We start from the raw sequence: 55,585 nt of genomic DNA on the forward strand, positions 1-55,585 counted from the left end.
GTTCGCCTTGATCCGCTCGACGCCGTTCTCGATCTTGAACGGGTTGGTCCGGGACGAGCCCAGGATGGTGCCACCGCGCGGCAGGATGCCGCGGACCTCCGCGATACCCAGCGGCTTCGTCAGACCCTCCAGCGGGCCCTTCCAGCCGTCCCGGAAGCCGACGAACTCGTGACCATAAGCGGTGACGCCCTTGCGCACCACGGCACGGATTACCGCGTTGAGACCGGGGCAGTCGCCGCCACCGGTGAGCACGCCGATACGCATGTTTCTCCTCGTCCTTCCCCTTGCGGGTAGCGAGATGCAGATAGCTCGTGAGAATCCCCGGGAGCGTCTTCGTCGGCAGCGCTGCCGGCCCGGGGCGAGCCGCAACCGAACTCTAGTCTCCGCCCGCGGGGCTGCTAAATCCGCCCCTTCCCACTTGAGAGCAACGATTCGACCGCGCCCGGCGCCTCGGCCCGCGCGGAATCCGGCACGGACCGCGGCTGCGCTGGGTACGAGAAAGCCCCCAGCGGCCCTGGCGGGTGCCAGGAGAACCGCTGGGGGCGGAGGGGCTCGTCAGTGGGCGATGACGGGTGCGGCGTCCGGGTCGACGTCCAGCGGGCCGGTGCGGAACACCACCGCCGCGACCACCGCGGCCAGCACGAAGAAGCCGGTCGACCACCAGAACACGGTGTGGTAGCTCTCCAGCGCGGCCTGCGCCTGCGTCAGCGGGGAGAGCTCCTTGCCAACCAGGTAGTCCTCGGCCGCGCCGGCGGCGAACGAGCTGAGCAGCGCGGTGCCGATCGAGCCGCCGATCTGCTGCACCGTGTTGATCATCGCGGAGGCGACACCCGCGTCCCGGTGCTCGACGCCCGAGGTGGCGGCGTTCTGCGTGGGCGCGAAGACCAGGCCGAGCCCCAGACCGATGATGATCAGGCCGGGCAGCACCCCGCCGGCGTACGTCGAGTCCAGGTCGAGCCGGGTCAGGAAGACCATGCCGCCGGCCGCGACCAGCGCGCCGACCGGGACCAGCGGGCGCGGCCCGATCCGCGGGGCCAGGATCGACCCGGCCGTGGTCGCGGTGAGCATGACCGCACCGAGCATCGGCAGGAACGCCAGGCCCGTCTTGACCGGCGTGAAGTGCAGCACCAGCGCCAGGTAGTAGGTGAGGAAGAGGAAGATGCCGAACATGCCCGCGCCGGCGATCGCGATCGAGGCGTACGAACCACCGCGGTTGCGGTCCAGGACGACGCGCAGTGGCAACAGCGGGTGCTCCACCCGGCGTTCGATCAGCACGAACGCGATAAGCGCCAGCACCCCGACGATGATCGGGCCGAGGGTCCACGCGTCGGTCCAGCCGTCGGTCTCCGCCTTGCCGAGGCCGTAGACCAGACCGACCAGGCCGACGACCGCCGTGATGGTGCCGGGGATGTCGATCCGGCCGTGCGCCGCGACCGGCTCGTCCTTGAGCTTCAGCATGGCGCCGGCCACCGCGAGGGCGGCGATCACCAGGTTGACGTAGAGGCACCAGCGCCACGACACGTACTCGGTCAGCACGCCGCCGAGCAGCAGGCCGATGCCGCCACCGGCGCCGGAGATGGCGCCGAAGATGCCGAACGCCTTGCCGCGCTCGATCGGCTCGGTGAACGTCGTGGAGAGCAGCGACAGCGCGGCCGGGGCCAGCGCCGCGCCGAACGCGCCCTGCAGCGCGCGGGCGATGATCAGCATCTCGAGGCCGTTGGCCGCGCCGCCGAGCGCCGAGGCCAGGGCGAAGCCGATCAGACCGATCAGGAACATCCGCTTGCGCCCGAAGAAGTCCGAGAGCCGGCCGCCGAGCAGCAGCAGGCTGCCGAAGGCGAGCGCGTAGCCGGTGACCACCCACTGGCGGGAGGCGTCCGAGAAGCCGAGGTCGGCCTGCGCGGTGGGCAGCGCGATGTTCACGATCGTGGCGTCCAGCACGACCATCAGCTGCGCGAGGGCGAGCACGACCAGCGCCCACCAGCGCCCGTCGGAAGGCGTCGTAGCAGCGGACGCCTCACGCACGGCTCCGCGGGGTCGATCAGTAAGGGTGCTCATCCACGGCCCTTCCAGAAGTAGAGGTACGTCCTCCACTTCGGCAGGCTAGCAGGATAAGTTGAGGGATAACCTCCATTTAGTTGTAGGCTTGGCCACATGACCGAGACCGCCCGCCCGCTCCGGCGGGACGCGCAGCGCAACCGCGAGCGGATCCTGCTCGCCGCGCACGATGTCTTCGCGACCCGGGGGTTCGCCGCCACGCTCGACGACGTGGCACATCAGGCGGGCGTCGGCGTCGGCACGGTCTACCGGCGCTTCCCCACCAAGGAGTCGCTGATCGAGGCGGTCTTCGCGGACCGGCTGGAGGATCTGGTCTCCCTCGCCGAGCAGGCGATGGCCCTGCCGTCGGCGTGGGACGGGCTCACGATGATGCTGCGCCGCTCCATCGAGCTGCACGCGACCGACCGGGGGCTACGCGACGCCGCGCTCTGTGTCGGCATCGACAAGCAGCACTTCGCCGAGGTCGGGGCACAGCTGGTGCCGCTGGTGCAGGAGCTGGTCGACCGCGCCCACGCGGAGGGGACGCTCCGGGCCGACGTCGGGATGCACGACCTGCCGATCATCACGGCGATGGTCACCGAGCTGGCCCGGTGCACCGGCGACGCCCGGCCGGAGATCTACCGGCGATTCCTGACGATGATCATCGACGGGCTCCGGGCCGGGCCGGACAAGGGCGACCTCGGCCCGGCGGTCACCCTGGACGACGTCGAGGCGATCATGCACGAGTGCGTGCCACCGATGGAGGCACGCCGGCGCGGTTAACCCGCGCTCATCGCCTCCCAGCGGGCCAGGTTGTGCCGGGCGTCGACCAGCGCGTCGTGCCGGCCGGCCATCTCCGGCAGGGCGGGACGGCCCAGGTCGTCCCAGCGCTGGCGCAGATCCTTGGTGAACCGGGGGATCTCCCGGGGCAGGGCCGGCATCGCGCCCCAGAGCTGGGCGAGCGCCACGTGGTCGTAGGCGGCGTACCAGGCCCAGAGCTCCATCTGCTCGTTGCGCCCGCGCAGCGGCTCGGTCAGGAACTCGTAGAGGTCTTCGCGGATCCGCTCCCGGCTGCGCCAGGCCTTGTCGGCCGGGGACGGGAGCTTGTCCAGCACGTTGCGACGCACCCAGGGCACGGCGCGGCTGTCGTCGAACTGCGTGCTGACCGCATAGAACTCGCGGCCGAACTCGTCGACGACACCGATCGAGACCAGGTCGACGATCCGGCCGTCCTCGATGAATTCACAGTCGTAGAAATAGCGATACACCATCGCGGTACATCCTCGCCCATCGTCATCCGGGCATGGATTCCAGGGCCGCCCGCGCCGCCGTCAGGCCCGCGGCGCAGTCCCGGCGCGCCGACCGCTCGGCCAGCACCGCCCAGCGCAGCCGCAGCAGGACCGGCAGCGCGACCTCCAGTTCGTCGGCCGCGACCGGGCCGGCCGCGCGGTAACCGTCGAGCAGTTCGGCCGCCCGTTCCGGGCCGCCGGCGTAGAGCACCGCGGCGGCCACGTCGTACACCAGCGGCCCGGTCCCGCACGCGCCGCAGTGCAGCAGGCCGGCGCGCCCGGTCGCGGTGTCCAGCACGAACGTCTCCGGCGCCGGGTCGCCGTGCAGGACGCCGTAGGTCAGCCGATCGGTGACGGTGAGCCGGGTCGCCGCGGTGACCGCCGCGGTGACCGCCGCGCGCAGCCAGGGCTCGGCGTCGAGATGCGCGGCCTCCGGGTCGATCGGCTGCCAGGGCCGCAGGCCGGGATGCCGGAAACCGTCGAGCGCCCGGTGCACGGCGCCCAGCCGCTCCCCCCACCACTGCTGGTCGACCGGGTCCGCGCCGTCCAGGTGACGGCCGGGCGGCCGGCGCAACACCGCGAGGACGCCGTGCGGGGTCTCCACGGTGAGCGCGCCGGCCAGGGTGCGGACCGGCTCACCGGCTTCGATCCGCACGCCGCGCAGGTGTTCCGCCGCGGCCAGACCGGCCTCGGCCGGCAGGCGCGCGGTGCTCTCCACCAGCCGGGCCACATAACGCTCACTTCCGGCGGTGACCTCCCAGCCGCGGGACAGACGAGCCGTCGGCAGCTCGACGATCTCGCTCGGCGAGAGGTGCCACTGGTCGCGCAACACGGTTCGCACAATCTCGTCTTCCGGCACGGCGGGATTATCTCGGCACACCGCTCAAATGCGACGGACAGCGAGGGTGGCAATCACAGAAGGCGATGAGGTGTTTACAGAAAGCAACCGAAGGGACATGATCGTACGAGGCGAGTTTCTGTGTCCGTTGTAGAAATGGCAATCGGAGCGAGCTGTGTGCTAAGAGTGATCGTTCGCGTCGTGGGGCCGGCGCAGGCCGAGTCGACGCGGTTTCCATCGGGGGGAGGAATACGCCGTGGACCATCGACTGCCGGATTCCGGCGACGCGCTAACCGGCGTGGACATGTTCGCCGGGCTCGAGCCGGATGTACGACAGCGGGTCATCGCCGCGGCGGTTCCGCGCCACTACCGCAAGGGGCAGATCCTCTTCGTCGAGCACGACCCGGGTGATTCCCTGATCATCATGAAGCGGGGCGCGGTCGCCGTCTTCCGCACCGCTCCGACCGGCGAGCGCGCCGTGCTCACCGTGGTCCGGCCGCCGGACGTACTGGGCGAGGTGTCGCTTCTGGACGCGTCCACGCGCAGCGCCTCGGCCGAGGCCATCGAGGACTCCCAGGCGCTGTCGCTGTCCCGGGCGGCCTTCATGGACCTGGTGCACTCGAACCCGCGCATTCTGGACGCGGTGATGCGCTCGGTGGGTGGCCTGATCCGCCGCCTCACCGAGCAGAACGCCGATCACGTCTTCCTCGACCTGCCCGGCCGGGTGGCCAAGACCCTCGTCCGGCTCTCCGGGGAAAGCCAGGCGCCGATGATCACCATCGAGCTGAACCAGAGCCAGCTCGCCGAGATGGCCGGCGGTTCCCGGCAGAGCGTCAACCAGGCCATCGGCTCGTTCGCCAACCGCGGCTGGCTGCGCACCGAGGGCCGGCGCATCGTGGTGACGGACGTGCAGGCGCTCCGGCGCAGGGCGGGCATGAACTGACGGATCCGGCGCGGCAGCCGGGTCCGCTTCACCCGCGGTTCGATCATCCGGCGGTACGACCGGTGGAGTCCCGTGGTCCAGGCCTCGCGGCCCAAGCACCGTGATGCTCTCGCGCCATGTCCAGCCCACTCACGGGGCCGGCCGCGCCCCCGGCCCGGGTTGGTTCTCTCGGTGGTGTCGGCGGTGTCGATACGACCGCGAGGACCAGCCGCTATCCGGCCGGCGCGATGCGACCGTGAGCGGGCCGGACATCGCGCGAGAAGCACCACGGGGCTTGGGCCGCGAGGCCTGGCGACGGGACTCCGTCGGTCGTACCGGCAAATGGGTTGAGAGGGGGCGAAGCGGACCTGACGCATGCCGAAGGGCCGACGCGGAGCCGGAGGCGACGCGATCGGCGAGGTCGGGCGAACAGTGGGTCAGACCAACTGGGCGTCCTTGAGCTTCGAGGCGTAGACGTCCACGTACTCGCGGCCGGAGAGCGCCATCAGCTCGAACATGATCTCGTCGGTGATGGCCCGCTCGACGAACCGGTCGCCGCGCGACTCGGCGTACCGGGAGAAGTCGAGCGGCTTGCCGACCCGCATCCGGACCCGCTTGATCGCCGGGATCAGCGTGCCGGTCGGCTGGATCTCGTCGGTGTTGAGCAGCGCCACCGGCACCACCTTCGCGCCGCTCTCCAGCGCCAGCCGGGCCACCCCGGTCTTACCGCGATAGAGCCGCCCGTCCGGCGAGCGGGTGCCCTCGGGGTAGATCCCCGCGACGTTCCCCTCGCGCAGCACCCTCAGGAGGGTGTCCAGCGCCGCCTGGGCGGCCTCGCCACCCGAACGGTCCACCGGGATCGTCCCCGCGCCGACGAAGAACATCCGCGAGAGCCAGCCCTTGATCCCCTTCCCGGTGAAGTATTCAGCTTTGGCGACGAAGGTCACTTTCCGCTTCATCACCAATGGGGTGAAGATCGAGTCAGAGAACGAGAGATGGTTACAAGCGAGGATCACCGGCCCGGAACGTGGCACGTTCCCCAGACCCTCGACCTTCGGGCGGAAGAGGAGCCTCAGCACGGGTCCGAGGATCACCAACTTGAGCAGCCAGTAGAACACTGCGGTCCTTTCAGCGGATGCCACCGGCGTCCCGGGGCGAGGAGAAGCGTACGAAGCGGGAGCGGCGCGCCACAACGCACTCCCGCAACAGACGCTTGCCGTGTCACCATTCAAGGCACGATCGGCGAGGGGGGTGTAGATCGGTGACAGCGGGCGGTGCCCGTCGCGGGCGACGGGACAACGGACTCGACGCGACTGACTACGCGGTCGCGGGCGACGTGGACCCGCGGGTCGGGGAGCACCTGCTCGACGTGCTGGCCGGTGACGGCATCGCGGCCTACCTGCAGCCCACCGCGGATCTGAACCCGGTGCTGCGGGCGACGACCCTGCCGGCCCGCCCGATCGACCGGCTCTACGTGGACCGCGCCCACCTGGAGGCCGCCCAGGCGCACCTGCAGCAGGTGACCGACGGTCTGCCACCCACCCCGCCGGCCGAGCCCGCTCCGGCGCCCCGGCCGCAGGCCGAGGTGGACGCCGAGTGGGACAAGATCATCGCCGGCTTCCACACCACCGTCGATCCCGAGGTCACCCCCTGGCCGGAGGCCGAGGGCACCACCTCGGACGCCGAGCGCAGGGAGAAGGGCCGCCCGGTCGACGAGAACGGCCGCCCGCTGAACCGGCGGCGCACCGACCCTCCACCGGAGCCGGTCGTCTACCCGGTGCTGGACCCGTTCGGCTTCCCCGAGGTCGCGGAGGAGGACGAGCGGTACGTTCCGCCGCCACCCCCGCCCCTGCCGCACATCTCGAAGTACGCGGTCGTCGGCGTGCTCGGCGTCATCCTCGGCTTCGTGCTCTTCCTCTTCCCGACGCTGATCCCGATCGACAGCTTCTTCGTGATGCTCTTCGGCTTCGCGGCGATCGTCGGCGGCGCGGCCACCCTGGTCTGGCGATTGCGGTCGGGTGACGACGACGATGAGTTCGACGACGGCGCAGTGGTCTAAAGCGGTCACATCGACAAACTTGGGTGCCCTGACGGTAACCTACCGTAATGCGTCAGAGTTCACTCGTCGTCGTCTCCAACCGCCTGCCCCTGGATGACAGCGCCGCCCGGGACGGCGCCTGCGAGTGGCGCCGCAGCCCAGGCGGGTTGAGCGGGGCCCTGCACTCGATCCTGCAACAGACCCCGGCCACCTGGATCGGCTGGGCCGGCGAGATGGACCTGGCGCCGCGGCTGCCCGACCTCGGCAGCGTGCGATTGCGGTCCGTAGCGCTCTCCGCCGAGGAACAGCACGGTTACTACGAAGGGTTCGCCAACTCCACGCTCTGGCCGCTCTACCACGACGCGGTGCAGCAGCCGGTCTTCCAGCGGGAGTGGTGGGACACCTACCGGTCGGTCAACCAGCGGTTCGCCGAGGCCGCCGCCGAGGTGGCCGGCAGGCACGCCGCGGTCTGGGTGCAGGACTACCACCTGCAGCTGGTCCCGACGATGCTCCGGGAGCTGCGACCGGACCTGCTGATCGGCTTCTTCATGCACGTGCCGTTCCCGCCGCCGGAGCTGTTCATGCAACTCCCCCGCCGGGTCGAGCTGGTGCACGGGATGCTCGGCGCGGACCTGATCGGCTTCCAGCGCGAGCAGGCCGGGCACAACCTGGCCCAGCTGGCGCGCAAGCTGCTGGGCGCCACCGCCACCAGCGACACGATCGAGGTGGACGGGCGGACCGTGCGGACCGGGGCGTTCCCGGTCTCCATCGACGTCGACGAGATGCGTGCCCTGGCCACCCGGCCGGATGTGGTCCGCCAGGTCAAACAGCTGCGGCACGACCTGGGCGAGTCGAAGCGGGTGCTGCTCAGCGTGGACCGGCTGGACTACACCAAGGGGATCGAGCACCGCCTGACGGCGTACCGGGAGTTGCTGCGTGACGGGCACGTGAAGGTCGGCGACACCGTGCTGGTGCAGGTGGCGGTGCCCAGCCGGGAACGGGTGGAGAGCTACCAGGACCTGCGGGACCGGATCGAGGGCGAGGTCGGCCGGATCAACGGCGAGTACGGGCGGGTCGGCGAGCCGGCCATCCACTACCTGAACCAGCCGTTCGACCGCTCCCAGCTGGCCGCCCTCTACCGGACCGCGGACGTGATGGTGGTGACCCCGCTGCGGGACGGGATGAACCTGGTCGCCAAGGAGTTCGTGGCGGCCCGGGAGGACGGCTCGGGGGCGCTGGTGCTCAGCGAGTTCGCCGGGGCGGCCGCCGAGCTGTCGCAGGCCTTCCTGGTGAATCCGCACGACCTGGACGGGCTGAAGCAGACCCTGCTGCGGGCCCTGGAGGCCGAACCCGCCGATCTCGCGGCCCGGATGAGCGCGATGCGGCGGCACATCGCCGAGCACGACATCCTGGCCTGGGCCCGCGCCTACCTGACCGCGCTCGACCACACCGGGCGGCTGGCCCGGCAGCTGGGCTAGAGCGGCTCGGCTTTCGCTGGAACGGCTCGGCTTTCGCTGGAGCCGCTCGACGCTAGAGCTGTTTGGTCAGCCAGTCGACAATGGCGTCGATCGGCTCGGCCCAGCTCTCCTCCAGCATCAGGTCGTGACCCATTCCGGGGAAGAGCAGCGGGGCACCGCCGTAGGCCGCCGCGGCCCGGTCCAGGGCCTTGCGGGCCACCACCCGGTCGTCCGGGCTGCCCACCACCAGGACCGGCGGCGCGCCGACCGGCCGCGGCCGGGCGAACCGGCGGATCAGCTCGGCGCGCGGCTCCGGCGCGATCCGGCTCAGGTATTCGGACGCCCGCTCGGCCGGGAGGGCGGAGCCGAACAGCTGCCGGGCGGAGAGCCGCAGCCGGCCGCCGAAGAGGGCGGGCAGCGCACCGGCCGGATTGGCCCGCAGCGCCGACCCGAGCGCGGCCCAGCCGTCCAGCACCGGCGCCACCAGCACCGCCGCGCGGGCCGGATAGCGGCTCAGGGCGTGAGCCACCACGAGGGCGCCCACCCCGTGCCCGATCAGCACCGCCTGGCGCGGCAGCGCGGCGGCGGTCTGCACCACGTCGTGCACCTGGGCACGCAGGTCACCGCCGGGGCGCGGGCTGAGCGTGTGCGCCGGGTAGCCGCGACCGGCCGCGTGCGGCAGCCAGTGCTCGGCGAACGCCCAGGCACCATGGCCCAGGCCGGGCACGAACAGTACGGGCGGCCGGTTCTCGTCGTCCTCCGGCAGCAGCGCGGCCACCTCACGCTCGGCCGCCGGCACCGGATCGGTCCAGTCCTCGAAGCGCAGCAGATCAAAAGCGGTCATGAGGAGGGCTCCATCTGGTTAAGCAGGCTCTCCAGCGAGCGGAGGTAGTCGATGTGGTCGACCTCGAACCAGTGCCGTTCGGTCTTCACCACCCGCCGCCGCGACCAGGTCGCGAGCGGGCGGGCCGACTCCTTCTGCTGCACCGCGGCGGCCCGGGCCGGGTCGGACTGGCGCAGTCGCAGCCATCGAGCCGCCGCCACGCTCTGCCAGTGCGCCAGCGGGAAGACCCCGGAGTCCGGCTGCAGCAGGCCGATCACGACGAGCGTCGGGTTCCGCCGGGCGAAGGCGTGCAGGTGCAGGTCGGGACGGCCGTGCTCGTCGAGGTCCAGCAGCTCGGGGGCGAGGAACTCGAAGCGCGGCCGGTAACCGGTCGCGGTGATCACCAGGTCCGGCTCGATCCGGCGGCCGTCGGCCAGCTCGACCGCGGGACCGTCGAAGGCCGTCACGTCCGGCACCGGGGTGATCCTGCCGTGGCCCAGGTAGTAGGACAGCTGGCTGTTGACGATCGGGTGGCTCTCGTACGGCTGGTGGTCCGGCGCCGGCATCCCGAACCGGGTCAGGTCACCGGTGGTCATCCGGACCGTGCGGCGGTAGAGCCACTGCCGCAGGCGCAGCGGCAGCCGCCACTTGAGCAGGCGGTCGTTGACCTGGTCGGCGGGGCGGCCGAGGACGTACTTCGGCGCGTACCAGTAACCGCGCCGGGTCGAATGCCACACCTGGGTCGCCTGCTGGGCGGCCTCCACCGCGAGGTCACAGCCGGTGTTGCCGCCGCCGACCACGAGCACCTTGCGGCCGCGCAGCACCGCCGGGTCCTTGTAGGCCGCGGCGTGCATCACCCGGCCCCGGAACTCGCCGGGCAGCTCCGGTTTCCGCGGATCCCAGTTGTGCCCGTTCGCCACGATCACCGCGGCGTACCGCGACGTGCGGGACGAGCCGCCACCGGTCGACTGCGTGGTCACCTCCCAGCCGCCGTCACCGGTCGGCACCGCCGAGACCACCTCGGTGCCGAACCAGATGTGCTCGCCCAGCCCGAAGTGCGCGGCGTACCGCTCCAGGTAGGACAGCACCTGGCTGTGGTGCGGATAGTCCGGCCAGGTGTCCGGCATCGGGAAGTCGGGGAACTCGGTGAGTGGCCGCGACGAGATCAGGTGGGCGCCCGCATAGACCGGGCTGCGGTCGTGCCGCCAGTTCCAGGCGCCGCCCACAGCGGTCTCCCGCTCGTAGCAGTCGACCTTGAAGCCCAGCTCACGCAGGTTCTTTACGGCGGTCAGGCCGCTGGCGCCGGCGCCCACGACGCAGACGGCGTCGCGGCGGTCGCCGAGGTCCGGGGAGTCGTGCACCCGGCGATCCTGCCAGACGTGAGCCTCAGTCGGAAGGGAGTGCCAGATCCACGAGAACCGGTAGATGATCACTCGCGGCGCGGGCCCGGTCGGACGAGATGATCTCGTACCGCTCGATCTCGATGCCGGGACTGACGAAGAGCCCGTCGATGCGTCGGCTGGGTGCCGCCGCCGGGTACGTCGGGTCGTCGTCGCGCGTGGTCAGCAGCCCGTCCTCGACGGTCCGCCAGGCGCCGCCGCCCGGGCCCTCGTTCAGATCGGCGGCCACGATCAGCGGGCCGTCCAGCTTGTTCAGCTCGGTCTTCCAGTGCATCGCCTGAGCCGGCCGCTCGGCCGGGTCGGTGGCCAGATGCGAGCCGGAGACGGTGAACGACGCCCCGCGCACCCGCCCACGGGCGAAGACCGCGCCGCGCATGTGCCGCCCCGGGGTCAGCGGGTAGCGCAGGCACCGGGTCTCGCTGACCGCCACCCGCAGGCCGACCAGCAGCAGGTTGCCCAGCGCGGGCAGGCCACCGGCGGCCACCACCAGGCCGCACTCGCCGGCCAGGGTCGCGCACTTGCGCCGCCAGCCGAACCGGCGTGGTGCCTCCTGCACGACGAGGACGTCCGGGGCCAGTTCACGGACCAGGCCGACGAGCGCTGCCCGGTCGTCCTTCAACCCGTGAACGTTCCAGCTGAGCACCCGCAGCGGCACCCCGGACATCCCCGCCCCCATGTTTACGCGCGCCGGGCCAGGTCGGCGGCGCCGACCACACCGGCCGTGTTGCCCATCTGGGCCGCGTGCACCTCCGCGACCGGGAAGCGGTTGCGCTGGGCGAGCTGATCCCGGTACGTCCGCTCGGCCGGCCCCATCAGCAGCGGGCCGGCGTCGACCACGCCGCCGCCGATCACCAGGATCTGCGGGTCGATGCTCTGCGCGAGATCCGCCAGCGCCACCCCGAGCCAGTAGCCGATCTGCGCGAACGCGTCCATCGCGACGCCGTCCCCGGCGCGGGCCGCCTCGGTGATCTGCTGTCCGCTGATCGCCAGCGGGTCGCCACCGGCGAGCGCCAGGAGTTTGGCGGCGCGCTCCGGCTCCTGCCGCGCGCCCGCTCGGGCGAACCGGACCAGGGCGTTGCCGCTCGCGTACTGCTCGATGCAGCCGAGCCGGCCGCAGCCGCAGGGGTGCCCGTCCGGCACCGACTGGATGTGGCCCAGCTCGGAGGCGACGCCGTTGGCGCCGCGCCAGAGCTTGCCGTTCAGCACGATGCCGCCGCCGATGCCGGTCCCTACGGTGATCATCACCATCGAGTCGTCGGCGTGCTTGGCCACCCCGAAGCGGAACTCCGCCCAGGCGGCCACGTTCGCGTCGTTCTCCAGCACGGTCGGCAGGCCGACCGCCTTCGAGACGTAGTCACGCAGCGGCTCGTCGCGCCAGGCCAGGTTCGGCGCGAACAGCACGGTCGAACCGGCGGCGTCGATCCACGCCGCGGCACCGATCCCGATCGCGGTCGCCTCCGGGTACTGCGCCGCCAGTTCGGCGGCCACCTCGACGATCGTGTCCCGGGTGCCGGCCGGGTCCTCCGCCGGCGTCGGCCTGCGGTTCGACGCGAGCACGTTGCCGTGCTCGTCGACCACGCCACCGGCCACCTTGGTACCGCCGACGTCGATTCCGATGGTCAGCGTCACGCTGCCCGTCCCCTCTTCACATCGCGTCGCCGTCGTGGGCGCCGTCGCCCGTCGCGGCGTCGCGATCCTCGGGCGCCGAGGCGCCCCGCACATGATCCACGCTACGGGTCCCGGCCGGGTCGCTCGCGGCCGCCTCCGCGGTGGCCACGGACCAGACGTCGGCACCCGGCCACACACGCCCACCTGGGACGTTTCCGGACACCCCGGCGTGCTCCACGCCCGCCGCCTCCGCCTCGGGCCGCCCACCCTGCTCGGGCACGGCGCGTTTCCGGGCCGAGGTGCGACGGGCGTCGGCGACCGCCTTGGCCACGGCCTGCTCGGCGGCGCGGGCCCGGGCCCGGGCCGCGTCGGCCTCGCGGGCGCTCTCCGCCGTCGCCGCCGCCCACGGGTCCGCCTCCGGGTCGGGCGCGCCGGCACCGGGCTCGGCGGGAGCCGGGGGCGGATCCGCCGCCCGGGTCGCCGCCGACCAGGCCTGATCGGGGCTCGGCGCGTGGCGGGCCGCTCCCCCGCCGGCCGGTTTCGCGGACTGGCGGGGGCGGTCGCCCAGCACCGAGCCGGCGAGCGAGGAGAAGCCGCGCAGCACGCTCGCCGCGCCGGTGGCGATGTCCCCGGCCCCGGTGGCGACCTTGAAGACGGTCTCCGGGCTGGGATCGCGGACCGCGGCGATGGCCCGGCACACCGGGCAGACACAGCACTCGGCGCTGCCGGTCGCCCAGCCGGGCGGTGCGCTCTGCTGGGCGGTGCCGTCGCCGTGGCCCCGGGCCACGTCGTTGAGCATGCCGAAGAAGCCGTCGACCGCGTTACCGACGAACGCCGCCGCCTCCGCGGCGGGGGCCTGCGTCGTACCGGAGGAATCGCCGGAATCGCGGCGACCCCGAGCAGCGGCGCCGGCGCCGGCCGACGCCGCCCTGGCGAGGATGGCGGCCACCAGCCGCTCCGCCTCCTCGCGTGCCGACCCGGCCATCCGTTCCCCCTCAACGCCCCCGCGGTCAGGCCGCGGGCAGGCTCTCCACACGGCGCTTGAGCTCTTTCAGCGCCGTATCCATGATCATTTTTTCCGCCTTGCGGCGGAACATCCCGAGCATCCCGATGGTGAGTTCCACCGCCAGGGTGTACGTCACGGTAGTGCCGCCGTCCGCGGTCTCCACCAGGTCGTAGGAGCCCTCCTGGGACTTCTGCGCCTTGGAGGGGGCGACCAGGTGCCACTCGATCCGGGAGAGGTCGTCGGCGTACGCGTACTCCAACGTGTACTCGTCGGCCATCACGCCGGCGTCGATCCGGAAGGCGACCTGTGCGGCGTAGCCGTCCTCATACTCCTCGACGATCGTGACCTGCTTGATCGCCTCGGCCCACTCCGGATAGCTCGGGAAGTCGCAGATGACCGCGGCCACCCGAGCCAGGGGGGCAGCGACCTGAATCGACTGGGTCGAGGTGTCCGCCATGCACGGCAGGCTACCCGCTGCGTACGACAAAGCGTGCCACCGCCCCGGCTTCGACGGGCCGATTCCCGCCACTGCCGCTACCATCCGTGACGTGCCAGCCCTCGTCAGCGGATCCACGCGCATCCGTCCGCTCGAAGCCGCCGCACGCGTGATCATGCTCGTCCTGGTCGCCGTGCTCACCGTGATCGCCACCGGCGACCCCCGGCAGCTCGGCTGGATCGCCCTGCTCGCGGTCGCCGCGCTGCCCGCCTTCGTGGCCCGCCAGCACCCGATCCTCGCCCCGGCCGGCCGGTTCGCCGAGGTGATCGTGACCGGTTTCGCCGCCGGCTCGATCGCCGCCGCGTCCGAGGGTGCCGCCGCCGGCTTCCGCGCCGAGGCGATCCTGCCCTACCTGGCCGTCCCGCTGCTCACCGCGGCGCTGCGGCGCAAGGCGACCGAGGGCACGGCGCTGCTCGGGGTGGCCGCGGTCGCGCTGGTGGCCGGTGGCGCGGTGGCCGACCCGCGGACCGTCCTGGCCGATCCGGGCTATCTGGCCGCCGGCGGGCAGTGGCTGGTGCTCGGCGCGATCGTGACGTTCGCGGCCGAGGCGATGCGCCAGTTCCTGCAGCCGGCCGAGGCCACCCCGCAGCCGTACGCGGAAGCCACCCGCCTGCTCACCCAGCTGCGCAGCGTGGCCCGCTCGCTGCCCGGGGCGACCCTGGACCCGGGCGGCATCTCCGAGCACCTGCTCGAGGAGCTGCGCCTGGCCGCGCCGGGGCATCGCGCCGCGGTGCTGTCGGCGAGCGGCGGCGGCCGCCTCGTCGTGCTCGCGCAGACCGGCGCCGAGCGGGTCGACTGGGAGACCACCCTCGACGCGGACTCGGCGATCGCCGATGCCTGGGCCACCCAGCAGCCACACGCGGCGAACCGCTCGCAGGCCCGCACGCACCGCGGCGGTGAGGTCTCCTCGCTGGTGATCCCGCTGGTCGCCGGGGTGCGCACGATCGGTCTGGTGATCCTGGAGACGGATGCGGCGGGGGCGTACCCGCCCGCCGTCGTACAGAGCGTGACCGAGGTGACCGATCCGGCCGCGCTGCGGCTGGAGGCGGCCCTGCTCTTCGACGACGTCCGCTCGCTGGCCACCAACGAGGAGCGCCAGCGGCTGGCCCGGGAGATCCACGACGGCGTCGCCCAGGAACTGGTGATGGTCGGCTACGGCATCGACAACGCCCAGGCCACCCTCCCGGAGGGCGCCGACGAGACGGCCGAGGAGCTGCGCACGCTGCGCGGTGAGGTGACCCGGGTGATCACCGAGCTGCGGCTGAGCCTCTTCGAGCTGCGTTCGGAGGTGGACCGCAACGGGGGCCTGGCCGCCGCGATCGCCGAGTACGCCCGCACCCTCGGCACCAGCGCCGGCCTGCGGGTGCACTTCACCTTCGACGAGTCGACGGCGCGCCTGCCCGCCGCGACCGAGGCCGAGCTGCTGCGCATCGCACAGGAGGCGATCACCAACGCGCGCAAGCACGCCGGGGCGTCCAACCTCTGGGTCACCTGCACCGTCGACCCGCCGTACGTGGAGATCGAGGTCTCCGACGACGGCAAGGGTTTCGCCGACAACCGGCCCGATGGCCGGTACGGTCTCACCATCATGGCCGAGCGGGCCGAGCGCATCCGGGGACGACTCAAGATCACCCCGAGACACCCGAGCGGGACAACCGTCGCCGTAGTGCTCGGAACCCCGCCCCGGCGCGATAGCGTGCGGGATAGCGTTTCCGCTCCAGAAGGGGAGTAACCCGAGCATGTCGACCAGTCCTGCGCCGACGACGCGCACCAAGGTCCTCCTTGTCGACGATCACGACTTGATCCGTAAGGGGCTGCGACACGCATTCGAGCGCGACCGGCAGTTCGAGGTCGTCGGCGAGGCGGCGACGGCCGCGGAGGCGGTGCGCCAGGCCGGCGCGCTGCAGCCGGATGTCGTGATCATGGATCTGCGGCTGCCCGACGGCAGTGGCCTGGAGGCCACCCGCGCCCTGCGCAAGAACAACGCGAACATGGGCATCGTGGTCCTGACCATGTATGCCGGCGACGACCAGCTGTTCGGCGCTCTCGAGGCCGGGGCCAGCGCGTTCGTGCCGAAGACCGCCCCGGCGGACGAGGTCGTGGCGGCCGCCCGGCACGCCGCGTCGGCGCCGAGCGCGTTCACCGCCGCCGACCTGGCCGAGGCGATGAAGCGCCGGCTCGCCCCGTCCGGACCGCAGCTGTCCCCGCGTGAGGGTCAGGTGCTGCGGCTGCTCGCCGACGGCATGAGCGTCGCCGGGATCGCCAAGCAGCTGTTCGTCTCCGAATCGACGGCGAAGACGCACATCTCGAAGCTCTACGAGAAGCTGGGGGCGGCGAACCGGGCCCAGGCGCTCATGACGGCGCTGCGGCTGGGGCTCCTGGAAGCTCCCGACGCCCCGAAGTTCTAGACATTCTCGACGCTTTCGGCGTTTCTGCCTGTCAGCCTACGAATCCCCAGATAGGCCTCGCAGCCCAGGCACAACCCGAAGGCAGCGTTGAGGAACGCCGCGAGCAGGCCGAAGGCCGCGGCGATCAGCCCGAGGGTCTCCGCGCCGGCCAGATATCCCCCCGCGGAGACGCTCAGGAACGCGAAGCCGACAAGCTGCGCGAAACGTACCGGCGCGGCGGGTTCGAGCTCCGCCGGACCCCCCAGCCTCGGCCGGATCAGCTTTTTGAAGATCAACGCGTACGGACCCCGCTGCGGGCGGTACGCGGTGATCGCGAAGACCACCGCTTGTGCGAGCGCCAGCCAGCCGGAGCCGGTGATCAGCACGAGCGCGATGACGATGCTGGTCAGGGTCGCGGCGAAACGCTGGCCGCGCGGATCGAGTTCCATGCCCCTATTATTCCCCCAGGGAAAGTAGGACTTTCCGCAGGAGCCCGTTGAGCTGCCCCAACTCCTCCACCGACAGCGCCTTGAGCGCCGCCTGATCGCGCGCGATGCCGGCGAAGATGTACTTGTTCCACATCTGCCTGCCCTCCGGCGTCGGCCGGATCAGCACCCGCCGCCGGTCCGCCGCGTCGATCGTCCGGGTCACCAGCCCCGCCGACTCCAGACGGTCCAGCCGGCTGGTCATCGCCGCCCGGGTCACATTCGCCGCCTCGGCGAGCTGCGCCGGGGTCGCCTCGGTCGGCCACGGCTGAATCATCAACACGTGCAGGGTCTTGAAGTCCTGCAGCGTGAAGTCCTCGTCGTTGCGGGCGAACGCCAGCGCGTCGGAGCGCTCGATCCAGCGCAGGATGTGCTTCATCCGCACCAGCGCGCCCTCGACCTCGGGCGCGAACGCCGGCTCGTCCTTCCAGAACGCCGACCACCGCGACACGTGCTGATCCACACCGTCTTCCATGCCCCATTCTGGCACGCATCTGATTATTAGTTGCCTGATAGTTAGACGCTGAATTACTTTCGGGGCATGACACGCGACTTCCGACTCCTCGCCACCGGACAGACCCTGTCCTGGCTCGGCAACGGTTTCCAGACCGTGGCACTCGCCGTCGCGGTGGTCACGCACGGTGGCGGCGCGGGCGACCTCGGCCTGGTGATGGCCTCCTCGGTGGTCACCATGCTGGCCGGCACGCTCTTCGGCGGCGTCTGGGCCGACCGCCTCCAGCCGAGACACGTCATGGTCGTCTCCGACCTGATCCGCCTGGTCGCCACCGCCGGCATCGCGGTGATGTTCGTCGGCGGCGGCTACCACCTGCCCGTGCTCTGCGCGCTCACGGTGGTGTCGGCCGGCGCCGGCGCGTTCTTCACCCCGGCGATGTCCGCGCTCAAGCCGCTGCTCGTCCCCGCCTCGCGGCTCCAGCCGGCGAACGCCACACTGAGCATGCTGCAGACGGCGTGCGGGATCGCCGGCCCGGCGCTCGGCGGCCTGACCGTCGCCGCCTTCGGCGCCCCGGCCGGCTTCGCCGTCAACGCCGCGAGCTTCCTGTTCTCCGGGGTCGCCGCCGGCCTCCTCCGGGTACAGGCCGAGCGCGGCCCCCGCGAGCCGATGCTCAGCGAACTGGCCGCCGGCTGGCAGGAGATCCGCAGCCGGGACTGGCTGCTCGGCGGTCTGTTCGGCGCCACCGTCTACCACATCGCCAACGGGATGATCCTGGTGCTGGTCCAGGTGACCGCGGTGCAGCGGCTCGGCGGGGCGCCCGCGATCGGCTGGGTCTCGGCGGCCGAGGGCCTGGGCGGGTTGCTCGGCTCGGCGCTCGCGCTGCGCTTCCAGCCCCGCCGGCTGCTCCGGGCCGGATGGCTCACGCTGCTGCTGATGCCGTTCTGGGCCCTCGCCTACGTCTGGCCCGGCATGCTGACCGCCGTCCTAGCCGGCGCGATCATCGGGTACGGCGGCCTGATGTTCTTCGGGGTGGCCTGGGAGACCGCGATCCAGGAGCGGGTGCCGCAGGCCATGCTGGGGCGGGTCGCTTCCTGGGACTACCTGACGTCGTTCCTGGCGATGCCGGTGGGCAACATCCTGGCCGGTCCGCTGGTCGCCCGGTTCGGGGTGGACGAGGTCCTGGTGGTGTGCGCGTTCGTCCTGTTCGCGGCGAGCGCCTCGCAACTGCTGATTCCGGGCTCGCGCAACCTGACCCGCGTCACCGCCGAACCCGCCCCGATCCCCGTCCCAGCCTGACCCATCGGAGCCGACCAAGCCGCCCGGTCTGGGCCTCGCAGTCGTGTCCCGGCCCGAAAAGCAGCCACCGGACCCAGCTGAGCTGCCTGTGCTGGGCCTCGCGGACGTGTCCCGCCCGGAAGGACCCAGCCGAGCTGCCTGGGCTGGGTCTGGTGTCCCGGCGCGGGCGGGGCAGGTCTAGCGGGGCGAGCCGGTCACGCCCGACGCGGCGAGGGCGGCGATCAGGTGCGGCTTGGCGGGGATCCCGGTGGCGCGCCGGGTCACCCGCCCGTCCGCGTCGAGGATCAGCAGCGTCGGGGTGCGCCAGATGTTCAGCACGCGCACCTCGTCGAGGTGACTCTCGGCGTCGACCTCGACGTGCCGGACCTCCGGCAGCAGGGCGGCGACCTCGGCGCTGACCCGGCGCACGGCCCGGCAGGGCGCGCAGAACGCGGTGGAGAACTGCAGCATCGTGACCCGGCCGGGCTCCACCCCGAGGCGTTCCAGCAGCGCCGGGTCGAGCCGCTCGATCTCCACGTCCTCGCTCACGCGGCCAGTCTGCTCCAGCGCCGCGTCATCGACCATGCCGGCCGGGACCACCGGACCGGCTGGACGCAGGCGACCGTCGGTGCGGCGGCGCCACAGGCCCACGGCCACCCCTGCCACCAGCACCGAAGCAACCGCCGCTATCCCCACCGGATCCATGGGATAACTGTGGCACGTGGTCAGGCCGATTGATAGGCGCTGGCCTGCAGTGTGAACAACTGCGCGTACAGCCCGTCCGCGGCCATCAGCTCCTCGTGGCCACCCTGCTCCACGACCGCCCCGTGATCCAGCACGTAGATCCGATCCGCCTCACGCACGCTCGCCATCCGGTGCGTGATCAGCACCACCGTGCGCCCGGCCGCCAGGTCCCGCAGCCGCCGATAGACCTCGTGCTCGGCCCGCGCGTCCAGGTTCGCGGTCGGCTCGTCACAGATCAGCAGCGGCGCGTCCCGGTGGAAGGCACGACTCACCGCGAGTCGCTGCCACTGCCCACCGGAGAGGTCCGCGCCATCGGTGAAGTGCCGGGACAACAGCGTCTCGTACGCCCGCGGCAGCTCCATCACGAAATCGTGCGCGTCCCCGGCCCGTGCCGACGTCTGCACCTGGGACAGCGACGCCGGACGGTCGTGCCGTCCGATCGCGATGTTGGCCCGGGCCGAGAGCGGCCACCGGGTCGGCTCCTGCATCACCACCGCGACCTGCTCGCGCACCGACTCCGGCCGGAACCGCGACGCGTCGACCCCATCCCAGGTGATCGTGCCCTGCTGCGGGCGGTACAGCCCGGCCAGGATCGCGGCGAGCGTCGACTTGCCGGAGCCGTTCTCCCCGACCAGCGCGACGATCTCGCCGCGACGCAGGGTCAGGCTCACCCCGTTCACCGCGGGCCGTTCCGCGTCCGGATAGCGGAACGTCACCCCGTCCAGCGTGATCTCCTCGAAACCGGCCGGGGCCGACCGCTCCGGCGACGGCTCGGCGTGCTTCAGCGACATCTCGCAGAAGCCCTGGAAGTCCGCGAAGTAGAGGCCCTGCTCGTAGACCCGGTTCACGGAGAACGCCAGCTCGCGGAGCCGGCCGATGCCGATGTTGATCGCATAGGCGGCCGCACCGCCGACGGCCAGCTCCATCCGCCCGGTCCAGAGCAGCCACAGCAGCGTGAGGTAGGCCAGGCCGGTGACCAGTGCACTGAGCGCCTGGCCGTACAGATTGGTGCGGACCGCCCGGGTAGCCACGTCGATCTCCGCGACGGTGGCGATCCGCAGCAGCCGGGCCGCCTCGGCGAGCAGGAACCGCCGTACCGTGAAAGCTCGCACCTCGCCGGCCGGCTCGCGGGCCTCGAGCAGGTCCGCCAGCATCCGCTGCCGCCGCCAGACCGCGATGTACCGCAGCTGGTTGCGGTACCCGGCACGGGCCGCGCGCACCGCCGCCCAGCCGGTCGGCACCACCGCGCAGACCAGCAACGGCAGCAGCAGCGGGTGCAGCACCGCCAGCACCCCGGCCGCGGCGACCAGCCCGACCAGGTTGGTGAGCAGCTCGATGCCGAAGTCGACGACCTGCTGGGCGGCGTGGATCCCACGGTCGCGGGCCCGCTGCATGGCGTCCCGCCACTCCGGATCGTCGAAGGTGACCAGGTCCACCCGGGTCGTCAGGTCGAGCAGGCGGTTCTCCGCCGCCTCGTAGACGACCGGCGACAGGCGGCCATGGGCCGCCGTCGCCGCCCCCTGGAGCAGGCCCCGCGCGGCCAGCGCCAAAATCAGCAGAACCAGCGACGGTACGGCGGCGCGCACCCGCTCCGGGGTCGGTCCGGCCTGGAGCAGCCCGTCGAACACGCCGACCACGCTGATCAGCCCGAGCGCGGCGGCGACACCCGCGCTCACCTGAAACACCAACACCGCGACGGCGGTACGGGGATCGGCCCGCCAGGCCAGCAGCCAGGCCTGCCCGAGCAGACGCGGCAGCCGTCTGGACATCTGCAGGAAGGAGCTGTTCGCCGCCTCCTGGGTGCTGGTCAGCCAGTAGGGCAGCGTCAGCTCACCGTCGTCCCCGCCCAGCGCCGGCGCCTCGGCACGATCAGTTTCCCCGCCCCCGCCGATCCGCGCCCCGGCGTCCCGTGCCCCGGCCTTCACGGCTTCGGCCCTCACGGCTTCGGCCCTCACGGCTTCGGCTTTCTCGGCCTTGGCCTTCACAGCCCCGGCCTTCACAGCTTCGGCTTTCTCGGCCCTGGCCTTCAATGCTTCGGCCTTCACGGGGCCGGCCGGTGAGGGCGGTCCCGGGGCGGGCGCCGAGGGCGGCGGCTCGGTGGGGCCGGTGTCGTCGGTTGTGGAATGGTCGGGGGTGACGTCCGGCATCGGCAGCCTCCGCTCGGGGGGTCCCTCCGTTCCACTCCTATCCCGCCCGCGCGCCCGGTGTCACGCGATTTTCCGCTCATTCATGTCAGACCCCGTTGTTAGCGTGCCGGCCATGACCACGATCCTTCCGACCGCAGCCGACGAGGCCCATTTCTGGGCCCTCATCGAGTCGGCCTGGGCCACCCTCGGCGACGAGCCGGCCCGGCTTCGCGCGGAGCTGCTCGCCCCGCCGCCCGGTGCCGACCTCTGTGCGATTGACGCCTGGCTCGACCGGTTCCTGGAGCAACTCACCGCCGACTGCGCCGATTTGTCCGCTCAGGAGCTGACCGCCCTCGACCGGGTCCTCGAGCGCAAGCTCTACGACATCGATCGGGAGGACATCCACGAGGCGACCGACGGCTCCGACGACGGCTTCCTCTACGCCCGCGGCCACATCGTGGCCCTGGGCCGGGCGTACTACGAGGCGGTCAGCGCCGATCCCCGGCTCGCCGTCATGGACGCCTACTGCGAGGTCATGTGCTACTTCTTCACCCACCTGCACGAGAAACGCTTCGGCGACTGGCCACGGACTGGATCCGGCATCAGCCGCGAGAGTGGCAGAAACCGAGCCGGCTGGAACCACTGACCAGCTTGTTCCCCGCCGTGGGTCACGGATCGCGGCAGTCACGGGCGAGATCTCGCCCGCGTGATTCAGCCGCCGGCAAGATTTGGCCGCCTCACCCGGCCGCCGCGGGCAAGATTCGGCCGCCTCACCCGGCCGGGGTGGCTCAGGCGGGTGGGGTCAGCAGTTCGGTGAGGCGGGCGGCCTGGGTCTCCCAGCGCCACTCCCGCTCGACCCACGCCCGGCCCGCCTTGCCCATCGCACGGGCCTGATCAGGATCGGACAGCAGCTCCGCGACCCGGGCGGCGATGGCAGCCACGTCCGTGCCGCCGACGACGTAGCCGGTCTCGCCCTCGCGGACCGCGTCGGGCGCGCCGCCGGAGTCGCCGCCGACCACCGGCAGGCCGGTGGCCGAGGCCTCCAGGTAGACGATGCCGAGGCCCTCGACGTCCAGGCCGGCGGCCCGGGTGCGGCAGGGCATCGCGTACACGTCGCCGGCCGCGTAGTGCTCGGGGAGCTCGGCCCAGGGCACCGAACCAGTGAACACCACGTCGGACTCGACGTCGTGCTCGCGGGCCAGGCGAGCCAGGGTCTTGCGGTACGGCCCACCACTGACCAGCAGCAGCGCGGCGCCGGGCACCCGCCGGCGGATCTCCGGCAGGGCGCGGATCAGCATGTCCTGACCCTTGCGCGGAACGAGCCGGGACACACAGACCACCACCGGCCGGTTGGTCAGCCCGTGTCGCGCCCGGACCGCGGAACCGTCCACGCCGGGGTGGAACGCGTCCACGTCGACGCCGGGGGCGAGCCGCTTCAGCGAGGTCAGGCCGTGCAGGGCGCGGTCCAGCCGGGTGCGCTGGTACTCCCCCAGGTAGGTGATCACGTCGTTGCCGCGGGCGATCCGGCGCAGCAGGCCGCGGGCGCCGGGCAGCGCCGCCCAGCCGATCTCGTGCCCGTGGGTGATCCCGACCGCGCGGGTGATCCCGGCGTTGCGGCGCAGGCCGTGGGCGAGCAGCCCGAGCGGCGCCGCCGCGCCGAACAGGACGCTGTCGCAGCCGTGTGACCTGGCGAGCTCCGCGGCCCGGCGGGCGACCGCCGGGGTGGGCAGCAGCATCCCGGTGTCCTCCCGCACCACCTCGAACGGCTGCTCGGCGTCGAAGGCCGCCGCGCCCTTCCAGGTCGACGAGTAGACCACCACCGAGCCGGCCGGCTGGCGTACCGCCAGGTTGTGCACGAACTGCTGGATGCCGCCGGGCCGGGGCGGGAAGTCGTTGGTGACCAGCAGGGTGCGGGCCATCAGCGCTCGCCTCGGGCGTACGCGCGGGCGGCGGCCATCCGCTGCACGGTGGACGGGTGCGAGGCGAACATCAGGAACTCCCAGGCCGGCGGATCAGGATCGGACAGGTTGACGGTACCGAGGCGGCGCTGCATGGCCTCGAAGGTCTGCGGGTCGCCGGTCAGCCGCAGGGCGTGCTGGTCAGCGCGGGCCTCGATGCGCCGGGAGACGAACGCCTGTCCGGGCCCGGCGACCAGGCCGGCGACCGCGGCCAGGGCGAGCAGCAGCCCGATCGCCCGGGGCTCGCCGATCGAGTCCACCCCGGCCAGTCGGAGCAGCCCGGCCCAGGAGCCCAGCAGGTAGACCGCGACGACCGCGAGCGCGGCGCCCAGCGCGCCCAGGATCGTCCCGGTCAGCACGTCGCCGTCCTTGGCGTGACCCAGCTCGTGCGCGGCCACCGAGACCACCTCGTCCGGGGTGGCCTCGGTGAGCATGGTGTCGTAGACGACGATCCGCCGGGTCGGGCCCAGACCGGAGACGTAGGCGTTGACCGCGCGGGTACGCCGGGACGCGTCGGCGACCAGCACGTCCTTCACCGGCACGCCGTCCCGGTCGGCCAGCGCGATCAGCTCGGTCCGCAGCGGGCTGTCCGGCATCGGGGTGAACCTGTTGAAGATCGGCTCGACCACCACCGGGAGCACGAAGGAGAGCAGCACCACCAGCCCGGCCGCGCCGGCCGCCCCGAACGCCCACCACCAGCGGGGCGCGAAGTGCGTGACGGCGAAGAAGCCGGCCAGCGCCAGCCCGCCCAGCACCACCGAGACCCCGAGGGATTTCAGCAGGTCGACTCCCCACCCGCCCCAGGACTGGGTGGAGATGCCGTAGCGCGCCACGATGGAGTGCCGCCAGGCCGCGAGCGGCAGCGTGAGCAGCTCACCCACCAGGACCACGAGCAGGCCGCCGAGCACCGCGCGGGCCAGCCAGTGGCCGCCGAACGGCCGGCCGGCCAGCTCGACCAGCCGCGCGCCGATCGGGGTGAGCCCGAGGACCAGGGCCGCCAACAGGCCCAGCAGCATGCCGGCGTAGTTACCGGGGCGCAGCTCGGAGCGGAACTGCCGGGCCCGAGCCACCTGGTCGTGCGGGAACTGGTCGAGCACGGCCACCTGATCGGCGCGCGGTGCCGGGGCACGGTGCCAGGGCACGGTGAGCGCCGCGAAGGTGACCAGAGCCACCAACAGCACCCCGAACGAGACGAGGGCCCACCACCGGGGAGTCATGAACGCTCATCCTAGAGAACGCCCATGATCACGCCACGTGGCGGCGGAGTGGGACCACGACCGGTGGCTCCGGCGTCTCCAGCAGCTCCACCTCGAAACCGGCAAGCTCGAACGTCTCGATCGCCCGCAGCTCGCCGGGAGTCAGGTCGGCGATCCCGTCAGGTGTCCGCGCGAGCAGGCTGACCAGGCACCCGGTGCACTCGTCGGTCCGCTCGGCGCAACGACCACAATCGATGATCATTACCCCTCCCTCGCCCAGGAGGGCCGACCGTGCGACGGGCCGGTCACCTCAGGTGACCGTCACGCTATGCGAGGGGTACGACAGAAAACTCAGGAGCGCGCGAGCCTGCGCAGCAACGAGTCCGCGCCCATCGGGTACGCCCCGTGCCGGCGCACCCCGTCGGCGACCTCCCGATCGGAGGAGACCACGACCACCGGACGGCCCGGCGGCTCGGCCCGGACCAGCTGCCGGATCAGCTCGTCGGCGGTGGTCCCCTTGCGGGAGAAGAGCACCCGCACGCCGCGGGGCGCGGGCGGCAGGCCGTGCACCCGCTCGGCCCCGTCGAAGACCACGGTGACCTCGTCCCCGGTCTGCGCGGCGATCCCGCCCAGCCCGGTGATCAGGCGTTTGCGCTGCTGCTCCAGGGACATGTCGGCGAAGCCGCGCTTGGTCACGTTGTACCCGTCCACGACCAGGTGGGCGCGGGGCAGGGCGAGCAGCTGATCCAGGCGGCCCGGGTCGTCGGTGTCCTGGGCCCGGGCCCGGGAGCGCTCGGGCACCCCGGGACGGTCGGCCGCGGCGTCCGCCACGAAGTCGGCCGGCAGCCGGTCGGTCGGGTCCAGGGCCAGCTCGCGGCGCAGGCCGGTGGCGGCCTGGCCGATCGTCTCGAGCAGCAGCCAGAGGCGGGCGTCGTCGACCGCCCGGGAGTCCTTGGCGGCCTGCTTGCCGGTGGCCGCGGCGGCCTCGGCGTCGGCGAGACGGGACCGCATCCGGCGTACCTCCGCCTCGTGATCCAGGGCGAGGCGCGTCGCGCGGCCCTTCTCCGTGGCCAGCAGGTCCGCGGACCGCTTCTGCGCGGCCTGCGCCTCGCGCAGCGCCTTCGCCGTGTTCCGCGCCTCCTCGCGCAGCTGGCCGAGCTCCTCGCGGACCCGGGCCAGCTCGTCGCGGAGCTTGTCGGCCTCCACCCGGGCCACCGCCCGGTCGTGCTCGGCCCGGGTGGCGCGCTGCTCGGCGACCCGGATCCGGTCGGCCAGCGCGGCACTGTCCGCGTCGGCCCGGACCACGTCGCCGGCCAGCTCGATCAGGTCACGCCAGCCGGACGGGCGGGCCAGGTAGGCCAGCGCGGCGACCTCCACCGGGTCGGCCGCGGCCGGCGCGACCCCGTTGGTCACCGCGGAGCCCAGGTCACCGGCCTCGGTCACGATCCGGGCACCGAGCCGCTGCCGGAACAGCGGATCCGCGGTGAGCTGGGCGGCGATCTCGCGGCCGCCGAGCCGGGCCCGCCGGTTCGGCGCGAAGCGGGCCACCTTGCGCAGCACGATCGGAATCTCGTCGGCGGGCAGACCGGGCAGGGCCGCGGCGGCCAGCGTCATGATGCGTTGACGGACGATCTCCGGGAGGATCGGCTCCGGAAGGCCGATCTCGGGCAGAACGGCCTCCGGGGTGAGATCCGCAACCGTCGGCACCGCCTCCTCTACGGGGCGGTCGTCGGGGTTCAGCGGCGCGGACATCCCCCCATTCTCACACCGTGGCCCGCGAAAACGCTTGTCGAGGCAAGTGATCTTTTCCGGGCGGGCTCGGATTCTGTCGTACCCCCGCTCTAGTGTTGCCCGGCGTGGCACAACCGGCTTATGTGCAGGGCACTCTGGACACGCTGCTGTCCGCCGACGGCTCGGTCGACCCGGCCGCGGTCTCCCTGGCGGACACCACGTTCGTCGTGCTCGATCTGGAGACCACCGGCGGTGCACCGGACGGCGGCGGGATCACCGAGATCGGCGCGGTCAAGGTGCGCGCCGGCGAGCAGCTCGCCGAGTTCGGCACCCTGGTCAACCCGGGTGAGCCGCTGCCGCCGTTCATCACCGTCCTGACCGGCATCACCGAGGCGATGCTGCGCCCCGCGCCGCCGATCGAGACCGTGCTGCCGGCGCTGCTGGAGTTCCTCCGCGGCGCCGTGCTGGTCGCCCACAACGCGCCCTACGACGTGGGGTTCCTCAAGGCCGCCTGCGCCAAGCACGGCTACCCGTGGCCGGCGCCCCGGGTGCTGGACACCGCGGCGCTGGCCCGTCGCGCGCTCACCCGTGACGAGGTGCCCAACCGCAAGCTGGGCACGCTGGCGCACTTCTTCCGCTCCGTCGTCCAGCCCAACCACCGCGCGCTGGACGACGCCAAGGCCACCGTCGACGTGCTGCACGGCCTGATCGAGCGGCTGGGCAGCTTCCGGGTGCACACCCTGGGCGACGCGATCGAGTTCGCCAAGGCGATCACCCCGGCTCAGCGCAACCGGCGGCATCTGGCCGACGGTCTGCCGCACGTGCCCGGCATCTACGTCTTCCGGGCCGCCGACGATCGCCCGCTCTACGTGGGCAAGTCCAACGACATCGGCAAGCGGGTGCGCAGCTACTTCACCGCCTCGGAGAAGCGTCCGCGGATGTCCGAGATGCTCACCGCCGCGGTCCGGGTCGAGGCGGTCGAGTGCGCCCACGAGCTGGAAGCCGAGGTACGGGAGTTGCGGTTGATCGCGGCACACTCCCCGCCGTACAACCGCCGTTCGAAGTACCCCGAGCGGGTGGTCTGGCTGAAGCTGACCGACGAGGTGTTCCCCCGGCTGTCGGTGGTCCGGCGGTTCGGCACGGACGGCGCGACCCACCTGGGTCCGTTCTCCTCCCGGCGCACGGCCGAGCTGGCCGCCGCCGCGGTCTACGACGCCGTGCCGTTGCGACAGTGCAACCACAAGCTCTCGCTGCGCACCCGCACGCCGGCCTGCGCCCTGGCCGAGCTGGGCCGCTGCCCGGCCCCGTGCGAGCACGAGATCTCCCCGCAGGAGTACGACCTGCGCGCCGCGGCGCCGTTCCGCACGGCCACCTCCGGCGACCCGGGCCCGGTGATCGAGGCGATCCTGGCCCGGATCGACACGCTCAGCGACAAGCAGCGGTATGAGGAGGCGGCGACCGTCCGCTCCCGCCTGATCGCCCTGCTGCGGGCCCTGATCCGGATGCAGCGACTGGACGCGCTGACCCGCCTGCCGGAGATCGTCGCGGCCCGCCGGGACGACAAGGGCGGCTGGGAGATCGTGGTGATCCGGCACGGCCGGCTGGCGGCCGCGGCCACCTCTCCGCCCCGGGAGCATCCCCGCCCCACCCTGGACGCGGTGCGGCTGACCGCGGAGACGGTCCTTCCCGGACCGGGCCCGGTGCCGGCCGCGTCGGCCGAGGAGACCGAACGGATCCTGGCGTGGCTGGACCGGGTGGACACCCGCTTGGTGGAAACCTCCGGCGACTGGGTGTCACCGGCTCGTGGCGCCGCGCGTTTCACCGCACTGCTCACCAGGGCTGAATCGGCTGCTTCAACCCAAGACTCGACCGTTCGCCTATCCGTAACTGACCGTTCGTATGACGCTCGCTCGCTTAGGCTGTAGGGCACGCGCGGCTTCTTGTGGTTGATTCGGGTTCTTGTGGTGATTCGGGTCGCCGCCACTTCAGCCGTCGCGGGATTCCGTGCCATGCTTCGTTGAGGAGCATGGACGATCGGTGAGGGGGTGTCCGGGTGGACGTCGACGCCGGCCACGGCGCCGCTCTCGGTCGTGCCCTGCCGGCCGCCACGTCCTCGGCCGGCTCCCCGAGCCCGCTCAGTTTCACCAGACGGCTGCGCTCGCTGCTGAGCTTTCAGGGCAACGACGACGACCCGGTCTCGACCCTGGCCCGGACCCATCGCAGCATCCATCCGTCGGCCGATGTGGCCGTGCTCCGCCGCAGCTACGCGATCGCCGAGAGCATGCACCGCGGCCAGTTCCGCAAGTCCGGTGATCCGTACATCACGCATCCACTCGCCGTCGCGCAGATCTGCGCCGAGCTCGGCATGGACACCACCACCCTGGTCGCCTCGCTGCTGCACGACACCGTCGAGGACACCAGCTACACGCTGGAGGCGCTGCACGGCGACTTCGGCCCCGAGGTGACCCACCTGGTCGACGGCGTGACCAAGTTCGACAAGGCGTTCTACGGCAAGGCCGCCGAGGGCGAGACCATCCGCAAGATGATCGTCGCGGCCGGCAAGGACGTCCGGGTGCTGGTGATCAAGCTGGCGGACCGGCTGCACAACATGCGCACACTGGACGCCCGCTCCCCCGCCTCCCGCGCCCGGATCGCCAACGCCACGCTGGACGTGCTGGTCCCGCTCTGCGACCGGCTCGGCATCCAGGCGCTCAAGCGTGACCTCGACGACGTGGTGCTCTTCCACCTGGAGCCGGACTCGTTCGCCCGGATCGACGAGCACGTGAAGAACCGTCCCGGTTGGCACGAATACCTCGCCGACGTCTCCGCCAAGGCGCGCGCCGCGCTGCGCCGCTCCCGGGTCGACGCCGACGTGACCGCGCGCCCCCGGCACTACTACTCGATCTGGAAGGACACCGTCGCCGGCGGCCACACCGTGCCGCTCGACCTGCCCCGGATCGCGGTGGTGGTGGACGGCCCGGACACCGACTGCTACGCGGCGCTCGGTGCGATCCACGGCCGCTGGCGCCCGGTGGCCGGCCGCTTCAAGGACTTCATCGCCTCGCCGAAGAACAATCTGTACCGGTCCCTGCACACCACCGTGCTCGGCCCGGAGGGTCGCCTGGTCGAGGTGCTGATCCGCACCGAGACCATGCACCGCTACTCGGAGTACGGCGTCGCCACCAGCTACCGATATCCCAAGGTGTCCGACGAGCCGCCCGGCGCCGACCAGCTGACCTGGCTGAAACGGGTGCTCGACTGGCAACAGGACACCACCGACGCGGCGCAGTTCCTCGACTCGCTCCGATGTGACCTGGCCGAGGGACAGATCACGGTCTTCGCCCACGGCAACGCGTACGAACTTCCCAACGGCTCCACCCCGGTCGACCTGGCGTACGAGTTGGGCCCGCAGAAGGGCGACCAGTGTCTCGCCTCGACCATCAACGGACGTCTCGCCCCCCTCTCCTCCCCCCTGCGTGACGGTGACGTCGTCGAGATCTTCTCGGAGAACGAGGGACACATCGAGGTCGAGCCGAACTCGCCACGCGGCCCCCGCAAGGAGTGGCTCGGGTTCGTCAAATCGAGCCAGGCGCAGATGCAGATCAACCGCTACTTCGACGAGCGGAACGAGCCCGGCATCAGCATCGCCGACAAGGTGCGCCTGGGCCGCGCGACCATCGGCCTCACCCTCCGCAAGCACGACCGGGGCCTGGCCAGCGAGGTGCCGCTGCGCCGGCTCGCCGAGGACATGGGCTACCCCGACCTGGAAACCCTGCTGGTGGCGGTCTGCGAGCGCACGGTCGAGCCCGACGCGGTGGTCGAGCAGCTCATCGCGATGGTCGACCACCCGGACTGAAGCGCACAGCGAGCCGGGCTAGCCTTACGCGCGTGAACATCTCTCGGCAGGTGCGTGGCCTGGCATACCAACTGTTCTACGGCCTCCCCCTGCCGGTGCGCCGCCACCTGGCCCGGGCGATCTCTCCGAAGTACCTGGTCGGTGCGGTCACGGTGATCCGCGACTCGGAGGCCCCCGAGCCGGGCCGGCTCCTGCTGCTGCGCCAGCCACCGGGTCGCGGCTGGGGCCTGCCGGCCGGCCTGCTCAAGCGCGGCGAACTGCCCGCCGTCGGTGCCGCCCGGGAGTTGCACGAGGAGGCCGGCGTCCGGATCGAGCCGGGTGACCTGCACCCCGGCAATCCGAACGCGATCGTCCACCCGAATGGCGGCGTCGTCGACACCGTCTGGTTCGGCTGGGTGCCGGCGTCCAGCACCCCGCTGGTCGTGGATGGCGGCGAGGTCCTGGAGGCCCGCTGGTTCCCCCTGGACGATCTGCCCAAGCTCACCTGGCCGACGGAGCGCCTGCTCGGCATCTACGGCATCGGCCCGCGGGCCGGCCAGCTGCCCCCGTCGGTCCCGTCCGCCGGCGCCGCCCCGACCCGCACCGAGTTCCCGAAGTGACCGAGGTCTGCGGTGTCGTCCTGGCCGCCGGCGAGGGCCGGCGGCTGCGCCCGCTCACCGAGGCCGTGCCCAAGGCGCTCTGCCCGGTCGGCAACCTGCCGCTGCTCGACCACGCCCTGCGCCGCCTGACCGGCCTGGGCCTGATCGGTCCGGAGCAGGTGGCCGTGAACGCCGCTTACCTCGCCGACCAGGTGGTCCGGCACGCGACCGGCCGCACCCACCTCTCGGTCGAGCCGGACGGCCCGCTGGGCACCTCCGGCGGTGTGGCCCGGCTCCGGAAGTGGATCGACGGGCGCGGCGTGCTGGTCGGCAACGCCGACGCCTACCTGGCCGATCCGCTCCGGGAGCCGGGTAAGGACATCGCGGCGCTGCTGGCCGGCTGGTCGGGCGACACGGTGCGGCTGCTGACCAAGCCCTGCCGGCCCGGCGAGACCGGCGGCTTCAGCGGAAACCGCTTCGCGGGTTTCTCGCTGATCCCCTGGCGGTACGTCGCGGTGCTGAAGGACCAGCAGGCCGATCTGGTCGGTACGGTGTGGCGCCCCGCGGAAGCCGAGGGCGCCCTGGAACTGATCGGCTACGAGGGCCACTATCTCGACACCGGCACGCCCGCCCTCTACCTGGAGGCCAACCTGCACGCCGCCGGCACCGGCCTGGCCGACCCGTCCGCCGAGGTCACCGGGGTCGCCGTGGAATCGGTGATCGGGGCGGGCGCCCGGGTGGCCGGCAGCGTCACCCGTTGCGTGGTCTGGCCCGGGGCCACGGTGGCGGCCGGCGAGACCCTCACCGACGTCATCCGGGCCCCCGGCGGCCTCACCGTGCCGGTCGGCTGAGCGGCTCAGTCCGCGTCGGGCAGCCCGATCGCGAACGCGTCCTCGAGGTCGTGCTTCGAGTAGGCCCGGAAGGCGATGTGCGACTCGGTGTTGACCACGCCGGGGGTCTTCGAGATCCGCCCGGCGATGACCTCGGCGATGTCGTCGAACCTCGGCACCCGCACGATCGCGATGAGGTCGACGTTTCCGGCCACCGAGTACACCTCGCTGACCCCGTCCAGCGCCGCCAGGGCCTCCGCGACCTCCGGAATCGAATCGGTGGCGCAGTCGATATGGACGATCGCGGTATTCACCCGAGGTCTCCTCACCCATGAGGTCAACATTCCGCGCCCATGCTATCCACAAGCCCGGGAAAGCAGATCGGCCCGCCGGAAAGTACCGGCGGGCCGATCTGGGTGAAGCACTCAGCTCTTCGACGAGATCTCTTCGCGTTCGCCGCTGGAGATCGGGGCCGGCGAGACCGGAATGTCCGCCGGCTTCTCCACCGGGTAGAAGAAGCCCTTGACCGCCGGGGCCAGCGCCCCGAGCTTGTTCATCTTCTTCGGCACGACCCAGCCCGCGTACTCCAGCGGGATCGGGTGCCCGTGGTCGTCCACCGGCCCGAGCGGCTGGTGGACCTCGACGAACTGCCCGTTCGGGAGGCGCTTGATGATGCCCGTCTCCACGCCGTGGGCGAGGACCTCGCGGTCGTGCTGCTGCAGGCCGAGACAGATCCGGACCGACATGTAGTACGCGATCGGCGGCAGGATCAGCAGGCCGATACGACCAGCCCAGGTCATCGCGTTCAGGCTGATGTGGAACTTGTCCGCGATCACGTCGTTACCACCGGAGATGGTGGCGATGATGAAGAACGTCAGCGCCATCATGCCGATACCGACGCGCTCCGGGTTGTCCCGGGGGCGCTGCAGCAGGTGGTGCGTACGGGTGTCCTTCAGCTTCCGCGCTTCCAGCCACGGGTAGAGCATCGGCAGCGTGAAGAGCGCGCCGAGGCCGACCACGGCGGGCCAGAACAGCGGGGGCAGGCTGTAGTCCCCGAAGTAGATCTGCCAGTTCGGCATGAGCCGGACCAGGCCGTCCATGAACATGACGTACCAGTCGGGCTGGCTCGCGGAGGAGACCTCGGCAGCCCGATACGGACCGAACAGCCAGATCGGGTTGATCTGGAACAGGCCGGCCATCAGCGCGATGACGCCGGCGACGGCCATGAAGAAGCCGCCCTGCTTCATCGCGTACCGCGGGAACATCCGCTCGCCGACCACGTTCTCGTTGGTCCGCAGCGGGCCCGGCCACTGGGTGTGCTTCTGCTTGAACACGATGCCCAGGTGGACGCTGATCAGCGCGAGCAGGATGCCCGGGATGAGCAGCACGTGCGCGATGTAGAACCGGCCGATGATCAGCTCGCCGGGGTACTCCCCGCCGAAGATCGCGGCGGAGAGCCAGGTGCCGATGACCGGGAGGGACAGCATGATCGCGGAGGCGATGCGGAGACCGGTGCCGGAGAGGCCGTCGTCCGGCAGCGAGTAACCGGTGAAGCCGGCGAAGAACCCGAGCAGGAACAGCACGACGCCGATCACCCAGTTGACCTCACGCGGCTTACGGAACGCGCCGGTGAAGAAGACGCGCGCCATGTGCACCACGATCGACGCCATGAACAGCAGCGCCGCCCAGTGGTGCATCTGCCGCATGAACAGACCACCGCGCACCTCGAACGACAGGTTCAGCGCGGACTCGTAGGCGCCCGACATCTCGGTGCCACGCAGGCCCAGGTACGAACCGTGGTACGCGACCTCCTTCATCGTGGGATCGAAGAAGAGGGTCAGGAACACCCCGCTGAGCAGCAGCACGATGAACGAGAAGAGGGCGATCTCACCGAGCAGGAAAGACCAGTGGTCGGGGAAGACCTTGTTCAGGAGCCCGCGGAGCGGGGTGGCCGCTTGGAAGCGGTCATCGACGCCCTTGGCGAAATTGGCGGTTGCCGCGGCTGGATCGAGCTTTCGGCGCTTCACGGCCGCTCCCAGAAGTCGGGTCCGACAGTGTCCTTGAAGTCAGACGTTGCCACAAAGAAACCTTCGTCGTCCACCGACAGCGGCAACATCGGCAGACGCCGGGTGGCCGGGCCGAAGACCGGCTGTGCGTTGTCGGTGATCAGGAACTGCGACTGGTGGCACGGGCAGAGCAGACGGTTGGTCTGCTGCTCGTACAGGCTGGCCGGGCAACCGGCGTGGGTGCAGATCTTCGAGTAGGCGACGTAGTTGCCCCACATCGAACCCTTGTTGCGCCCGTTCTTGTCGCTGTCGGCCGCGGCCCGTGCCGTGGCGGCGTCGTCGGACCGCAGGTGGATCAGCAGGGTCGGCGAGTCGGCGTACTTGTTGGTCGCGCCGCCGGGGATGCCCGGGTAGACGGTCAGCTGACCGCCCGTGCTGACATCCTCGGGGCGGATCGGCGATCCGTCCTCGCGGGTCAGCCGCACCGGCTTACCACCGTTGGCCTCCTTGTCGAAGCCGGTGTGGTACATGATCGGCCGCTTGTCCTTGTGCGGGTTCTGGATCAGGCCGCCGACCAGCGGGGCCCCCACAGCCAGGCCGAGCGGCGCCACGCCGATGGCGATCGCGCCCTTGAGCAGCGGGCGACGCTGCACCCCGAGCTCGTCCGCCACGTACATCATGGTCTGGCCGGTGATCAGCCGCTCTTCGTCGCTGGACGGGTCGCCGTGCCGCTGCTGGATCGACAGCTCGTGCGGGAGCAGCTTCTTGGCCCAGGCCAGGATGCCGATGCCGAGCGCGAAGAGCGAGACGCCCAGGGTGCCACCGAGGATCGGCGTGAAGTAGTCGCTCCGGTTGTTGCCGAGCTCGTACCGCCAGGGCCAGATGATGTAGAAGACCACGAAGGCGAGCGCCCCGAGGCCGGAGATGATGAACAGCAGGCTGATGTTGCGCACGACGCGCTTCTCGGCCTTCGAGTTCGCTCCCTGGAACTGCGACTCGTACGTGACGATCTCGATGTCGTCGCGCCGCAGGCCTTCCTTCACGATGTCGAAGCGGGTCAGCTTCGGATCGTTCACGTCGACCGGAGTGCCGGTCCCGCCGTGGTGCGCCGTGCTCATGACTTCCCCGCAATCCAGAGCGACGTGAAGACCAGGATCGTGATGCCGATCAGGAAGATCGCCATGCCCTCGGTCGCCGGACCGTACCCACCCAGGTTGAAGATGCCGCCCGAGTCCTGGTTCTCCTGCAGCTGCTTCGTGACGTAGGTGATGATCTCGCGCTTCTCGTCCGGCGTGATCTGGTTGTCACCGAAGACAGGCATGTTCTGCGGACCGGTCAGCATCGCGGCGTAGATCTGCTCGGCCGTGGCGTCGTGCAGGCTCGGCGCGAACTTGCCGGAGGAGAGCGCACCACCGGCGCCGGTGAAGCTGTGGCACGAGGTGCAGTTGACCCGGAAGAGCTCGCCACCGCGGGCCAGCGACTCGGGGTTCTCCTTCAGGTCATCCACGAGGGAGCCCGCCGGAATCTGCGGACCGCCGCCGATCTCCTGGACGTACTGCGCGATCTGCTTGGTCTCGTCCGTGTTGAACTGCGGCTTCTTCTGCTCGGCCTGGCCCTCCTGGCGGGTCATCGGCATGCGGCCGGTGCCGACCTGGAACTCGACCGAGGCGGAGCCGACACCGATCAGGCTGGGGCCGCGGTCCTGGACACCCTGCCCGTCCCGCCCATGGCAGGAGATGCAGCTGTTGTCGAAGAGCTCCTTGCCCTGCTGCGCGGCGGTGGAGAGCTGGGTGTTGTCCTCGGCGAACGCGCCGGGGGTGAAAGCGGTGTAGACGCCGCCGGCGAGCGCGAGCGCCGCGAGCATGCGCACCGCCGCGCCGACCCGCCGGCGCGCCCGGCTGGGCGCACCCGGGCGCCGGGAGAACACCCGGAAGCGCCTGCGGGCGGGGGTGTCAGAAGTCATGGGCTTATGTCCCTCTGGTTTGAACCTGAAGCTCAGCGGATTACGACGCTCACTGAAGCCAATAGATCATGGCGTACAGCGCGATCCAGACCACGTCCACGAAGTGCCAGTAGTAGGACACCACGATCGCGGAGGTCGCTTGCGCCGGAGTGAAGCGCCCCATGGTCGTTCGGATCATGTAGACGATGAAGGCGACGAGGCCGCCGGTCACGTGCAGACCGTGGAACCCGGTGGTCAGGTAGAACATCGAGCCGTAACCGTCACCGTTGAGCTTGACGCCCTCGTGGACCAGGTTGCGGTACTCGTTCGCCTGGCCGAGCACGAAGATCAGGCCCATCACGAAGGTGATCGTGAACCAACGCCGCAGCGCGAACACGTCACCCTTCTCCGCCGCGAAGACGCCCAGCTGACAGGTCACCGACGACAGGACCAGGATCGTCGTGAACGTTGTTGCGTACGGGATGTCGAGCTCTTTGGTGTGCTCCGCCCACATGCCGGGCGCCGCCGCCCGAATGGAGAAGTACATGGCGAACAACGCCGCGAAGAACATGAGCTCGCTGGAGAGCCAAACGATGGTCCCGACGCTGACCATGTTGGGTCGGGTCAGCGAGTGGATCCGGCTCTTGTCGATGGCTGCCGCTGTCACGGGCTCATTATTCCCCCGCGGTAGGTCCAAGGTCAGGCGGGGTCCCTAATCCGGCACTGTGGGCAGCCCGGAAGTTTCCGTGACCAGCGTAGGACTAGCTTCGAGGGGTGCAGTCAGTCGAATTTGCCTCGCTCGCGGGTGGTGGCGGGGATACTGGACTTCCGCCGTTCACCGCGGCGGCCATCTTCACCCGGTTCCATCTGTTCAGCCTGGTCGCGGTGGGCCTGCTCGTCGCCGCCGCGCTTTATCTGTACGGCGTGCAGCGCCTGCGGCAACGCGGCGACCACTGGCCGGCCGGGCGTACCGCCGCTTTCCTCGGGGGTGGACTCGGCTCGATCGCGGCGGTCTCGGTGACCGGCATCGAGGCGTACGACACCACGCTGATCTCGGTGCACATGGTCCAGCACATGGTGCTCTCCATGGTCGGCCCGATCTTCCTGGCCCTGGGCGCCCCGACGACGCTGGCCCTGCGGGTGCTGCACGGGCAGCCACGCAAGGTGCTGCTCAAGTTCGTCCACAGCCGTTTTGTCCGGGTCGTGACGTTTCCCCTGGTCGCCTTCGGACTGTTCATCGCGAACCCGTTCGTCCTCTACTTCAGCGGGCTCTACCGGCAGACGCTGGAGCACGCCTGGCTGCACGAGTTCATCCACATCCATTTCATGGTCACCGGCTGCCTCTTCTTCTGGCCGCTGCTGGGGCTGGATCCGCTGCCGAACCGCTGGCCGTACCCGGGCCGGGCGCTGCTGATGGTGCTGTCGGTGCCGTTCCACACGGTGCTCGGGCTGACGATCATGCAGGCCACCGACCTGCTCGGCGGGGACTGGTACCCGAACCTGCACCTGACCTGGATGGATCCGCACAGCGACCAGGTCACCGCGGGCGGCATCCTGTGGGCCGGCGGGGAGATCGTCAGCGTCACGATGCTCGGCGTCCTGGTGATGCAGTGGGTGCGCCAGTCGGAGCGGGAGGCGCGCCGGATCGACCGCGCGCTGGACCGGGTCGAGATGGAGGACGCGGCCGCGGCTTCAGCCGCCGCGGCGGCCTCAGCGGCCAAGATCACAAATTCGGAGAACGTCGTACGCCCGGGCCCCGACGCCGGATAACAGATTCGGTACGATCGGCCGGACCTCCGAGGTGAAGTGGGGCACAAAGATGAGCGACACTCCCGCAACCCAGTACACGGTTCTGCTATACAGCGACGACGCCACGGTGCGCGACCGGATCCGGCTCGCCATCGGGCCGCGTCCGGCGGCCGATCTCTCCGTCGAGTTCACCGACGCCTCCTCCTGGGAGGAGTGCCGTCGACTGCTCGACGACTACCAGATCGACCTGATGGTGCTCGACGGTGAGGCGACCCCCGCCGGCGGGCTCGGTATCGCCCGTCAGACCAAGGACGAGTACCAGGACCCCCCGCCCACCTGTGTCGTGATCGCCCGCGCCGCGGACCGCTGGCTGGCGGCCTACTCGCAGGTCGACGCCACCCTGCTGGCCCCGCTCGACCCGGTCGTCGCCGGGCAGACGGTGGCGGGGCTGCTCCGGGCCCGCCGGGCCGGCGCGATCCCGCTGGGCGCCCTCCCCCGCACGTGACCAACTGAAGACACCCCCGACGGAGGCCCCGCCATGGGCGCACGTACCTGGCCGAATCTGACGATGTCCCTGCTGCGCGGCGAGGAACTCGCCACCGCGGACACGGCCTGGGCGATGGGCGAGATCATGGCGGGCAACGCCACGCCGGCCCAGATCGCCGGTTTCGCCGTGGCGCTGCGCGCCAAGGGCGAGACGCCGGCCGAGCTGGCCGGCCTGGTGGAGGCGATGCTCACCAACGCCACCCCGGTGGACCTGCCCACGGAGATCCGCACCCGAGCGGTCGATGTGGTCGGCACCGGCGGCGACCGGGCCAACACCGTGAACATCTCCACCATGGCGGCGATCGTGACCGCCTCCGCCGGGGTGACCGTCGTCAAGCACGGCAACCGGTCGGCGTCGTCCACCACCGGCACCGCCGACCTGCTGGAACACTTCGGCATCCCGCTCGACCTGGGCCCCGGTGGGGTGCGCCGGACGGTCGTGGAGGCCGGCATCGGCTTCTGCTTCGCCGCGCGGTACCACCCCGGCATGCGGCACGCCGCGGTCACCCGGCGCGAGCTGGGCGTGCCGACCTTCTTCAACATGCTCGGCCCGCTGACCAACCCGGCCCGCCCGACGGCGGCCGCGGTCGGCTGCTTCGAGCCGCGGATGGCCCCGGTGATGGCCGAGGTGTTCGCCCGGCGCGGTGACTCCGCGCTGGTCATGCGCGGCGAGGACGGCCTGGACGAGTTCACCACCGCCGCGCCCACCCGCCTCTGGCTGGCCCGTGACGGCAAGGTGGAGGAGATGCTGGTCGACGCGACCGAGCTGGGCCTGGCGCGCAGCCAGCCGGCCGATCTGCGCGGCGGCGACGTGGCCTTCAACGCCGACGTGGCCCGCCGGGTGTTCGCCGGTGAGACCGGTCCGGTGCGGGACGCAGTGCTGATCAACGCGGCGGCGGCGTTCGCCGCGCAGGGCGGTTTCCCGGGCGATTTCCGGGACACCATGCGGGACGGCATCGCCCGTGCCGCGCAGGCGATCGACTCGGGTGCCACGAGCGCGCTGCTGGAGCGCTGGGTCAGTGCGGCGCAGGCGGCCAAGGCCGCCGAATGAATCCCTGACGCCCCTGGGTACGCGTCGGGCCGCCGTTGCTGAACGCCCGACGCCCCCTGGGTACGCGTCAGGCAGCCGTTGATGAACGCCCGCCCCCGGGTCGTCGCGTCAGGCTGCGGTTGATGAACGCCCGCTCCCGGTCGCGTCAGGCCGCCGTTGATGAACGCTCGACGCTCCTGGCCACGCCTCGTCCGGCCTCTTGCTGAACGCTCGACAGCTCTGATCACGCGTCTGCTGAGCGTCCGCTGCCTCCTATGAGGTGTTTCCGGACGGAAGGCTTCCGCCGAGCGGGCGGGATCGATATGGCGGGCCGTGTTCGAGGCGTGGCAGGGCAGTGCTTGCGGCACTAGATGCTGAAAAATCCAGAAAAAGAGTGCAACACGCCGTTGTCAATGCTCGGCATCGTCCGGTGGACGTGACAGCGTCTGAAGGACATTCGGGTAATCCCACCTTCCGAACGAAGGAGAAGCCCGTGCACGAACGCGAAATGCGCTGCGTCGTCTGCGACGGTGACATGCTCTTCGAGACGCCGCCCTGCGACGACGGGCACGACGACTGCCCGGAGCTGGTCTGCACCCGCTGCGGTGCGGCCGAGGTCGTCGCCCCGATCGTCGTGCACCTGTGGATGGAGCCGAAGGGCTCCCGCCGGATCGCCCCGCAGCAGCGCACCGCGGCCGCCTGATCCGGAGCAGGAAGCCCGCGCCTTCACGAGGTGCGGGTTTCCTTGTCCTCGGACCTCCAGCTCCACCGGTGCCGGCGCTCCGGCGGCGCGTGACGGCCTGGAGCGGTGATGGCGCCGCGCGTGCCTCGCACGGGGCTTGGCCCGCGAGGGCTGGAGGCGGGGCTCCATCGGTCGTACCGGCGGAGGAAAGCAGAAAGCCCGCGCCACCGTGCGGCGCGGGCTTTCTCGAGTCGAGCGGATCTGGGCGGTCAGTGCTCCACGGTCTGCCGGGTACCGGTGTAGTACTCGAAGAGCATCGCGCAGGACGTGAAGACCACCGCGACCAGACCCAGCGCGATCAGCCACCACATCCAGAAGACCAGGCCGAGGCCGGCGACCGCGGCGGAGAGCGCGATGCCGAACGGCCAGTAGCTGCCCGGGCTGAAGAAGCCCAGCTCGCCGGCGCCCTCGGCGATCTCGCCGTCCTCACGGTCCTCCGGGCGCAGGTCGATGCGCCGGGCGACGAACCAGAAGAAGCCGCCGCACATCGAGCAGAGCAGTCCGGAGAGGATCAGCGCGATCGTGCCGACCCACTCGATCTGGTGCTGCTGGCCGTGGGTGTAGAAGCCGTAGACGGCCGCCGCTCCGAAGAGGAAGAGGGAGACACCCAGGAAGATCTTGTACTCGGTCCTCATGTCAAGCCTCTACTTCCCCGCGGCGGTCGCGCCGCCCTGGTTCCAGCTGTGCGTGCCGCGGCGGGTGTCGAACGGCTTCGTCGTCGTCGCGTAGGGGTTCTCGCCGATCGCGATCAGCGCCTCCTGCGTCGACTGCCCGGCCTTCTTCGCCGTCAGGAACTGGTCGAACTTCTCCGGCGAGGTCACCAGCAGCTCAAAGTTCATGAACGCGTGGTAGGTGCCGCAGAGCTCGGCGCACCGGCCGACGTAGCGGCCCTCCTTGTCGAGAGTGACCTCGAAGACGTTGCGGACGCTGCCCGGCATGACGTCCCGCTTGAACAGCAGCTCCGGCACCCAGAACGAGTGGATGACGTCCTTGCTGGTCTCCTCGAAGCGGATCTTCTCACCGACCGGCAGGACCAGGATCGGGATGATGTCCGACGAGCCGATCGTGGACGTGACGGTGTTCGCGTCCTTGCCGATGCCGTCGCGGTAGTCGAACTCCCAGTTCCACTTGAAACCGGTGACCTGAACGATCTGGTCCGGGTTCTTCGACAGCTTGTCCACGTCGGTCTGGATGATCGCGGTGTAGTAGAAGAGCACCGCGACGATCAGCACCGGGGCGACCGTGTAGAGGACCTCCATCGGCATGTTGAACCGGGTCTGCACGGGCAGCTCTTCGCCGCGCTTGCGGTACCGGACAACGCACCAGAAGATCAGGCCCCAGACGCCGACGCCGACGATCAGCGCGGCGATCGTCGAGGCGATCCAGAGGTCATACATCTTGTGCGCCTGCAGGCTCACACCCGGGCCGGGCCATCCGAAATGGCCGAACTTGCTCCCGACATCCTCCATCGAGCAGCCCGAGAGAAGCGTCAGCAGCGCCGCGGCGCCGAGACCCAGCCCGGCCGCCCGGCCCACTGCCCGCGGCCGTGTGGCCGAACTCCTTGCGCCCACCTGCTTCTGCCTCCTTAGCAGCGCCGCCCGCCGAAACCGGACACCTGGCGGCAAGGCTCACTGACGGTCGCACACTACTCGACCAGGGCCGGGCCGCCCGCCACCGGGGGGCGTTCCGTCGGCTCCCAGAAGAACACCAGTCAACCGGACGATACCGTTCCCTGTGTGGATTACACAGGCGATCCGGCCGGTGCGCCCGTCTATCTGGACGCGGCCAGCGCGGCTCCGTTGCATCCGGTGGCGCGGGAAGCCCTGCTCGCCGCGCTCGCCGACGGCTGGGCCGACCCGGCCCGCCTCTACGCCGCGGGCCGGCGCGCCCAGCGGCTCCAGGAGGCCGCCACCGCGGTGGTCGCGGAGATCCTGGGGGTACGACCGGACGAGCTCTCGTTCTGGCCCTCGGGCGCCGCGGCCGCGCAGGCGGCGGTCCTCGGCGGACTGGCCGGCCGCAAACGCGCTGGTCGGACGCTGGTGCACTCGGCGATCGAGCACTCCACAGTGCTGCACGCCGCCGGGACCACCGAGGCCGCCGAGGTCGCGGTCGACCGGCTCGGACGGCTCGACCTGGACGCCTGGGCCGCCTCGGTCGCGGCGCCCGGGGTGGCCCTGGCCGCCCTGATCAGTGCCAGTCACGAGGTGGGCACGATCCAGCCGGTCGCCGCCGCCGCGGAGTACTGCGCGGAGTCCGGGGTGCCGCTCTTCGTGGACGCCGCGCAGTCGGTGGGGCGGGTCCCGGTGCCGACCGGCTGGTCGCTGCTGAGCGCCAGCGCGCACAAGTGGGGCGGGCCGCCCGGCGTGGGGCTGCTCGTCGTCCGAAAAGGGGTGCGATGGATCTCACCCACTCCACAGGATGATCTTTATCGCCCGAGAGCGCAGGGCGCGTCGGACCTGCCGGCGATCGTCGCCGCGGCGGCGAGCCTGCGGGCCGTGACCGCCGAGGCCCGGACCGAGGGGCAACGCCTGAGCGCGCTGGTGGACCGGATCCGCGACCGGGTCGCCGCGACCGTGCCGGACGTCGAGATCGTCGGCGACCCCGTTGACCGGCTCCCCCACCTGGTCACCTTCAGCTGCCTCTACGTGGACGGCGAGGCGCTGCTGCACGCGCTGGACCGGCACGGTTTCGCCGTCTCGTCCGGCTCCTCGTGCACCTCGTCCACGCTGCGCCCAAGTCACGTGCTGGAAGCGATGGGAGTCCTCAGCCACGGCAACGTCCGGCTATCCCTGCATCCCGGCGTCACCGACGCCGAGGTCGAACGATTCCTCACGGTGCTACCCGGACTGGTAGCGGAGATCCGAAAGGAGGCCGGCCTCTGATCACCCTGGACTGCCTGGGCCAGCGCTGCCCGCTCCCAGTAATCAAACTGGCCAAGTCACTGCCGCAGGTGGCGGTCGGCGAGATCGTCCGGGTGCTCGCAGACGACCCGGCTGCGGCCAACGACATCCCCGCCTGGTGCCGCATGAAAGGCCAGGAGCTCATCACCGCCCAAGGCCACCAATTCGACATCCGCCGCCTCAAATAGCGATTCGCCGCCGATGAGTTGGTGCCCGGTTTTCCGACGGCCGCGGGGTTTGCGGACGGCGGAAAACCGGGCACCAACTCATCGGTTACAAGGCGAATCGCCGCGGAGCGAAGCGAAGCCAGTCAACTCAACTCAGATACTCGATCACGGTCGGCACCGGATCCTTGGCGAGGTGTGTGTCGACGACCAGGCGGGGGCCCAGGTAGGGCTCGTACTCCGACTGGCGTTCCAGGACCCGCACCCAGTCCGGCACGCCGTCGTGGTCGCGGGCGGCGTACCGCTCCTCGACCCGGCGCCGGTGCTCGGCGTCGTCGCCGCAGACCACCTCGACCACGCGCAGCGGCGTCGCCATCCGCTCGGCCAGGTCGACCCAGAGGTCGCGGGCCGCCTTCACCGGATTGACCGCGTCGATGATCACGTGGTGGCCGATCTTGAGCTGCTCCTCGGCGAGGGCGGCCACCACGCCGTACGCCGCGTACCCGGGACGGGACTCGTGCACGGCGTAGCGCTGCAGGGTGAAGTCGACGACGTCGACGGCGAGCACCGCCGCCGGCAGCTCGGCCGCGACCGCGCCGGCGAGGGTGCTCTTCCCCACGCCGGGCAGGCCGGCGAAGACCGCTAGAACCATCGTTCTTACCTCAGGCTGGCAGGTGCGGCGCGATCTCCGCGGCCGCCTCGTCGCCGTAGGCGGCGGCCAGTCGTTTGATGAAGTCGTTGGGCTTGATGTCGTACTCCTGGGTGCCGACCGTCTCCAGCACCAGCGCCGCGACCAGCGAACCGACCTGGGCGGCCCGCTCCAGGCCGACGCCCCAGGAGAGGCCGGAGAAGAAGCCGGCCCGGAAGCCGTCGCCGACACCGGTCGGGTCCTCGCCGATCACGTCCGGGACGACCGGCACGTGGATCCGCTCGATCCCCTTGCCGGTGATCTCCACGCCGTCCTTGCCCAGGGTGGTGACCCGGATCCGGACCTCGTCGAGGATCTGGTCGCCGGTCAGGCCGGACTTGGTCTCCAGCAGGGACCGCTCGTACTCGTTGCAGAGCAGGTACTCCGCGCCGCGGATCAGGGTCAGCACGTCCGAACCGTCGATCCGGGCCAGCTGCTGGGACGGGTCGGCGGCGAACTTGTAGCCGAGGGCGCGGCACTCCTCCGAGTGCCGGATCATCGCGGCCGGGTCGTTCGCGCTGATCAGCACCAGGTCGATGCCGCCGGCGCGGTCGACGACCGGGGTCAGCTCGATGTTGCGCGCCTCGGCCATCGCGCCGGCGTAGAACGACGCGATCTGGTTCAGGTCGTCGTCGGTGGTGCAGACGAACCGGGCGGTGTGCGCTACCTCGCTGATGTGCACCGAGTCACAGTCCACCCCGTGCCGCTCCAGCCAGGACCGGTAGTCGGCGAAGTCGGCGCCGACCGCGCCCACCAGGATCGGCCGCAGGCCCAGCTTGCCCATCCCGAAGGCGATGTTCGGCGCGATGCCGCCGCGGCGCACGACCAGGTCGTCGACGAGGAAGGAGAGCGAGACCTTGTGCAGTTGGTCGGCGATGAGCTGGTCGGCGAACCGGCCCGGGAAGTGCATCAGGTGATCGGTGGCGATCGAGCCGGTTACGGCGATCTTCATGGCGGCCCTCAAGTTTGGGTGGGGTCGTTACGACTAGAGACTACCGGGCGGTTACAGGGAACAGGCCGCCCCGTGAACGGGGCGGCCTGTCACCGAGTGCTTCGAGATCAGTGGAACGAGTCACCACAGGCGCACGAGTTCTGCGCGTTCGGGTTGTCGATCGTGAAGCCCTGAGCGTCGATCCGGTCCGCGAAGTCGATGGTGGCGCCCGCCAGGTACGGCGAGCTCATCCGGTCGACAACGACCTCGACGCCGTCGAAGTCGGTGACGACGTCGCCGTCGAGCGAACGCTCGTCGAAGAAGAGCTGGTAGCGCAGGCCGGAGCAGCCACCGGGCTGTACGGCGATGCGCAGGCGCAGGTCATCGCGCCCTTCCTGCTCGATCAGGGCCTTGACCTTCACAGCCGCGACGTCGGTCAAGATGACGCCGGTCGGGGCGGTCGCCTCGGTCGACTCGGTGTGCGCTTCAGTGGTCACTAGGTATCTCCCTGCCAGGTGCGGTCATGTGCCGTACCAGCCAACGCTAACCCCATTCCCGGTGATTCCCAATCCGGGTGGGTTCAGATCACCTTCGTCCGGCACCGCCGGTGCAGGTCAGGGGCGGCTCCACTGACGGGAGATCCGCTCGGCGAGTTCCCGCAGGCCACGCGCGGGTTCGGCCATCGCTGTCCCGACCGAGCCGAAATGTTCCACGAGCGTGTGCGTCTCGGTCACCCCGGCGGCCGACGCCTCCCGGTGCCCGGTCTCGTTGCGTCCGGCCAGCACCACGCAGGGCAGACCCCGGTCGCGGGCCCCGGCGGCGATGCCGGCGACGACCTTGCCGCGTAGCGACTGGTGGTCGAAGCTGCCCTCGCCGGTGATCACCAGATCCGCGGCGTCCAGCTCCCGGTCCAGCCCGATCAGGTCGCTGACCAGGCCGATGCCGGAGGTCACCCGGGCGCCGAGGGCGATCAGCGCGGCCCCGATGCCGCCGGCCGCGCCGCCGCCCGGCCGGGCCGCCAGACCGTCGATCCCGAAAGCCTTCTCCAGTACGCCGGCGAAGTGCTCCAGCGCGGCGTCGAGCCGGAGCACGTCGTCCCGGGTCGCGCCCTTCTGCGGGCCGAAGACGTTGCTGGCCCCGTGCAGGCCGGTCAGCGGGTTGTCCACGTCCGTCGCCGCGACCAGGGCGACCTGGCGCAGCTGCGGGACTCCGCCCAGGGCCGCGGCGGTGATCAGTGGAGCGCCGCCGTAGGGCAGCGCGTAGCCGGCCTCGTCCAGCGGGGCGGCGCCGAGCGCGGCGAGCATGCCGGCGCCCGCGTCGTTCACCGCCGAGCCGCCGAGGCCGATCACGATCTGGGCGGCGCCGCTCTCCACGGCGGCGGCCAGCAGCAGGCCCAGGCCGTACGACGTGGTGGTGTTGGGGTTGCGCTCCTCCGCGGTCAGCAGGTGCAGGCCGCAGGCCTGCGCGCTCTCCACGTAGGCGGTGCCGTTCACGTAGAGGATCTCGCCCGGCACCCCACGGCCCAGCGGGTCGACCGTCCGCACCTTGATCCGCCGGCCGCCCAGCGCGGTGGCCAGCACCTCGACGAAGCCCGGCCCGCCGTCGGCGATCGGCCGCAGCACCAGGTCGTCGGTCGGGACGGCCCAGCCGTCGGCCACCGCCTGGGCGACCTCGGGGGCGGAGAGGGTGCCGGCGAACTTGTCCGGGCAGATCAGTACGCGCACCCCCGGAGTGTGCCAGCACACCCTGTCCGGGCGCAGCTACCGTCCCAGCCGCTGTGCAACGATGAATCCGTGACAGCGACCTGGACCGAACCTGGAAACACCCCCCTCTCGCTGCTGCTTCTCGGCAAGGGCACCGACCCGGCGAGCGAGCGCGGCGTGGACTGCCCCGGTGATCTGCCCGCGCCCAGCGACCCCGATCTGGTGGCTCGCGCGACGGCGGCGAAGGCCGCGCTCGGCGACCGGGTGTTCGTGCTGGGGCACCACTACCAGCGCGACGAGGTCATCCAGTTCGCCGATGTCACCGGCGACTCGTTCAAGCTCGCCCAGCAGGCGGCGGCCCGGCCGGACGCGGAGTTCATCGTCTTCTGCGGCGTGCACTTCATGGCCGAGAGCGCGGACATCCTGACCACGTCCGCGCAGCGGGTCATCCTCCCGGACCTCGCGGCCGGCTGCTCGATGGCCGACATGGCGGTGCTGGGCCAGGTGGAGACCGCCTGGGAGCACTTCCAGGACCTGGGCATCGCGGGCGACATCGTCCCGGTCACCTACATGAACTCGTCGGCCGACATCAAGGGCTTCGTCGGCCGCAACAAGGGTGTCGTCTGCACCTCGTCCAACGCCAAGCGGGCGCTGACCTGGTCGTTCGAGCAGGGCAGCAAGGTCTTCTTCCTGCCCGACCAGCACCTGGGCCGCAACACCGCGGTGCTGGAGATGGGCTTCGACCTGGACGACTGCGTGCTCTACGACCCGCACAAGCCGCACGGTGGCCTCACCGACGAGCAGCTTCGCAACGCCAAGATGATCCTCTGGCGCGGGCACTGCTCGGTGCACGGCCGGTTCACCCTCGACAGCGTCCGTGAGGTCCGCGAGCGGGTGCCCGGGGTGAACGTGCTGGTCCACCCGGAGTGCCGGCACGACGTGGTCCGGGCCGCCGACCAGGTCGGCTCGACCGAATACATCATCAAGGCGCTGGACGCCGCGCCCGCCGGTTCGGCCTGGGCTGTCGGCACCGAGCTCAACCTGGTGCGCCGGCTCGCTCTGGCCCACCCGGACAAGCAGATCATGTTTCTCGACCGAACGGTCTGCTACTGCTCGACGATGAACCGGATCGACCTCCCCCACCTGGTGTGGGCCCTTGAGGAACTGGTCGCCGGACGGGTGCCGAACGTGATCTCGGTGGACGAGAAAACCGCTCACGAGGCCCGGGTAGCGCTCGACCAAATGCTCGCACTTCCGTAACTCTCAGTAGTCGAAAGATTTCACACCGGCGAGTGACGGCCCGGCTACTTGGTTTTCGGGCCGCCGCTACGACTGGCGGACTTGTCACTCAGCGCTATGCTTCCCCGGTTGCAGGATCGGGTACCCCCGCTCGAGTTCTGCCCACTCGATCACCGGGCGTCCGTACGCCCAACCGGCTGGAGGTTACGTTGACCGACGATGTCCTGATCGTGCACGGCGGTACGCCGCTGCAGGGACAGATCCGGGTCCGTGGCGCCAAGAACCTGGTCTCCAAGGCGATGGTCGCCGCGCTGCTCGGCGAGTCCCCGAGCCGTCTCTACGACGTCCCGCGCATCCGTGACGTCGAGGTCGTCCGCGGCCTGCTGGGCCTGCACGGCGTCAAGGTGAGCGACGGCGCCGAGGACGGCGAGCTGGTGATGGACCCCACGAACGTGGAGAGCGCCAGCACCGACGAGATCAACGTGCACGCCGGGTCCAGCCGGATCCCGATCCTGTTCTGCGGCCCGCTGCTGCACCGGCTCGGGCACGCGTTCATCCCCGACCTGGGCGGCTGCCACATCGGCCCGCGCCCGATCGACTTCCACATCCAGGCGCTGCGCGAGTTCGGCGCGGTGGTCGACAAGACGCCCGAGGGCATGCACCTGAGCGCCCCGAACGGGCTGCACGGCGCCAAGCTGGAGTTGCCGTACCCGAGCGTCGGCGCCACCGAGCAGGTCCTGCTCACCGCGGTCCGTGCCGAGGGCGTCACCGAGCTGCGCAACGCCGCGATCGAGCCGGAGATCATCGACCTGATCTGCATCCTGCAGAAGATGGGCGCGATCATCACGGTGCACACCGACCGGGTGATCGAGATCCAGGGTGTGCCCAAGCTCTACGGCTACGAGCACAAGCCGATCCCGGACCGGATCGAGGCCGCGAGCTGGGCCGCCGCCGCGCTCGCCACCCGCGGCGAGATCGAGGTGGTCGGCGCCCGGCAGGCCGACATGATGACGTTCCTGAACGTCTACCGGTCCATCGGCGGCGAGCTGAAGATCACCGACGACCGGGTCGCCCGCGCGGGCGTCACCGGCGCCGAGGGCGGCATCAAGTTCTGGCACCCGGGCACCGAGCTCAAGGCCGTGGCCCTGGAGACGGACGTGCACCCCGGCTTCATGACCGACTGGCAGCAGCCGCTGGTCGTCGCCCTGACCCAGGCGCGCGGCATCTCGATCATGCACGAGACGGTGTACGAGCAGCGGCTCGGCTACACCGAGGCGCTCAACTCGATGGGCGCCACCATCCAGGTGTACCGGGACTGCCTCGGCGGCACCCCGTGCCGGTTCGGCCGCCGCAACTTCAAGCACTCCGCGGTGATCGCCGGACCGTCCAAGCTGCACGCCGCCGACCTGGTCATCCCCGACCTGCGGGCCGGCTTCGCGCACCTGATCGCGGCACTGGCCGCCGAGGGCACCTCGCGGGTCTACGGCGTCAACCTGATCAAGCGGGGCTACGAGGACTTCGAGGCCAAGCTGGCCGCCCTCGGCGCTCACGTCGAACGCCCCTGAGCTGCGATTTCATTTCGATCAACGGCGCGGTGTGCTACACACCGCGCCGTTTGGCTACGCTCGTCTCGTGTCCCCGCTGTTTCGCCGCAAGCCAGTCGACCTCGTCGAAGACGCCACCGCCTCGGTAACCGAGACGGCGCCTCCCGACAACCGCCGCAAGAACTACACGCCGAGCAAGAAAGAGCTGGGTGTGGTGACGCCGAAACGCGTCCCCCAGGGCCGGCGGGTGGAGACGGCTCCGGCCGACCGCAAAGAGGCCATGAAGCAGATGCGCGACAAGCAGCGCGTCGAGCGGGCCGAGGCCAGCGCCGGCATGCGCAACGGCGACGAGCGTTACCTGCTGGCCCGCGACCGGGGGCCGGAGCGCTCGCTGGTCCGCGACATCGTCGACTCACGGCGCACGGTCGGCTCGTTCTTCATCGCCGGCGCGGTGATCGTGATGGTCGGCTCGCTGGTCAAGAACGACCTGGTCGCGCTGGCCAGCAACGTGTTGTGGGCGCTGCTCGCGTTCGCCGTGGTGGTCGACAGCATCTTCATCTCCCGGCGGATCAAGCGGACCGTTCAGGCCCGCTTCCCGAAGACCGACCAGCGGATGGGCTCGCTGTACCTCTACGGCATCATGCGCGGGCTGACGTTCCGCCGGATGCGGGTGCCGAAGACCAAGGTCGAGCTCGGCGCCAAGATCTGATCCTGCTGCTTCTCCGGAGCCCCGGCGCGCTGTGTGCGCGCCGGGGCTCCGTGCTTTCCCGGTTCGATCCCGCGCCTTCGCCGTGCTAGGGCAGGCCGGCGAGGCGCAGCAGCGCGGCGGTCGCGGCGGCGGCCACGACGACCAGCACGAACGGGGCTTTCCGCCAGGCCAGGAGGGCGCCGACGGCCACTCCCGCCGGGCGGGCGACTCCGGAGAACTCGGTGCCGGCCATCAGGGCGGCGGTTCCGGCGAGGGCGGCCAGCAGGGCGGCGGCGGCCATCGGGAGCAGGCGCTGGAGGGCGGGTGACAGCTCCAGGCGGTCGCGGAGCAGCACGCCGCTCAGCCGGATCGCGTAGGTGCCGGCGCCGAGGGCGATGATCGCGGCGATCAACATCAGTTCCTCCCGGAAGACGGTGCGGCGGGACCGGAGTGCTGGTGCGACGGCTCCTCCGGCGTGGCGGGCGCGGGGCGGCGGGGACGGAGCAGGACCAGGAGACCCAGGAGGGCGGCCAGGACCGGAAGGCCGGCCGGGAGGACCGGGGTCAGCAGCACCGCGAGGGCGGCGCCGGTCAGGGCGACCAGCCGGGTCTCCCGGTCCTTCAGCGACGGCAGGATCAGGGCGAGCAGGGCGGCCGGGAAGGCCGCGTCGAGGCCGAACGTGTCGGGGTCGCCCGTGACGCCGCCGAGCAGGACGCCCAGCACCGTGCCCACGTTCCAGGAGATCACCAGGGCGACGGCGACGAGCCAGTACGTACGGCGCCGGGCCTGCGGGGTCTCCTCGGCCAGGGTGAAGGCGACCACCTCGTCGGTCATCAGGTGACTGCCGATCAGGCGGTCACGCCAGCGCGGGCCGAGCGTGTCGGCGACCGCCAGACCGAACGGGAGGTGGCGGGCGTTCAGCAGGAGGCCGGCGAAGACCGCCGCGAGCGGGTTGCCCGCGGCTAGGAGACCGACCGCGAGGAACTGGGCGCCGCCGGCGAAGACGACGATCGACATCAGTGACGGGAGCCAGTTCGGAAGTCCGTACGCGATGGTGATGGCGCCGAACGACGCGCCCGTTGCCAGCGTCGCGGCGGCCAGCGCGGCCACGTCACGCGGACGGGCTCGCGTTCGATATACCGTACCCATAGTTCGTCATGTTGAACGAACCTGAATCGTTCGTCAAACCGAACAACCAGACCGATGGAGCGAACACTGATGGAGCAACCGGCGCCGCCGCTCGCCGTCATCGCCGCCGCGCTGCGCCGCGAACGGAACCTCGCCGGGATCTCCCTGGCCGAGCTGGCCCGCCGCGCCGGCCTGGCGAAATCCACGTTGTCGCAGCTCGAGGCCGGTGCCGGGAACCCCAGCATCGAGACGCTGTGGGCGCTCGGGGTGGCGCTCGGGGTGCCGTTCAGCCGGCTGGTCGAACCCGAGCCGGCCAAGGTCCGGGTCATCCGGGCGGGCGAGGGCGCGACCCGGCTGCGGGCGGACCGGGCCGACTTCGTGGCGACCCTGCTGGCGACGGGATCGCCGCACGTACGGCGGGACCTCTATCTGATGGAACTGGCGCCGGGCGAGGCCCGGGAGGCGGAGCCACACATCCCGGGCAGCGTCGAGCACATCGTGGTCGGATCGGGCCGGATCCGGACCGGGCCGGTCGAGGAGCCGGTCGAGGTCGGGCCGGGCGACTACGTGACGTTCCCCGGCGACGTTCCGCACCGCTACGAGGCGCTGGAGCCGTCCTGGGCCGTCCTGGTCATGGAGCACCGCTGACGTAGAGGCGGGCCACCACATCCTCGATGTCCGGCTCGACGACCGAGAGGTCACGGATCGGGACCGCCGCGACCAGGTCCGCCACGGCGGCGCCCGCGGTCACCCCGTCCAAGGCGAAGGTGACCCGGTGACGATCGGCCTCCACCCCGATCAGAGTGGCGCCCGGCAGCTCGAAGCCCTCCGGCAACGGCGACGACAGGTCGGCGACCAGGCTGCGGCGCGAACCGTACCGGGCGTGCAACGCCTCGATCGTGCCGTCGTGCACCACCCGGCCGTGGTCGATCACCACCAGGCGCTCGCAGAGCCGCTCGATGTCGGCCAGGTCGTGCGTGGTCAGCACCAGCGTGACGTCCCCGGTCCCGCCCAGCTCGGCCAGGAACGAACGGACCGCCTGCTTGCTCACCACGTCCAGGCCGATGGTCGGCTCGTCCAGGAAGAGCACCCGGGGGCCGTGCAGCAGCGCCGCGGTCAGTTCGCCGCGCATCCGCTGACCCAGCGACAACTGACGGACCGGGGTGTCCATGAACCCGTCCAGGTCGAGCAGCTCACGGCAGCGGCGCAGCCGTTCGCGGTGCTCCGCGGCCGGGACCCGGTAGATGTGTCTGAGCAGTGCGAACGACTCACCCAGCGGCAGGTCCCACCAGAGTTGGGAGCGCTGGCCGAAGACCACCCCGATGCGCAGGGCCAGCTTCGTGCGCTGCGGAACCGGGCGCAGGCCGCACACCTCGACCTGGCCGCCGGACGGGGAGAGCACGCCGGTCAGCATCTTCAGGGTCGTGGACTTGCCGGCGCCGTTCGGGCCGATGTAGCCGACCATCTCACCGGCGCCGATGTTCAGCGAGACGCCGGCGACAGCTTCAACGGTCCGTTTCTCCCTGCGGAAACGGCCGCTCTTCACACGTACGGCGAAATCTTTCCGGAGGTCTTCGGTTTTGATCATGATCCTGTGCTCCGGTAGTGACGGATTCCGGTGCGCCAGACGCCGGCGGCGACGGCCGCCACGGCGAACGCCGCGACCGGGGCGGCGAACCCGGCCCAGGACGGCAGGCCGAGGGGATCGGCGCGGCCGAGCAGAGCCAGCGCCGGCTGGTAGGAGATGAACGCGAAACCCAGGGCGTACGCGAAAAGACCGCGGAAGGCCGGACCGTAGACCGTGATCGGGTACGACGCGAAGTCCTTCCCGCCGTACGTGAAAGCGCTGCCCAACTCCCCCGAATCGACCCACCAGAAGGCCAGGCTCGCGCTGATCACGAAGATCGAGCCCATGAACACCGCACAGGACAGTGGGGCCAGGACGATCAGCGACACCCGGGCCGGCGTCCAATCGGGATCGTTCAGGCCGATCGCGACAGCCAGCACGCCGAAGCCGAACACCACTCGCACCAGCTTGCGGATCGGCAGGTCCATCAGCAGCAGCTGGGGCAGCGCGGCGAGCGGCCTGACCAGCACCGCGTCCAGGGTCCCGGCCCGCACATACGTCTTGAGCCGGTCGACGTTGCCGACCACGAAGTCGGCGAGCGCGAACCCGGCCGACGTGATGCCGGCCATCAGCAGCGCCTCGGGCAGGGTGAACCCGCCGATCCGGTCGGTGGCGCGGAACAGCACCAGCACCGTGAGCACGTCGAAGACCGTGGCGCCGACATTGCCGACCAGCTCGATCACGAACGAGGAGCGGTAGGAGAAGACCGAGCGGGCCTGGGCGCCCGCGAGCGCCGCGTACGCCCTCAGCTCACCCACCCTGCACCACCAGGCGGCGCTCGGCCCGGCGCTGCACCAGCGCGGCCAGCGCCAGCAGCGCGACCGCCCAGCAGCCCTGCAACGCGACCAGGGCGAGCTGCAGGCCCGGGCCGTCCCGCTCGGCCGCCACGTCCAGCGGCGTCTGCAGGATGCTGGGCAGCGGCGTGCCCAGCCAGAGCGTGACCGCCAACCAGTCCGGCAAGAGCCGCAGCGGGAAGTAGAGACCGCCCAGCACCCCGGCGCCGAGCACCCAGAACATGATCGGCCCACGGGCGTCGTGCAGCCAGTACGCGGTCGCGTTCACCAGGTAGCGGCAGCCGAAGCTGACCACCACCGCGATCAGCACGGAGAGCAGGAACAACGGGACCGTCTGCCAGCGTGTCGGCAGCCGCAACGGGAAGCAGAGGGCACCGACCAGGACCGGCGGGACGAATCGGGTGATCATTCCGTGCCCGGCCCGGCCCAGGTCAGCGGCGAGATATGCCATCAAAGGAGGCACCGGACGTAACAGATCGGCCGCGACATCACCGGTGCGGATGCGCTCGGCGAGCTCCGCCCAGCCCCACAGCATCACCACGCTGAGTAAACCTTGACCCAACCAGACGTACGTGGCCAGTTGCTCCGTGTCGTATCCGGCGGGCCGGCCGTCGAGTGTGCTCGCCGCCACGGCGAGCAGTACGTAGCAACGCACGTAGCCGAAGACTATGTTGGTGAACGTTCCGGCTATGGTGGCTTGACGATAGGTCGTGTACCGCCGGAAACCCGACCCGACCAGTGCACCGAAAGTACTAATCGAGCCGCGTAACGGACCGTCCGGAGAGATCGTGAGCACGCTGGCGTCCTTCCCGGCCACGCCGCTAGTCTCCTTCCAACTAACCCGCAGTGGAGCCGGGAGAATGTACCCGGGTCCCCGGGTAGCCACGGCTCGATTTTTTGACACACGTTGGAGTTCGCCGTGACGGAGCGTTGCCAATCGCCGGGCCCGGTCGCCCGATGAACGGTTGGAGCTCCCGCCCGGGCGCAGAAGGCTGGGACGACGAGCCGGCGTGGGTTTACGAGATCACCTGGGAGTGGGAGCCACTCCCCGGTCAGCGCTACCCGGGCGACCCGGGACGCCGGAAGGCCGTGCACACCCCGGTCTACGAGGCCTCCCGCGGCGGCTCCGCCGGGTCCGCGCCGGTCAGCCCGACACCGGCGAGCGGCGCGGCGCAGGGCCGTGGCCGGGTTCCGGCCGAGGACCCGCAGCGGTACGGCGGTAGCCAGCGCGACGCTCGGGAGGACCCGGCGTGGAACCGGCCCTACGGGGGGCCGGATCAGGCTCGTGGTGGTGCCCCCGTTTACGGGCGGGGAGTGCCGTCCGTACCGGTGAATCCGGGGCATCCCCAGACACCGGCGGCCCGGGGGCCGCAGGACGGACCCCGTCGGGGTGAACCTGGCGTGCCCGGTGGTCCCGGTCAGCGTGGGCCGGAGAACTGGAGTGGGCGGCCGCAGGGCGGGCCCGGTCAGCAGCAGCCATGGGGCCGTGGTGACGGGTTCGGGCCGGGGCAGGTTTCGCCGGCGCCGCACGGGCGTCCGGGCTCCGGGCCCGGTCAGCAGGGGCCCGGGCAGCAGGGTGGGCCTCAGCAAGGTGGGCCCGGTCAGCAAGGGCTTGGTCAGCAGGGTGGACCCGGTCGGGGTGGGGCGCAGGGGCCCGGTGGTCCTCGTGGGCCGATTCCGCCCGGTACTCCCGTTCCGCCGCGTCCGGGTGGTGGGCCGGTTTCGCCGCATCCGGGTGCTCCGCATTCGGGTGGTCCCGGCGGCGCGCGTCCGGGTGCGCCGTATTCGGGTGGTCCTGTCGCCCCGCATCCGGGTGTGCCGGTTCCTCCGCATTCAGGTGGCCCCGTTCCTCCGCATTCGGGTGGTTCCGTTCCTCCGCAGCACGCGGGTGGGGCGGACGGGTCGGGTCGTCAGCCGCGTTTCGGGGCGCCCGGTGGGTTCGCTCCGCAGTCCGAGCAGCAGCCCGGGTTCCAGGGGCGTCGTCCGATGCCCGAGCAGGGCGGCCCTCGGCCCATGCCGGAGCAGGGCGGACCCCGGCCGATGCCGGAACAGTCGCGGCCGGGGGTGGACCCTCGCCACGGTTCCGGGCAGCGGCCGGTGTCGCCGGCCGGGCCGACCTATGGCAGCGCGCGTCCGGCTCCCCCGGAGGCGTTCCCGGCACGGCCGGGACGCGACAGCGGGCGTACGCAGGACGCGCCGTTCGATCTGCGACCGGCTCCGCAGGAGCGGAACAGCCCGGCGCCGTCGCGTCCGGCGGCGCAGCCGACCCGGATGACTCCGCCGCAGCCGACCGTGGCGCCCGCGGCGATCTACCCGGGTGGGCCCGGCCAGCCGCCGGTTCGCCCAGGCCAGCCGCCGGCTCACGCTGGACAGCCCCCGGTCCGCCCCGGCCAGCCGCCAGCTCACGCTGGACAGCAACCGGCTCACCCCGGCCAGCCGCCGGTCCACGCTGGGCAGCCGCCGGTTCACCCCGGTCAGCCGCCAGCTCACGCTGGACAGCAACCGGTCCAGCCCGGCCAGCCGCCGATCCACGCTGGACAGCCGCCTGTTCGCCCGGGGCAGGCCGCGGTTCGCCCTGGTCAGGCGCCCTTCTCGCCTGGTCAGACGCCCGTGGTGCCTGGGCCTGACTATCG

The 55,585-nt window shown here is 71.2% G+C and carries 59 protein-coding genes (2 of these 59 running past the window's edge); 23 read left to right on the forward strand and 36 right to left on the reverse strand.

Annotated elements, in window-relative coordinates; translation table 11 throughout:
• On the reverse strand, positions 1-264 hold the 5' end (the start) of the coding sequence (locus tag CHC09_RS08240) for a 6-phosphofructokinase (protein ID WP_089292364.1). The gene continues 765 nt to the left of window position 1, outside the view; only the first 264 of its 1,029 coding nucleotides appear in the window; it begins with the start codon at positions 262-264; its stop codon lies beyond the left edge, outside the window.
• Between the two features lie 291 nt (positions 265-555).
• Positions 556-2,055, reverse strand: a complete 1,500-nt coding sequence (locus CHC09_RS08245; protein ID WP_089292365.1) for a DHA2 family efflux MFS transporter permease subunit — start codon at positions 2,053-2,055, stop codon at positions 556-558.
• Positions 2,056-2,151: 96 nt separating this feature from the next.
• Between CHC09_RS08245 and CHC09_RS08250 the strand changes: the two genes are divergently transcribed.
• Positions 2,152-2,817, forward strand: coding sequence for a TetR/AcrR family transcriptional regulator (locus tag CHC09_RS08250; protein WP_089292366.1), 666 nt, complete (start codon positions 2,152-2,154; stop codon positions 2,815-2,817).
• Here CHC09_RS08250 and CHC09_RS08255 read toward each other — a convergent pair.
• Complete coding sequence (locus CHC09_RS08255) at positions 2,814-3,305, reverse strand: polyadenylate-specific 3'-exoribonuclease AS (protein ID WP_089292367.1); 492 nt, start codon at positions 3,303-3,305, stop codon at positions 2,814-2,816. The genes CHC09_RS08250 and CHC09_RS08255 overlap by 4 nt on opposite strands.
• Before the next feature lie 22 nt (positions 3,306-3,327).
• Positions 3,328-4,182 (reverse strand): phosphotransferase enzyme family protein, encoded by an 855-nt coding sequence (locus CHC09_RS08260; RefSeq protein WP_089292368.1) that lies wholly within the window; start codon positions 4,180-4,182, stop codon positions 3,328-3,330.
• A gap of 235 nt (positions 4,183-4,417) precedes the next feature.
• Here CHC09_RS08260 and CHC09_RS08265 point away from each other — a divergent pair, with 235 nt between their 5' ends.
• Positions 4,418-5,104 (forward strand): Crp/Fnr family transcriptional regulator, encoded by a 687-nt coding sequence (locus CHC09_RS08265; RefSeq protein ID WP_089292369.1) that lies wholly within the window; start codon positions 4,418-4,420, stop codon positions 5,102-5,104.
• Between the two features lie 416 nt (positions 5,105-5,520).
• On the opposite strand, the gene CHC09_RS08270 is transcribed toward CHC09_RS08265, so the two are convergent.
• Positions 5,521-6,201, reverse strand: coding sequence for a lysophospholipid acyltransferase family protein (locus CHC09_RS08270; RefSeq protein WP_089292370.1), 681 nt, complete (start codon positions 6,199-6,201; stop codon positions 5,521-5,523).
• Between the two features lie 143 nt (positions 6,202-6,344).
• On the opposite strand from CHC09_RS08270, the gene CHC09_RS08275 reads away from it, so the two are divergent.
• Both CHC09_RS08275 and CHC09_RS08280 read left to right on the forward strand, forming a co-directional pair.
• On the forward strand, positions 6,345-7,142 hold the full coding sequence (locus CHC09_RS08275; protein ID WP_089292371.1) for a DUF308 domain-containing protein: 798 nt from the start codon (positions 6,345-6,347) through the stop codon (positions 7,140-7,142).
• 47 nt (positions 7,143-7,189) lie between these two features.
• Complete coding sequence (locus CHC09_RS08280) at positions 7,190-8,599, forward strand: alpha,alpha-trehalose-phosphate synthase (UDP-forming) (protein ID WP_089292372.1); 1,410 nt, start codon at positions 7,190-7,192, stop codon at positions 8,597-8,599.
• A gap of 52 nt (positions 8,600-8,651) precedes the next feature.
• On the opposite strand, the gene CHC09_RS08285 is transcribed toward CHC09_RS08280, so the two are convergent.
• Genes CHC09_RS08285 through CHC09_RS08310 form a run of 6 tightly spaced genes read right to left on the reverse strand, consistent with a single transcriptional unit; the run spans position 8,652 to position 13,872 of the window.
• On the reverse strand, positions 8,652-9,422 hold the full coding sequence (locus CHC09_RS08285; RefSeq protein WP_089292373.1) for an alpha/beta hydrolase: 771 nt from the start codon (positions 9,420-9,422) through the stop codon (positions 8,652-8,654).
• Positions 9,419-10,762 carry a flavin-containing monooxygenase gene (locus CHC09_RS08290; RefSeq protein WP_089292374.1) on the reverse strand — a complete coding sequence of 448 codons (1,344 nt, stop codon included), beginning with the start codon at positions 10,760-10,762 and terminating at the stop codon, positions 9,419-9,421. The genes CHC09_RS08285 and CHC09_RS08290 overlap by 4 nt, the downstream gene beginning before the upstream one ends.
• Before the next feature lie 25 nt (positions 10,763-10,787).
• Complete coding sequence (locus CHC09_RS08295) at positions 10,788-11,477, reverse strand: endonuclease/exonuclease/phosphatase family protein (RefSeq protein WP_373871888.1); 690 nt, start codon at positions 11,475-11,477, stop codon at positions 10,788-10,790.
• Positions 11,478-11,479: 2 nt separating this feature from the next.
• On the reverse strand, positions 11,480-12,430 hold the full coding sequence (locus tag CHC09_RS08300) for an ROK family glucokinase (protein WP_089292375.1): 951 nt from the start codon (positions 12,428-12,430) through the stop codon (positions 11,480-11,482).
• A 16-nt stretch (positions 12,431-12,446) separates the two neighbouring features.
• Positions 12,447-13,394: a hypothetical protein gene (locus tag CHC09_RS08305; RefSeq protein WP_089292376.1), complete on the reverse strand. Its 948-nt coding sequence runs from the start codon at positions 13,392-13,394 to the stop codon at positions 12,447-12,449.
• A 25-nt stretch (positions 13,395-13,419) separates the two neighbouring features.
• A complete protein-coding gene (locus CHC09_RS08310) occupies positions 13,420-13,872 on the reverse strand; it encodes an SRPBCC family protein (RefSeq protein WP_089292377.1) in 453 nt (150 codons plus the stop codon).
• Positions 13,873-13,963: 91 nt separating this feature from the next.
• Here CHC09_RS08310 and CHC09_RS08315 point away from each other — a divergent pair, with 91 nt between their 5' ends.
• Positions 13,964-15,643 (forward strand): GAF domain-containing sensor histidine kinase, encoded by a 1,680-nt coding sequence (locus tag CHC09_RS08315; protein WP_089292378.1) that lies wholly within the window; start codon positions 13,964-13,966, stop codon positions 15,641-15,643.
• Between the two features lie 7 nt (positions 15,644-15,650).
• Positions 15,651-16,319, forward strand: a complete 669-nt coding sequence (locus CHC09_RS08320; RefSeq protein WP_014688640.1) for a response regulator transcription factor — start codon at positions 15,651-15,653, stop codon at positions 16,317-16,319.
• Here CHC09_RS08320 and CHC09_RS08325 read toward each other — a convergent pair.
• Both CHC09_RS08325 and CHC09_RS08330 read right to left on the reverse strand, forming a co-directional pair.
• Positions 16,316-16,747: a DUF4395 domain-containing protein gene (locus CHC09_RS08325; protein WP_089292379.1), complete on the reverse strand. Its 432-nt coding sequence runs from the start codon at positions 16,745-16,747 to the stop codon at positions 16,316-16,318. The two genes, CHC09_RS08320 and CHC09_RS08325, sit on opposite strands and share 4 nt — an antisense overlap.
• 7 nt (positions 16,748-16,754) lie before the next feature.
• Entirely contained in the window at positions 16,755-17,258 is a 504-nt protein-coding gene (locus CHC09_RS08330) for a MarR family winged helix-turn-helix transcriptional regulator (RefSeq protein WP_089292380.1), read from the reverse strand.
• Between the two features lie 66 nt (positions 17,259-17,324).
• Between CHC09_RS08330 and CHC09_RS08335 the strand changes: the two genes are divergently transcribed.
• Positions 17,325-18,533, forward strand: a complete 1,209-nt coding sequence (locus tag CHC09_RS08335; RefSeq protein ID WP_089292381.1) for an MFS transporter — start codon at positions 17,325-17,327, stop codon at positions 18,531-18,533.
• 177 nt (positions 18,534-18,710) lie between these two features.
• Here CHC09_RS08335 and CHC09_RS08340 read toward each other — a convergent pair whose 3' ends face one another.
• The gene (locus CHC09_RS08340) at positions 18,711-19,217 is read right to left on the reverse strand and encodes a TlpA family protein disulfide reductase (RefSeq protein ID WP_203833052.1); all 507 of its coding nucleotides are present in this window, start codon (positions 19,215-19,217) and stop codon (positions 18,711-18,713) included.
• A 20-nt stretch (positions 19,218-19,237) separates the two neighbouring features.
• The gene (locus CHC09_RS08345) at positions 19,238-21,196 is read right to left on the reverse strand and encodes an ABC transporter ATP-binding protein (protein ID WP_239138150.1); all 1,959 of its coding nucleotides are present in this window, start codon (positions 21,194-21,196) and stop codon (positions 19,238-19,240) included.
• 319 nt (positions 21,197-21,515) lie between these two features.
• Between CHC09_RS08345 and CHC09_RS08350 the strand changes: the two genes are divergently transcribed.
• The gene (locus tag CHC09_RS08350; RefSeq protein ID WP_089292382.1) at positions 21,516-22,028 is read left to right on the forward strand and encodes a DUF4240 domain-containing protein; all 513 of its coding nucleotides are present in this window, start codon (positions 21,516-21,518) and stop codon (positions 22,026-22,028) included.
• A gap of 142 nt (positions 22,029-22,170) precedes the next feature.
• Here the strand turns inward: CHC09_RS08350 and CHC09_RS08355 are convergent, their stop codons facing one another.
• The 4 genes from CHC09_RS08355 to CHC09_RS08370 form a co-directional block, all read right to left on the reverse strand.
• The gene (locus CHC09_RS08355) at positions 22,171-23,301 is read right to left on the reverse strand and encodes a glycosyltransferase family 4 protein (protein ID WP_089292383.1); all 1,131 of its coding nucleotides are present in this window, start codon (positions 23,299-23,301) and stop codon (positions 22,171-22,173) included.
• Positions 23,301-24,557 (reverse strand): M48 family metalloprotease, encoded by a 1,257-nt coding sequence (locus CHC09_RS08360; protein ID WP_089292384.1) that lies wholly within the window; start codon positions 24,555-24,557, stop codon positions 23,301-23,303. The genes CHC09_RS08355 and CHC09_RS08360 overlap by 1 nt, the downstream gene beginning before the upstream one ends.
• A 28-nt stretch (positions 24,558-24,585) precedes the next feature.
• Positions 24,586-24,798, reverse strand: coding sequence for a hypothetical protein (locus CHC09_RS08365; protein ID WP_089292385.1), 213 nt, complete (start codon positions 24,796-24,798; stop codon positions 24,586-24,588).
• 89 nt (positions 24,799-24,887) lie between these two features.
• Positions 24,888-26,288, reverse strand: a complete 1,401-nt coding sequence (locus CHC09_RS08370) for an NYN domain-containing protein (protein WP_089292386.1) — start codon at positions 26,286-26,288, stop codon at positions 24,888-24,890.
• Positions 26,289-26,392: 104 nt separating this feature from the next.
• Here CHC09_RS08370 and CHC09_RS08375 point away from each other — a divergent pair, with 104 nt between their 5' ends.
• From CHC09_RS08375 to CHC09_RS08390, 4 genes are all read left to right on the forward strand, one after another.
• Positions 26,393-28,192 (forward strand): DEDD exonuclease domain-containing protein, encoded by a 1,800-nt coding sequence (locus tag CHC09_RS08375; protein WP_089292387.1) that lies wholly within the window; start codon positions 26,393-26,395, stop codon positions 28,190-28,192.
• Positions 28,193-28,320: 128 nt separating this feature from the next.
• Entirely contained in the window at positions 28,321-30,123 is a 1,803-nt protein-coding gene (locus CHC09_RS08380) for a RelA/SpoT family protein (protein WP_089292388.1), read from the forward strand.
• A gap of 32 nt (positions 30,124-30,155) precedes the next feature.
• The gene (locus tag CHC09_RS08385) at positions 30,156-30,722 is read left to right on the forward strand and encodes an NUDIX domain-containing protein (protein WP_089292389.1); all 567 of its coding nucleotides are present in this window, start codon (positions 30,156-30,158) and stop codon (positions 30,720-30,722) included.
• On the forward strand, positions 30,719-31,552 hold the full coding sequence (locus tag CHC09_RS08390) for an NTP transferase domain-containing protein (RefSeq protein ID WP_089292390.1): 834 nt from the start codon (positions 30,719-30,721) through the stop codon (positions 31,550-31,552). The genes CHC09_RS08385 and CHC09_RS08390 overlap by 4 nt, the downstream gene beginning before the upstream one ends.
• Before the next feature lie 5 nt (positions 31,553-31,557).
• Here CHC09_RS08390 and CHC09_RS08395 read toward each other — a convergent pair whose 3' ends face one another.
• The 5 genes from CHC09_RS08395 to ctaE form a co-directional block, all read right to left on the reverse strand.
• Entirely contained in the window at positions 31,558-31,845 is a 288-nt protein-coding gene (locus tag CHC09_RS08395; protein WP_089292391.1) for an Lrp/AsnC family transcriptional regulator, read from the reverse strand.
• Positions 31,846-31,956: 111 nt separating this feature from the next.
• Entirely contained in the window at positions 31,957-33,558 is a 1,602-nt protein-coding gene (qcrB, locus tag CHC09_RS08400; protein WP_089292392.1) for a cytochrome bc1 complex cytochrome b subunit, read from the reverse strand.
• Positions 33,555-34,655, reverse strand: coding sequence for a cytochrome bc1 complex Rieske iron-sulfur subunit (qcrA, locus tag CHC09_RS08405; protein WP_089292393.1), 1,101 nt, complete (start codon positions 34,653-34,655; stop codon positions 33,555-33,557). The genes qcrB and qcrA overlap by 4 nt, the downstream gene beginning before the upstream one ends.
• Positions 34,652-35,500 carry a cytochrome bc1 complex diheme cytochrome c subunit gene (qcrC, locus tag CHC09_RS08410; protein WP_089292394.1) on the reverse strand — a complete coding sequence of 283 codons (849 nt, stop codon included), beginning with the start codon at positions 35,498-35,500 and terminating at the stop codon, positions 34,652-34,654. Before qcrC ends, qcrA begins: the two co-directional genes overlap by 4 nt.
• A 49-nt stretch (positions 35,501-35,549) precedes the next feature.
• Positions 35,550-36,146, reverse strand: a complete 597-nt coding sequence (gene ctaE / locus CHC09_RS08415; RefSeq protein ID WP_089292395.1) for an aa3-type cytochrome oxidase subunit III — start codon at positions 36,144-36,146, stop codon at positions 35,550-35,552.
• Positions 36,147-36,253: 107 nt separating this feature from the next.
• Between ctaE and CHC09_RS08420 the strand changes: the two genes are divergently transcribed.
• From CHC09_RS08420 to CHC09_RS08435, 4 genes are all read left to right on the forward strand, one after another.
• Positions 36,254-37,249, forward strand: a complete 996-nt coding sequence (locus CHC09_RS08420; protein ID WP_089292396.1) for a cytochrome c oxidase assembly protein — start codon at positions 36,254-36,256, stop codon at positions 37,247-37,249.
• Between the two features lie 49 nt (positions 37,250-37,298).
• On the forward strand, positions 37,299-37,733 hold the full coding sequence (locus CHC09_RS08425) for a hypothetical protein (RefSeq protein ID WP_089292397.1): 435 nt from the start codon (positions 37,299-37,301) through the stop codon (positions 37,731-37,733).
• A gap of 33 nt (positions 37,734-37,766) precedes the next feature.
• On the forward strand, positions 37,767-38,825 hold the full coding sequence (gene trpD, locus CHC09_RS08430) for an anthranilate phosphoribosyltransferase (protein WP_089292398.1): 1,059 nt from the start codon (positions 37,767-37,769) through the stop codon (positions 38,823-38,825).
• A 472-nt stretch (positions 38,826-39,297) separates the two neighbouring features.
• Positions 39,298-39,507, forward strand: coding sequence for a hypothetical protein (locus CHC09_RS08435; RefSeq protein ID WP_089292399.1), 210 nt, complete (start codon positions 39,298-39,300; stop codon positions 39,505-39,507).
• Between the two features lie 248 nt (positions 39,508-39,755).
• On the opposite strand, the gene CHC09_RS08440 is transcribed toward CHC09_RS08435, so the two are convergent.
• Both CHC09_RS08440 and ctaC read right to left on the reverse strand, forming a co-directional pair.
• Entirely contained in the window at positions 39,756-40,181 is a 426-nt protein-coding gene (locus CHC09_RS08440) for a cytochrome c oxidase subunit 4 (protein WP_089292400.1), read from the reverse strand.
• A gap of 9 nt (positions 40,182-40,190) precedes the next feature.
• The gene (gene ctaC / locus CHC09_RS08445; protein WP_089292401.1) at positions 40,191-41,117 is read right to left on the reverse strand and encodes an aa3-type cytochrome oxidase subunit II; all 927 of its coding nucleotides are present in this window, start codon (positions 41,115-41,117) and stop codon (positions 40,191-40,193) included.
• 165 nt (positions 41,118-41,282) lie between these two features.
• Here ctaC and CHC09_RS08450 point away from each other — a divergent pair, with 165 nt between their 5' ends.
• Positions 41,283-42,428 carry a cysteine desulfurase family protein gene (locus tag CHC09_RS08450; RefSeq protein ID WP_089292402.1) on the forward strand — a complete coding sequence of 382 codons (1,146 nt, stop codon included), beginning with the start codon at positions 41,283-41,285 and terminating at the stop codon, positions 42,426-42,428.
• Positions 42,425-42,634: a sulfurtransferase TusA family protein gene (locus CHC09_RS08455; RefSeq protein WP_089292654.1), complete on the forward strand. Its 210-nt coding sequence runs from the start codon at positions 42,425-42,427 to the stop codon at positions 42,632-42,634. Before CHC09_RS08450 ends, CHC09_RS08455 begins: the two co-directional genes overlap by 4 nt.
• A gap of 127 nt (positions 42,635-42,761) precedes the next feature.
• Here CHC09_RS08455 and CHC09_RS08460 read toward each other — a convergent pair whose 3' ends face one another.
• The 4 genes from CHC09_RS08460 to CHC09_RS08475 form a co-directional block, all read right to left on the reverse strand.
• Positions 42,762-43,262, reverse strand: coding sequence for a P-loop nucleotide/nucleoside kinase family protein (locus CHC09_RS08460; RefSeq protein ID WP_089292403.1), 501 nt, complete (start codon positions 43,260-43,262; stop codon positions 42,762-42,764).
• 10 nt (positions 43,263-43,272) lie between these two features.
• Positions 43,273-44,250, reverse strand: a complete 978-nt coding sequence (locus tag CHC09_RS08465) for a carbohydrate kinase family protein (RefSeq protein ID WP_089292404.1) — start codon at positions 44,248-44,250, stop codon at positions 43,273-43,275.
• Between the two features lie 107 nt (positions 44,251-44,357).
• Complete coding sequence (gene erpA / locus CHC09_RS08470; RefSeq protein ID WP_089292405.1) at positions 44,358-44,726, reverse strand: iron-sulfur cluster insertion protein ErpA; 369 nt, start codon at positions 44,724-44,726, stop codon at positions 44,358-44,360.
• Positions 44,727-44,843: 117 nt separating this feature from the next.
• Positions 44,844-45,953 (reverse strand): glycerate kinase family protein, encoded by a 1,110-nt coding sequence (locus CHC09_RS08475; protein ID WP_089292406.1) that lies wholly within the window; start codon positions 45,951-45,953, stop codon positions 44,844-44,846.
• A gap of 69 nt (positions 45,954-46,022) precedes the next feature.
• On the opposite strand from CHC09_RS08475, the gene nadA reads away from it, so the two are divergent.
• The 3 genes from nadA to CHC09_RS08490 all read left to right on the forward strand — a co-directional run bounded on the left by nadA (position 46,023) and on the right by CHC09_RS08490 (position 49,424).
• Positions 46,023-47,192 carry a quinolinate synthase NadA gene (gene nadA / locus CHC09_RS08480; RefSeq protein ID WP_089292407.1) on the forward strand — a complete coding sequence of 390 codons (1,170 nt, stop codon included), beginning with the start codon at positions 46,023-46,025 and terminating at the stop codon, positions 47,190-47,192.
• A gap of 188 nt (positions 47,193-47,380) precedes the next feature.
• Positions 47,381-48,736 carry a UDP-N-acetylglucosamine 1-carboxyvinyltransferase gene (gene murA, locus CHC09_RS08485; protein WP_089292408.1) on the forward strand — a complete coding sequence of 452 codons (1,356 nt, stop codon included), beginning with the start codon at positions 47,381-47,383 and terminating at the stop codon, positions 48,734-48,736.
• Between the two features lie 67 nt (positions 48,737-48,803).
• Positions 48,804-49,424, forward strand: a complete 621-nt coding sequence (locus CHC09_RS08490) for a DUF3043 domain-containing protein (RefSeq protein WP_089292409.1) — start codon at positions 48,804-48,806, stop codon at positions 49,422-49,424.
• Between the two features lie 85 nt (positions 49,425-49,509).
• On the opposite strand, the gene CHC09_RS08495 is transcribed toward CHC09_RS08490, so the two are convergent.
• Positions 49,510-49,818 (reverse strand): AzlD domain-containing protein, encoded by a 309-nt coding sequence (locus CHC09_RS08495; RefSeq protein WP_089292410.1) that lies wholly within the window; start codon positions 49,816-49,818, stop codon positions 49,510-49,512.
• Positions 49,818-50,552 carry an AzlC family ABC transporter permease gene (locus CHC09_RS08500; protein WP_089292411.1) on the reverse strand — a complete coding sequence of 245 codons (735 nt, stop codon included), beginning with the start codon at positions 50,550-50,552 and terminating at the stop codon, positions 49,818-49,820. Before CHC09_RS08500 ends, CHC09_RS08495 begins: the two co-directional genes overlap by 1 nt.
• A gap of 69 nt (positions 50,553-50,621) precedes the next feature.
• Between CHC09_RS08500 and CHC09_RS08505 the strand changes: the two genes are divergently transcribed.
• Positions 50,622-51,179 carry a helix-turn-helix domain-containing protein gene (locus CHC09_RS08505; RefSeq protein ID WP_179276979.1) on the forward strand — a complete coding sequence of 186 codons (558 nt, stop codon included), beginning with the start codon at positions 50,622-50,624 and terminating at the stop codon, positions 51,177-51,179.
• Here CHC09_RS08505 and CHC09_RS08510 read toward each other — a convergent pair.
• From CHC09_RS08510 to CHC09_RS44975, 4 genes are all read right to left on the reverse strand, one after another.
• Positions 51,163-52,119 carry an ABC transporter ATP-binding protein gene (locus CHC09_RS08510; RefSeq protein WP_089292412.1) on the reverse strand — a complete coding sequence of 319 codons (957 nt, stop codon included), beginning with the start codon at positions 52,117-52,119 and terminating at the stop codon, positions 51,163-51,165. The two genes, CHC09_RS08505 and CHC09_RS08510, sit on opposite strands and share 17 nt — an antisense overlap.
• Positions 52,116-52,916, reverse strand: a complete 801-nt coding sequence (locus tag CHC09_RS08515) for an ABC transporter permease (protein WP_089292413.1) — start codon at positions 52,914-52,916, stop codon at positions 52,116-52,118. Before CHC09_RS08515 ends, CHC09_RS08510 begins: the two co-directional genes overlap by 4 nt.
• The gene (locus tag CHC09_RS08520; protein ID WP_089292414.1) at positions 52,909-53,769 is read right to left on the reverse strand and encodes an ABC transporter permease; all 861 of its coding nucleotides are present in this window, start codon (positions 53,767-53,769) and stop codon (positions 52,909-52,911) included. The genes CHC09_RS08515 and CHC09_RS08520 overlap by 8 nt, the downstream gene beginning before the upstream one ends.
• Before the next feature lie 1,016 nt (positions 53,770-54,785).
• Entirely contained in the window at positions 54,786-55,484 is a 699-nt protein-coding gene (locus CHC09_RS44975; protein WP_143232239.1) for a hypothetical protein, read from the reverse strand.
• Positions 55,485-55,565: 81 nt separating this feature from the next.
• Here CHC09_RS44975 and CHC09_RS48330 point away from each other — a divergent pair, with 81 nt between their 5' ends.
• On the forward strand, positions 55,566-55,585 hold the 5' end (the start) of the coding sequence (locus CHC09_RS48330) for a WG repeat-containing protein (RefSeq protein WP_280523919.1). Its footprint extends 4,636 nt past the window's final position; only the first 20 of its 4,656 coding nucleotides appear in the window; its start codon is at positions 55,566-55,568; its stop codon lies beyond the right edge, outside the window.

It is taken from the genome of Actinoplanes regularis (assembly GCF_900188005.1).
GTDB lineage: Bacteria > Actinomycetota > Actinomycetes > Mycobacteriales > Micromonosporaceae > Actinoplanes > Actinoplanes regularis.

What these genes read in the sequence shown, in the direction of transcription:
- CHC09_RS08295 (WP_373871888.1), bottom strand. Translation starts at nt 11,477, where the DNA reads ATGGGGGCGGGGATGTCCGGGGTGCCGCTGCGGGTGCTCAGCTGGAAC.
- CHC09_RS08495 (WP_089292410.1), bottom strand. Translation starts at nt 49,818, where the DNA reads ATGTTGATCGCCGCGATCATCGCCCTCGGCGCCGGCACCTACGCGATC.
- CHC09_RS08370 (WP_089292386.1), bottom strand. Translation starts at nt 26,288, where the DNA reads ATGTCCGCGCCGCTGAACCCCGACGACCGCCCCGTAGAGGAGGCGGTG.
- CHC09_RS08510 (WP_089292412.1), bottom strand. Translation starts at nt 52,119, where the DNA reads ATGATCAAAACCGAAGACCTCCGGAAAGATTTCGCCGTACGTGTGAAG.
- trpD (WP_089292398.1), top strand. Translation starts at nt 37,767, where the DNA reads ATGGGCGCACGTACCTGGCCGAATCTGACGATGTCCCTGCTGCGCGGC.
- CHC09_RS08310 (WP_089292377.1), bottom strand. Translation starts at nt 13,872, where the DNA reads ATGGCGGACACCTCGACCCAGTCGATTCAGGTCGCTGCCCCCCTGGCT.
- CHC09_RS08245 (WP_089292365.1), bottom strand. Translation starts at nt 2,055, where the DNA reads ATGAGCACCCTTACTGATCGACCCCGCGGAGCCGTGCGTGAGGCGTCC.
- CHC09_RS08280 (WP_089292372.1), top strand. Translation starts at nt 7,190, where the DNA reads ATGCGTCAGAGTTCACTCGTCGTCGTCTCCAACCGCCTGCCCCTGGAT.
- CHC09_RS08460 (WP_089292403.1), bottom strand. Translation starts at nt 43,262, where the DNA reads ATGGTTCTAGCGGTCTTCGCCGGCCTGCCCGGCGTGGGGAAGAGCACC.
- CHC09_RS08465 (WP_089292404.1), bottom strand. Translation starts at nt 44,250, where the DNA reads ATGAAGATCGCCGTAACCGGCTCGATCGCCACCGATCACCTGATGCAC.
- CHC09_RS08365 (WP_089292385.1), bottom strand. Translation starts at nt 24,798, where the DNA reads ATGATCATCGATTGTGGTCGTTGCGCCGAGCGGACCGACGAGTGCACC.
- CHC09_RS08305 (WP_089292376.1), bottom strand. Translation starts at nt 13,394, where the DNA reads ATGGCCGGGTCGGCACGCGAGGAGGCGGAGCGGCTGGTGGCCGCCATC.
- CHC09_RS08500 (WP_089292411.1), bottom strand. Translation starts at nt 50,552, where the DNA reads ATGGGTACGGTATATCGAACGCGAGCCCGTCCGCGTGACGTGGCCGCG.
- CHC09_RS08250 (WP_089292366.1), top strand. Translation starts at nt 2,152, where the DNA reads ATGACCGAGACCGCCCGCCCGCTCCGGCGGGACGCGCAGCGCAACCGC.
- CHC09_RS08330 (WP_089292380.1), bottom strand. Translation starts at nt 17,258, where the DNA reads ATGGAAGACGGTGTGGATCAGCACGTGTCGCGGTGGTCGGCGTTCTGG.
- CHC09_RS08320 (WP_014688640.1), top strand. Translation starts at nt 15,651, where the DNA reads ATGTCGACCAGTCCTGCGCCGACGACGCGCACCAAGGTCCTCCTTGTC.
- CHC09_RS08425 (WP_089292397.1), top strand. Translation starts at nt 37,299, where the DNA reads ATGAGCGACACTCCCGCAACCCAGTACACGGTTCTGCTATACAGCGAC.
- CHC09_RS08360 (WP_089292384.1), bottom strand. Translation starts at nt 24,557, where the DNA reads ATGACTCCCCGGTGGTGGGCCCTCGTCTCGTTCGGGGTGCTGTTGGTG.
- qcrC (WP_089292394.1), bottom strand. Translation starts at nt 35,500, where the DNA reads ATGACTTCTGACACCCCCGCCCGCAGGCGCTTCCGGGTGTTCTCCCGG.
- CHC09_RS08255 (WP_089292367.1), bottom strand. Translation starts at nt 3,305, where the DNA reads ATGGTGTATCGCTATTTCTACGACTGTGAATTCATCGAGGACGGCCGG.
- CHC09_RS08505 (WP_179276979.1), top strand. Translation starts at nt 50,622, where the DNA reads ATGGAGCAACCGGCGCCGCCGCTCGCCGTCATCGCCGCCGCGCTGCGC.
- CHC09_RS08335 (WP_089292381.1), top strand. Translation starts at nt 17,325, where the DNA reads ATGACACGCGACTTCCGACTCCTCGCCACCGGACAGACCCTGTCCTGG.
- CHC09_RS08355 (WP_089292383.1), bottom strand. Translation starts at nt 23,301, where the DNA reads ATGGCCCGCACCCTGCTGGTCACCAACGACTTCCCGCCCCGGCCCGGC.
- CHC09_RS08350 (WP_089292382.1), top strand. Translation starts at nt 21,516, where the DNA reads ATGACCACGATCCTTCCGACCGCAGCCGACGAGGCCCATTTCTGGGCC.
- qcrA (WP_089292393.1), bottom strand. Translation starts at nt 34,655, where the DNA reads ATGAGCACGGCGCACCACGGCGGGACCGGCACTCCGGTCGACGTGAAC.
- CHC09_RS08340 (WP_203833052.1), bottom strand. Translation starts at nt 19,217, where the DNA reads ATGGATCCGGTGGGGATAGCGGCGGTTGCTTCGGTGCTGGTGGCAGGG.
- CHC09_RS08285 (WP_089292373.1), bottom strand. Translation starts at nt 9,422, where the DNA reads ATGACCGCTTTTGATCTGCTGCGCTTCGAGGACTGGACCGATCCGGTG.
- CHC09_RS08440 (WP_089292400.1), bottom strand. Translation starts at nt 40,181, where the DNA reads ATGAGGACCGAGTACAAGATCTTCCTGGGTGTCTCCCTCTTCCTCTTC.
- CHC09_RS08325 (WP_089292379.1), bottom strand. Translation starts at nt 16,747, where the DNA reads ATGGAACTCGATCCGCGCGGCCAGCGTTTCGCCGCGACCCTGACCAGC.